At 72.3% G+C, this 57437-nt stretch carries 48 protein-coding genes, 1 tRNA gene and 1 pseudogene (2 of these 50 running past the window's edge); 33 read left to right on the plus strand and 17 right to left on the minus strand.

Translation table 11 applies throughout. The features are described from left to right. From nirB to pflA, 4 genes are all read left to right on the plus strand, one after another. Positions 1-1979: the 3' portion of a nitrite reductase large subunit NirB gene (nirB, locus tag ACGF3I_RS24255; RefSeq protein ID WP_393135326.1), read on the plus strand. The gene continues 853 nt to the left of window position 1, outside the view; only the last 1979 of its 2832 coding nucleotides appear in the window; its start codon lies beyond the left edge, outside the window; it ends in the stop codon at positions 1977-1979. Between the two features lie 97 nt (positions 1980-2076). Next, on the plus strand, positions 2077-3510 hold the full coding sequence (locus tag ACGF3I_RS24260; RefSeq protein ID WP_393135328.1) for an MFS transporter: 1434 nt from the start codon (positions 2077-2079) through the stop codon (positions 3508-3510). 304 nt (positions 3511-3814) lie between these two features. Further along, positions 3815-6085, plus strand: coding sequence for a formate C-acetyltransferase (gene pflB / locus ACGF3I_RS24265; RefSeq protein WP_393135330.1), 2271 nt, complete (start codon positions 3815-3817; stop codon positions 6083-6085). Between the two features lie 105 nt (positions 6086-6190). After that, on the plus strand, positions 6191-7021 hold the full coding sequence (gene pflA / locus ACGF3I_RS24270) for a pyruvate formate-lyase-activating protein (RefSeq protein WP_393135332.1): 831 nt from the start codon (positions 6191-6193) through the stop codon (positions 7019-7021). Positions 7022-7084: 63 nt separating this feature from the next. Here the strand turns inward: pflA and ACGF3I_RS24275 are convergent, their stop codons facing one another. Next, complete coding sequence (locus ACGF3I_RS24275; protein ID WP_393135452.1) at positions 7085-7669, minus strand: TetR family transcriptional regulator; 585 nt, start codon at positions 7667-7669, stop codon at positions 7085-7087. Between the two features lie 104 nt (positions 7670-7773). Between ACGF3I_RS24275 and ACGF3I_RS24280 the strand changes: the two genes are divergently transcribed. From ACGF3I_RS24280 to ACGF3I_RS24310, 7 genes and pseudogenes are all read left to right on the plus strand, one after another. Further along, positions 7774-8709: an oxidoreductase gene (locus tag ACGF3I_RS24280; protein WP_393135334.1), complete on the plus strand. Its 936-nt coding sequence runs from the start codon at positions 7774-7776 to the stop codon at positions 8707-8709. 64 nt (positions 8710-8773) lie between these two features. Continuing rightward, entirely contained in the window at positions 8774-9895 is a 1122-nt protein-coding gene (locus tag ACGF3I_RS24285) for an MFS transporter (RefSeq protein ID WP_393135336.1), read from the plus strand. Further along, positions 9892-12192, plus strand: a complete 2301-nt coding sequence (locus ACGF3I_RS24290) for a molybdopterin oxidoreductase family protein (protein WP_393135338.1) — start codon at positions 9892-9894, stop codon at positions 12190-12192. The genes ACGF3I_RS24285 and ACGF3I_RS24290 overlap by 4 nt, the downstream gene beginning before the upstream one ends. Before the next feature lie 8 nt (positions 12193-12200). Continuing rightward, on the plus strand, positions 12201-12803 hold the full coding sequence (locus ACGF3I_RS24295) for a 4Fe-4S dicluster domain-containing protein (RefSeq protein ID WP_100574070.1): 603 nt from the start codon (positions 12201-12203) through the stop codon (positions 12801-12803). Beyond that, positions 12800-13618, plus strand: a complete 819-nt coding sequence (locus tag ACGF3I_RS24300) for a Rieske (2Fe-2S) protein (protein ID WP_393135340.1) — start codon at positions 12800-12802, stop codon at positions 13616-13618. Before ACGF3I_RS24295 ends, ACGF3I_RS24300 begins: the two co-directional genes overlap by 4 nt. Positions 13619-14103: 485 nt before the next feature. Further along, positions 14104-14457 (plus strand): annotated as a pseudogene (locus ACGF3I_RS24305) (hypothetical protein); the annotation flags it as partial. A 30-nt stretch (positions 14458-14487) separates the two neighbouring features. After that, positions 14488-14754, plus strand: coding sequence for a hypothetical protein (locus tag ACGF3I_RS24310; RefSeq protein ID WP_393135342.1), 267 nt, complete (start codon positions 14488-14490; stop codon positions 14752-14754). 16 nt (positions 14755-14770) lie between these two features. On the opposite strand, the gene mscL is transcribed toward ACGF3I_RS24310, so the two are convergent. The 6 genes from mscL to ACGF3I_RS24340 all read right to left on the minus strand — a co-directional run bounded on the left by mscL (position 14771) and on the right by ACGF3I_RS24340 (position 20838). After that, a complete protein-coding gene (gene mscL / locus ACGF3I_RS24315; protein WP_393135344.1) occupies positions 14771-15271 on the minus strand; it encodes a large conductance mechanosensitive channel protein MscL in 501 nt (166 codons plus the stop codon). Positions 15272-15394: 123 nt separating this feature from the next. Then, positions 15395-15931, minus strand: a complete 537-nt coding sequence (locus ACGF3I_RS24320) for a hypothetical protein (RefSeq protein WP_393135346.1) — start codon at positions 15929-15931, stop codon at positions 15395-15397. A gap of 431 nt (positions 15932-16362) precedes the next feature. Further along, a complete protein-coding gene (locus tag ACGF3I_RS24325) occupies positions 16363-17196 on the minus strand; it encodes an S-methyl-5'-thioadenosine phosphorylase (protein ID WP_393135348.1) in 834 nt (277 codons plus the stop codon). A 75-nt stretch (positions 17197-17271) separates the two neighbouring features. Next, positions 17272-17586 carry an FmdB family zinc ribbon protein gene (locus ACGF3I_RS24330; RefSeq protein WP_393135350.1) on the minus strand — a complete coding sequence of 105 codons (315 nt, stop codon included), beginning with the start codon at positions 17584-17586 and terminating at the stop codon, positions 17272-17274. 68 nt (positions 17587-17654) lie between these two features. After that, on the minus strand, positions 17655-18926 hold the full coding sequence (locus tag ACGF3I_RS24335; RefSeq protein WP_393135352.1) for an MFS transporter: 1272 nt from the start codon (positions 18924-18926) through the stop codon (positions 17655-17657). 292 nt (positions 18927-19218) lie between these two features. Further along, on the minus strand, positions 19219-20838 hold the full coding sequence (locus ACGF3I_RS24340) for a potassium/proton antiporter (RefSeq protein WP_393135354.1): 1620 nt from the start codon (positions 20836-20838) through the stop codon (positions 19219-19221). A 244-nt stretch (positions 20839-21082) separates the two neighbouring features. Here ACGF3I_RS24340 and ACGF3I_RS24345 point away from each other — a divergent pair, with 244 nt between their 5' ends. Beyond that, positions 21083-23836, plus strand: coding sequence for a penicillin acylase family protein (locus ACGF3I_RS24345; RefSeq protein ID WP_393135356.1), 2754 nt, complete (start codon positions 21083-21085; stop codon positions 23834-23836). A gap of 30 nt (positions 23837-23866) precedes the next feature. Here ACGF3I_RS24345 and ACGF3I_RS24350 read toward each other — a convergent pair whose 3' ends face one another. Beyond that, positions 23867-24448, minus strand: a complete 582-nt coding sequence (locus ACGF3I_RS24350) for a 5-formyltetrahydrofolate cyclo-ligase (protein ID WP_393135358.1) — start codon at positions 24446-24448, stop codon at positions 23867-23869. Positions 24449-24552: 104 nt separating this feature from the next. Here ACGF3I_RS24350 and galU point away from each other — a divergent pair, with 104 nt between their 5' ends. The 7 genes from galU (at position 24553) to ACGF3I_RS24385 (ending at position 29919) form a co-directional block, all read left to right on the plus strand. Then, positions 24553-25455 carry a UTP--glucose-1-phosphate uridylyltransferase GalU gene (gene galU, locus ACGF3I_RS24355; RefSeq protein ID WP_393135360.1) on the plus strand — a complete coding sequence of 301 codons (903 nt, stop codon included), beginning with the start codon at positions 24553-24555 and terminating at the stop codon, positions 25453-25455. A gap of 6 nt (positions 25456-25461) precedes the next feature. Continuing rightward, positions 25462-26763: a gephyrin-like molybdotransferase Glp gene (gene glp, locus ACGF3I_RS24360; protein ID WP_393135362.1), complete on the plus strand. Its 1302-nt coding sequence runs from the start codon at positions 25462-25464 to the stop codon at positions 26761-26763. A 59-nt stretch (positions 26764-26822) separates the two neighbouring features. Continuing rightward, on the plus strand, positions 26823-27320 hold the full coding sequence (gene moaC, locus ACGF3I_RS24365; RefSeq protein ID WP_393135364.1) for a cyclic pyranopterin monophosphate synthase MoaC: 498 nt from the start codon (positions 26823-26825) through the stop codon (positions 27318-27320). Further along, positions 27317-27916, plus strand: a complete 600-nt coding sequence (locus ACGF3I_RS24370) for a molybdenum cofactor biosynthesis protein B (protein WP_393135366.1) — start codon at positions 27317-27319, stop codon at positions 27914-27916. The genes moaC and ACGF3I_RS24370 overlap by 4 nt, the downstream gene beginning before the upstream one ends. Continuing rightward, positions 27913-28539, plus strand: coding sequence for a GNAT family N-acetyltransferase (locus ACGF3I_RS24375; RefSeq protein ID WP_393135454.1), 627 nt, complete (start codon positions 27913-27915; stop codon positions 28537-28539). The genes ACGF3I_RS24370 and ACGF3I_RS24375 overlap by 4 nt, the downstream gene beginning before the upstream one ends. 152 nt (positions 28540-28691) lie before the next feature. Further along, positions 28692-29771 carry a gephyrin-like molybdotransferase receptor GlpR gene (gene glpR, locus ACGF3I_RS24380; RefSeq protein ID WP_393135368.1) on the plus strand — a complete coding sequence of 360 codons (1080 nt, stop codon included), beginning with the start codon at positions 28692-28694 and terminating at the stop codon, positions 29769-29771. A gap of 74 nt (positions 29772-29845) precedes the next feature. Next, positions 29846-29919, plus strand: a tRNA-Ala gene (locus tag ACGF3I_RS24385). Positions 29920-29987: 68 nt separating this feature from the next. Here ACGF3I_RS24385 and ACGF3I_RS24390 read toward each other — a convergent pair. Continuing rightward, positions 29988-30473 (minus strand): GNAT family N-acetyltransferase, encoded by a 486-nt coding sequence (locus tag ACGF3I_RS24390; RefSeq protein ID WP_393135370.1) that lies wholly within the window; start codon positions 30471-30473, stop codon positions 29988-29990. A 58-nt stretch (positions 30474-30531) separates the two neighbouring features. Here ACGF3I_RS24390 and ACGF3I_RS24395 point away from each other — a divergent pair, with 58 nt between their 5' ends. Then, entirely contained in the window at positions 30532-31335 is an 804-nt protein-coding gene (locus tag ACGF3I_RS24395; RefSeq protein WP_393135372.1) for an exodeoxyribonuclease III, read from the plus strand. 58 nt (positions 31336-31393) lie between these two features. Here the strand turns inward: ACGF3I_RS24395 and ACGF3I_RS24400 are convergent, their stop codons facing one another. Beyond that, a complete protein-coding gene (locus ACGF3I_RS24400; protein ID WP_393135456.1) occupies positions 31394-32014 on the minus strand; it encodes a MerR family transcriptional regulator in 621 nt (206 codons plus the stop codon). 262 nt (positions 32015-32276) lie between these two features. On the opposite strand from ACGF3I_RS24400, the gene ACGF3I_RS24405 reads away from it, so the two are divergent. From ACGF3I_RS24405 to ACGF3I_RS24415, 3 genes are read left to right on the plus strand one after another with little or no spacing between them, the layout of a single operon-like run. Then, complete coding sequence (locus tag ACGF3I_RS24405; RefSeq protein WP_393135374.1) at positions 32277-33863, plus strand: flavin-containing monooxygenase; 1587 nt, start codon at positions 32277-32279, stop codon at positions 33861-33863. Beyond that, the gene (locus tag ACGF3I_RS24410) at positions 33860-34807 is read left to right on the plus strand and encodes an alpha/beta fold hydrolase (protein WP_393135376.1); all 948 of its coding nucleotides are present in this window, start codon (positions 33860-33862) and stop codon (positions 34805-34807) included. Before ACGF3I_RS24405 ends, ACGF3I_RS24410 begins: the two co-directional genes overlap by 4 nt. Then, positions 34804-35676 (plus strand): SDR family oxidoreductase, encoded by an 873-nt coding sequence (locus tag ACGF3I_RS24415; protein WP_393135378.1) that lies wholly within the window; start codon positions 34804-34806, stop codon positions 35674-35676. The genes ACGF3I_RS24410 and ACGF3I_RS24415 overlap by 4 nt, the downstream gene beginning before the upstream one ends. 485 nt (positions 35677-36161) lie before the next feature. Here the strand turns inward: ACGF3I_RS24415 and ACGF3I_RS24420 are convergent, their stop codons facing one another. Both ACGF3I_RS24420 and ACGF3I_RS24425 read right to left on the minus strand, forming a co-directional pair. After that, entirely contained in the window at positions 36162-36569 is a 408-nt protein-coding gene (locus ACGF3I_RS24420; RefSeq protein ID WP_393135380.1) for a hypothetical protein, read from the minus strand. 296 nt (positions 36570-36865) lie between these two features. Beyond that, positions 36866-40120, minus strand: a complete 3255-nt coding sequence (locus tag ACGF3I_RS24425; RefSeq protein ID WP_393135382.1) for a S41 family peptidase — start codon at positions 40118-40120, stop codon at positions 36866-36868. Between the two features lie 199 nt (positions 40121-40319). Between ACGF3I_RS24425 and ACGF3I_RS24430 the strand changes: the two genes are divergently transcribed. Then, complete coding sequence (locus ACGF3I_RS24430) at positions 40320-40895, plus strand: TetR/AcrR family transcriptional regulator (protein WP_393135384.1); 576 nt, start codon at positions 40320-40322, stop codon at positions 40893-40895. Positions 40896-41013: 118 nt separating this feature from the next. Continuing rightward, positions 41014-43236 carry an MMPL family transporter gene (locus ACGF3I_RS24435; RefSeq protein WP_393135386.1) on the plus strand — a complete coding sequence of 741 codons (2223 nt, stop codon included), beginning with the start codon at positions 41014-41016 and terminating at the stop codon, positions 43234-43236. A 143-nt stretch (positions 43237-43379) separates the two neighbouring features. Here the strand turns inward: ACGF3I_RS24435 and ACGF3I_RS24440 are convergent, their stop codons facing one another. Continuing rightward, positions 43380-43874, minus strand: a complete 495-nt coding sequence (locus tag ACGF3I_RS24440) for an SsgA family sporulation/cell division regulator (protein WP_393135388.1) — start codon at positions 43872-43874, stop codon at positions 43380-43382. Positions 43875-44087: 213 nt separating this feature from the next. Here ACGF3I_RS24440 and ACGF3I_RS24445 point away from each other — a divergent pair, with 213 nt between their 5' ends. Genes ACGF3I_RS24445 through ACGF3I_RS24455 form a run of 3 tightly spaced genes read left to right on the plus strand, consistent with a single transcriptional unit; the run spans position 44088 to position 46737 of the window. Next, positions 44088-45170 carry an energy-coupling factor ABC transporter permease gene (locus ACGF3I_RS24445; RefSeq protein ID WP_393135390.1) on the plus strand — a complete coding sequence of 361 codons (1083 nt, stop codon included), beginning with the start codon at positions 44088-44090 and terminating at the stop codon, positions 45168-45170. Position 45171: 1 nt separating this feature from the next. Further along, positions 45172-45933: a cobalt ECF transporter T component CbiQ gene (cbiQ, locus tag ACGF3I_RS24450; protein WP_393135392.1), complete on the plus strand. Its 762-nt coding sequence runs from the start codon at positions 45172-45174 to the stop codon at positions 45931-45933. Between the two features lie 18 nt (positions 45934-45951). Next, the gene (locus ACGF3I_RS24455) at positions 45952-46737 is read left to right on the plus strand and encodes an energy-coupling factor ABC transporter ATP-binding protein (protein WP_393135458.1); all 786 of its coding nucleotides are present in this window, start codon (positions 45952-45954) and stop codon (positions 46735-46737) included. Positions 46738-46752: 15 nt separating this feature from the next. Here ACGF3I_RS24455 and ACGF3I_RS24460 read toward each other — a convergent pair whose 3' ends face one another. From ACGF3I_RS24460 to ACGF3I_RS24475, 4 genes are all read right to left on the minus strand, one after another. Next, positions 46753-47547, minus strand: a complete 795-nt coding sequence (locus tag ACGF3I_RS24460; RefSeq protein WP_393135394.1) for an SDR family NAD(P)-dependent oxidoreductase — start codon at positions 47545-47547, stop codon at positions 46753-46755. Continuing rightward, positions 47544-48701 carry a serine hydrolase domain-containing protein gene (locus ACGF3I_RS24465; protein ID WP_393135460.1) on the minus strand — a complete coding sequence of 386 codons (1158 nt, stop codon included), beginning with the start codon at positions 48699-48701 and terminating at the stop codon, positions 47544-47546. Before ACGF3I_RS24465 ends, ACGF3I_RS24460 begins: the two co-directional genes overlap by 4 nt. A 380-nt stretch (positions 48702-49081) precedes the next feature. Beyond that, positions 49082-50707, minus strand: a complete 1626-nt coding sequence (locus ACGF3I_RS24470; protein ID WP_393135396.1) for a penicillin-binding transpeptidase domain-containing protein — start codon at positions 50705-50707, stop codon at positions 49082-49084. 132 nt (positions 50708-50839) lie between these two features. Then, positions 50840-52615 (minus strand): dolichyl-phosphate-mannose--protein mannosyltransferase, encoded by a 1776-nt coding sequence (locus tag ACGF3I_RS24475; RefSeq protein WP_393135398.1) that lies wholly within the window; start codon positions 52613-52615, stop codon positions 50840-50842. A 76-nt stretch (positions 52616-52691) separates the two neighbouring features. Here ACGF3I_RS24475 and rsmI point away from each other — a divergent pair, with 76 nt between their 5' ends. The 5 genes from rsmI to rsmA all read left to right on the plus strand — a co-directional run. Continuing rightward, positions 52692-53579: a 16S rRNA (cytidine(1402)-2'-O)-methyltransferase gene (gene rsmI / locus ACGF3I_RS24480; protein WP_393135400.1), complete on the plus strand. Its 888-nt coding sequence runs from the start codon at positions 52692-52694 to the stop codon at positions 53577-53579. Positions 53580-53771: 192 nt separating this feature from the next. Next, a complete protein-coding gene (locus ACGF3I_RS24485; RefSeq protein WP_393135402.1) occupies positions 53772-54143 on the plus strand; it encodes a hypothetical protein in 372 nt (123 codons plus the stop codon). Positions 54144-54271: 128 nt separating this feature from the next. Beyond that, the gene (locus tag ACGF3I_RS24490) at positions 54272-55141 is read left to right on the plus strand and encodes a TatD family hydrolase (protein ID WP_393135404.1); all 870 of its coding nucleotides are present in this window, start codon (positions 54272-54274) and stop codon (positions 55139-55141) included. Positions 55142-55278: 137 nt separating this feature from the next. Next, on the plus strand, positions 55279-56670 hold the full coding sequence (locus ACGF3I_RS24495) for a ubiquitin-like domain-containing protein (protein WP_393135406.1): 1392 nt from the start codon (positions 55279-55281) through the stop codon (positions 56668-56670). After that, a protein-coding gene (rsmA, locus tag ACGF3I_RS24500; RefSeq protein ID WP_393135408.1) for a 16S rRNA (adenine(1518)-N(6)/adenine(1519)-N(6))-dimethyltransferase RsmA crosses the window boundary here: on the plus strand, positions 56667-57437 show its 5' portion. The gene runs 93 nt beyond the window's last position; 771 of the gene's 864 nt are visible here — the first part of the coding sequence; the start codon lies at positions 56667-56669; the stop codon falls past the right edge of the window. The genes ACGF3I_RS24495 and rsmA overlap by 4 nt, the downstream gene beginning before the upstream one ends.

Raw genomic sequence — 57437 nt, forward strand, 5'->3', positions numbered from 1 at the left:
CCTCGGACCCGTCCATCTACGCCGTCGGCGAATGCGCCCGGACCGTCGACGGCCGCGTCTACGGTCTGGTCGCCCCCGGCTACCAGATGGCCGAGACCGTCGCCGAGCGGCTCGCGGGCGGCGCCGACCGCACCTTCACCGGCGCCGACACCTCCACGAGGCTGAAGCTGCTCGGCGCCGACGTCGCCTCCTTCGGCGACCCCTTCGCCGCGCCGGAGAGCGGCGCCGTGGAGGTGCTCTTCTCCGACGGGCGCGAAGGCGTCTACAAGAAACTGCTGCTCGGCCCCGACGGGCGTCTCATCGGGGGCATCCTGGTCGGCGACGCCGGGGCGTACGGAACGCTCCAGCCGCACACCGGGCGCCAACTCCCGGGCCCAGCCGCCGCGTTCGTGTCGCCCGGCGCCGGTGAGCTGCCCGGCGCGGACGCGCTGCCCGACGACGCCGTCGTCTGCTCCTGCCACAACGTCACCAAGGGCCAGGTGCGCGGCGCCATCACCGAGCACGGACTCACCGACATCGGCGGCATCAAGCGCCGCACCAGGGCCGGCACCGGCTGCGGGGCGTGCACCGGCTCGCTCCAGGCCGTCCTCGACGCCGAACTCGCGACCCGGGGCCTCGCCAGGGCGCGGGGACTGTGCGAGCACTTCGCCCTGTCCCGCTCCGAGATCTACGCCGCCGTCCGCGACCAACGACTGTGCTCCTTCAGTGAGGTGATGGAGCGTCACGGCGCGGGCGGCGACGGATGCGCGGTCTGCAAGCCCGCCATCGGCAACATCCTCGCCACCCTCGCCCCCGAACTCGGCATCGGCCACGTCCTCGACGGCGAGCAGGCAACGCTCCAGGACACCAACGACCTCTTCCTCGCCAACCTCCAGAAGGACGGCACCTACTCCGTCGTCCCGCGCCTCCCCGGCGGCGAGGTCACCCCCGGGCAGATCATCGCGCTCGGCGAGGTCGCCCGCGACTACGGCCTCTACACCAAGATCACCGGCGCCCAGCGCATCGGCCTCTTCGGCGCCCGCGCCGACCAGCTCCCCGACATCTGGCGGCGCCTGGGCCGGGCGGGATTCGAGTCCGGGCAGGCGTACGGAAAGTCGCTGCGGGCCGTCAAGTCCTGTGTGGGCGCCCGCTTCTGCCGCTTCGGACAGGGCGACTCCATCCAGCTCGCCGTCGACCTCGAACTGCGCTACCGGGGCCTGCGCACCCCGCACAAGTTCAAGGGCGGCGTCTCCGGCTGCCTGCGCGAATGCGCCGAGGCACGCGGCAAGGACATCGGCGTCATCGCCACCGCCGGCGGCTGGAACCTGTACGTGTGCGGCAACGGCGGCGCCCGGCCCCGCCACGCCGACCTGCTCGCCTCCGACCTGACCACCGCCGAGCTCTTCACCACCGTCGACCGCTTCCTCATGTACTACGTGCGCACCGCCGAACGCCTGGAGCGCACCGCCGCCTGGATCGAGCGCATCGACGGCGGGCTCGACCACCTCAAGGACGTCCTGCTCGCCGACTCCCTCGGCATCTGCGGCGAGCTCGAAGCCCAGATGGCGCGGCACGTCGCCGCCTACCGCGACGAATGGCAGACCGTCCTCGCCGACCCCGCCGCCCTCGCCCGCTTCGGCCGCGTCGACTTCGGCGCGCTCGACGACCTGGAGCCCGGGCGCGGGCGCCCGGCCCGGCTCCCCGACGGCAGCGAGGCCGCCCTGTTCAAGGCGCGTACGGGAGAGGTGTACGCCGTCTCCAACCGCGACCCGTACACCGGCGCCGACGTCATCGCCGGTGGCATCATGGGCAGCCGCGACGGGGTCCCGGTCGTCACCTCGCCCCTGCACAAGCAGGAGTACGACCTGCGCACCGGGCAGTGCCTCGACGACCCGGACGTCCGCCTGCCCGTCGTCGACCTCACCGACCTGCCCACCACCCGCTTCCCTCCGGCGCCGCGCGCGGCGGCGGGTCCTACGGCTGGACGCGGCGGGTCCTAGGGCTGCCCGCACTCATGGCGTTCGCCTCTCACCGCGACCCCCGCCCCCGGCGCACCGTGGATATGTCAGGACTCGTCTCAACCCCCTGGGAAGCACCATGAGTTCCGCGCTCCAGCCGTCCGCCCGGCCCGACACCGGCCCCGTCGCCGCCGACGTCTCCTACGATCCGGAGGACTACCGCCCCGGCCGCACCATCACCGCCTGGGAGCCGGAGAACGAGGTCTTCTGGCGCTCGGTGGGCCGCAAGGTGGCCACCCGGAACCTGTGGATCGCCGTCCCCGCCCTGCTCGTCGCCTTCGTGGTGTGGCAGGTCTGGTCCGTCACCGCGACCAACCTCAAGGACGTCGGCTTCACCTTCTCCACCTCCCAGCTGTTCTGGCTCACCGCCATCCCCGGCCTCACCGGCGGCACCGCCCGCATCCTGTACACCTTCCTCGGCCCGATGATCGGCCAGCGGCGCTTCACCGCGCTGTCGACGGTGATCCTGATCGTGCCGCTGATCTGGCTCGGCATCGCCATTCAGGACACCTCGACCCCGTACGGCGTCATGGTGGTCATCGCGGCGCTCTGCGGCATCGGCGGCGCGAACTTCGCCTCGTCGCTCGCCAACATCGGCTTCTTCTTCCCCAAGAAGGAGAAGGGCAACGCCACCGGCATCAACGGCGGGCTCGGCAACCTCGGGGTGTCGGTCGTCCAGCTCCTGACACCGATCGTCATCACCTTTTCGACCATCGCCATCGGCAGTGCCCAGCACAAGAAGGACGGCACCCCGGTCTATCTCCAGAACGCCGCGTTCCTGTGGGTGCCGGTGCTCATCGTGCTCGCCCTGATCGCCTGGTTCGGCCAGAACGACCTGAAGGTCGCCTCCACCCCCTTCAGCCGTCAGAAGGTCATCTTCCAGCGCAAGCACAACTGGCTGATGACCTGGCTCTACGTCGGCACCTTCGGCTCCTTCATCGGCTTCGCCGCCGCCCTGCCGCTGCTGATCAAGACGACCTTCCCGGCCTACTCCGTCGCCACCTACGCCTGGATGGGCCCGGCGCTCGGCGCGCTCGCCCGCTGGGCCGGCGGCTGGATCGCGGACCGGCTCGGCGGCGCGAAGGTCACCATCATCTCGTTCGTCGGCATGGCCCTCGCGATCATCGGCGTCATCAACTTCCTCCCCGCGGGCGGAGGTTCGGGCAACTTCTACGGCTTCTTCGCCTGCTTCCTCGCCGCGTTCTTCTTCTCCGGCGTGGGCAACGGCTCGACCTTCCGGCAGATCCCGGTGATCTTCCGCAACCAGCATCTCAAGGGCCTGACGGAAGGCACTCCCGAGTACGCCCGGGCGCTCAAGCAGTCCGAGATGGAGGCGGGCGCGGTCACCGGCTTCACCTCCGCCATCGCCGCGTACGGCTTCTTCTTCATCCCGGCGATGTTCGCCAACTTCGCGGTGACCAGCGCGATGTGGGGCTTCGTGGCCTTCTACGTCAGCTGCATCGCGGTCGCCTGGTGGTTCTACGCCCGCAAGGGCGCGGAGGCGCCCAGCTAGGACGCGTCCCGGAAGTCTGCGACGGAGGGGCCCGCATCCAAGATGCGGGCCCCTCCGGCATGCGTGCGGAATTTCTTGTGAATGCATTCACAAGCGAACTAGGGGCCAAAGTACCTGCGAAAGGTGCAGGTCAGGGCGGGTGTCAAGAGAAGGGGGAGGCGCGGGCCGGGGCTTTCGGCCCGGCTTTGGTGACCTATGCCGCCGGAATTGATCGATCAGAGGGAGTGCAATGGAAGCAGCCGAGGAGCCCGTGCTCGGCGATACGAAGCACCACGTCAACGGCGATTGGGAAGGGTGCCCGGACATGACCGCGACTCCCGCAGAGGCAACCAAGAACAGCGGAGCCTGGGACGGCTTCCAGGGCGGACTGTGGCGCGACGCCATCGACGTCCGCGACTTCGTCCAGCAGAACTACACGCCCTACACCGGCGACGCCGACTTCCTCGCCGGCCCCACCCCGCGCACCACCGCCGTCTGGAACAAGCTCCTGTCGATGTTCCCGCGCGAGATCGAGCAGGGCATCCACGACGTGGACGTGAAGACTCCGTCCCGCATCGACGCCTTCGGGCCCGGCTACATCGACGGCACCGCCGCCGACCACACCGACCTCATCGTCGGCCTCCAGACCGACGCCCCCCTCAAGCGGGCCATCATGCCCAACGGCGGATGGCGCATGGTCGAAGGCGCCCTCAACGCCTACGGCTACGAGGCCGACCCCCACACCCGCGAGGTCTACACCCACCTCCGCAAGACCCACAACGAGGGCGTCTTCGACGCGTACACCCCCGAAATCCGCGCCTGCCGCTCCTCGGGCATCATCACCGGCCTGCCGGACGCCTACGGTCGCGGGCGCATCATCGGCGACTACCGCCGCGTCGCCCTCTACGGAGTCGACCGCCTCATCGCCGCCAAGGAGGCCGACAAGGTCCGCCTCGGCGAGGCCTGGGCCACCGAGAGCGTCATCCGCGACCGCGAGGAGATCTCCGAGCAGATCAAGGCCCTCGGCGAACTCAAGGCCATGGCCCTGTCCTACGGATACGACATCTCCGGCCCCGCCACCACCGGCCGCGAAGCCGTGCAGTGGCTGTACTTCGCCTACCTCGCCGCCGTGAAGGAGCAGAACGGCGCCGCCATGTCGATCGGCCGCATCGACGCCTTCCTCGACATCTACCTCCAGCGCGACATCGAAGCGGGCCGCCTCACCGAGGAGCAGGCCCAGGAACTCATCGACGACTTCGTCATCAAGCTGCGCATCGTCCGCTTCCTGCGCACCCCCGAATACAACGAGCTGTACTCCGGCGACCCCACCTGGGTCACCTGGTCGATGGCCGGCATCGGTGAGGACGGCCGCCCCCTCGTCACGCGCACCACGTTCCGCGCCCTGCAGACCCTCTACAACCTCGGCCCCGCCCCCGAGCCCAACCTCACCGTCTTCTGGGACGCCCAACTCCCCGCCGCGTTCAAGGACTTCGCCGCCCAGGTGGCCATCGACACCTCGGCCATCCAGTTCGAGTCGGACGCCCTGATGCGTCCCAAGTACGGCGACGACACCGCCATCGCCTGCTGTGTCTCCGCCATGGCCGTCGGCAAGCAGATGCAGTTCTTCGGCGCCCGCGTCAACGTCGCCAAGGCCCTGCTCTACGCCATCAACGGGGGCCGCGACGAGAAGAGCGGCAAGCTCGTCGTCGAGGGCTTCACCCCCATCGAGGGCGACCACCTCGACTACGAGACCGTCGCCCGGCAGTACGACGCGATGCTGGACTGGCTCGCCAAGACCTACGTCCACGCCCTCAACGTCATCCACTTCATGCACGACAAGTACGCCTACGAGCGCATCGAGATGGCGCTGCACGACCAGCAGATCCTGCGCACCATGGCGTGCGGCATCGCGGGCCTGTCCGTCGCCGCCGACTCGCTGTCCGCCATCAAGTACGCCCGCGTCAAGGTCGTCCGCGACGAGACCGGCCTCGCCGTCGACTACGAGATCGAGGGCGACTACCCGGCCTACGGCAACAACGACGACCGCGCCGACGAGCTGGCCACCCGGATCGTGCACGACTTCATGGAGAAGGTGCGCAAGCACCCCACCTACCGCGACGCCGTGCACACCCAGTCCGTGCTGACCATCACGTCCAACGTCGTCTACGGCCAGAAGACCGGCAACACCCCCGACGGGCGCCGCGCGGGCGCCCCGTTCGCGCCCGGCGCCAACCCCATGAACGGGCGCGACGAGCACGGCTACATCGCCTCGGCCCTCTCCGTCGCCAAGCTCCCCTACGACGACGCCGAGGACGGCATCTCGCTCACCAACACCATCACCCCCGACGCGCTCGGCCGCACGCCGCGGGAGCGCATCGAGAACCTGTCCGGCGTCCTCGACGGCTTCATGGCGAGCAACGGCTTCCACATGAACGTCAACGTCCTCGACAAGGCCACCCTCGAAGACGCCATGCGCCACCCGGAGAACTACCCCCAGCTCACCATCCGGGTCTCCGGCTACGCGGTGAACTTCGTCCGCCTCACGCGCGAGCAGCAGCTGGACGTCATCAACCGGACGTTCCACGGGGGGCTTTGAGGGGTTGGCGGCTTGGCGGTCGGGGGGGGGCTCCCCCCCCCGGCCCCCGGCCCCCCTCGCTCCACCATCCCCTCTCCGTACCCCTCAGACCAGGAAGGGCCGGTCATGGCCGTTCTGCTCAGCCCCGAGATCCCTGTCGGCCGCCCGGCCCGTTTCGGCTGTGACGAGGACGCCAGCACGCCGGCGGGGGCCGCCACCCGCCGGCCGATCGTCGGCTCGGTGCACTCCTGGGACCTGTCGACCGGCGTCGACGGCCCGGGCACGCGTTTCGTCACCTTCCTCTCCGGCTGCCCGCTGACCTGCCTGTACTGCCACAACCCCGACACCTGGCGGATGCGCGACGGCAAGCGCGTCGGCGCGGACGAGGTCGTCGCCGAGGCCGCCAAGTACACGACGTTCATCCGGGCCGCCGGAGGCGGCGCCACCGTCAGCGGCGGCGAGCCGCTGCTCCAGCCCGTCTTCGCGGGCGAGCTGCTGCACCGCTACAAGCACGAACTCGGCCTGCACACCGCCCTCGACACCTCCGGCTTCCTCGGCGCCCGCGCCACCGACGCGCTGCTGCGCGACGTCGACCTGGTGCTGCTCGACATCAAGTCCTGGGATCCCGCCACCTACCAGCGGGTCACGGGCAGCCCGCTCCGGCCGACCCTGGACTTCGCGCACCGCCTCGCCGATCTCGGCAAGGACGTCCATCTCCGTTTCGTCCTCGTCCCGGGCCTGACCGACGACCCCGCCAACATCGACGGTGTCGCCGCCTTCGCCGCCTCCCTCGGCAATGTGTCCCGCGTGGACGTGCTGCCCTTCCACAAGCTGGGCGAGGCCAAGTGGCGGGCGCTCGGCAGGGACTTCACCCTCCACGCCACCCCGTCCCCCACCGGGGCCGCACTGGCGGACGCCCGGGCCGTCTTCGCCTCGCACGGCCTGAACGCGGTCTGAGCGGCGCGGCGACGAGGGCTCCGGGTGTGACGCGCGGGCGTCCGTCGCCGCCCGCGGGACGGCTTATCCGGCGGAGTCCAGCGCCGGGGCGATCGTGGCGAAGGCCCGGTCGGTCAGCGCGGCCGGGTCCTCGGCGCCGTCGCTTCCGCTCCACCGTTGCAGTACGGCGTCGAAAGCGGTGAGCGCCATCCCGGCGGCCAGACGCGGGTACAGATCGGTGTCGGGGTCGAGCCGCAGGCGCTGTGCCAGCTCCGCTGCCAGCTCGTCGCGCCACTGGTCCTGACGCTCCACGAAGCGTGCGCGCAGGGCGGGGGTGCGCAGGATCAGTTGAACGACGCGCAGCGCCTTGTCGGAATGGCCGGCGCAGACGGCCATGGAGGCCCAGACGGTGTGCCGCAGGGCCACGGAGGGCCGCTCCTCGACGGGGCGGGACGTCAGTGCCGCGCGCATGCCGGTGCCCAGGTCGGCCAGGAACTGGACGACCACGTCCTCCTTGGAGGCGAAGTACCGGAAGAACGTGCGCTTGGACACGCCGGCGGTGGCCGCGATCTCGTCGATGGTGACCGCGTCGTATCCCTTCAGCGCCAGGAGCTGAAGCGCCGCTTCGCTCAGCTCGTCGGAGACGAGCTGACGCTTGCGTTGGGCCATGGTGACTTCGGATCCGGGGCTCACCGATCAATCGTACCGTCATGCCATGCATGGCACTCGGTAACCTCTTGACACCGAGTGACACGAACGGCAACGTGTGCCGCATGAAGAAGAAGCAGCACTGGACCGCCGATCGGATCCCGGACCAGACCGAGCGGGTGTTCGTCGTCACCGGAGCCAACAGCGGCCTCGGCCTGGCGACCACCCGGGCGCTCGCCCGCAAGGGCGGGCACGTGGTCCTCGCGGTGCGCGACGTGGCCAGGGGCCGCCTGGCCGCCGCACAGATCACCGCTGAACAGCCGGACGCCACCCTTGAGGTGCGCCGTCTCGACCTGGCCGATCTCGATTCGGTCCGTGCGTTCGCCGGTCGGTTGCGCGCCGATCACCCGCGGCTCGACGTACTCGTCAACAACGCCGGAGTGATGGCGCCGCCCCGCTCGCTGAGCGCCCAGGGTCACGAGGTGCAGTTCGCCGGCAACCACCTCGGCCACTTCGCGCTCACCGGTCTGCTGCTCGACCTGCTGGCCGAGGGCCACAACTCCCGCGTGGTCACGGTCAGTTCGACCAACCACCGGCAGGGGCGCCTCCACTTCGACGACCTCTCCGGCGAGCGCACGTACTCGCCCATGAAGTTCTACAACCAGTCGAAGTTCGCCAACGCCGTCTTCGGGCGGGAACTCCACCGGAGGCTGACCGCGGCCGACAGTTCGGTGCGCAGCCTGCTCGCCCACCCCGGCTACACCTCCACCAACCTCCAGACGAGCGCGCCGGTCGGCGTGGTGAAGGTGCTGTTCGGCCGCATCCTCGCCCCGCTCGCCCAGCGCCCCGAGCAGGGTGCGCTGCCCCAGCTGTACGCGGCCACGGCGCCCGATGTGCGGGGCGGAGCGTTCATCGGGCCGGACGGCTTCGCCGAGTTGCGCGGCGGGCCGACGCACGTGCGGTTGTCCACCGCGGCCGCCGACCCCGAGACCGGCCGCCGTCTGTGGGAACTGTCGGAACGACTGACCGGCGTGCGGTTCCTGTCCCCGGCCGCTCCCTGAGGCGACTCACCCTGTTGATCCCCAAAACAGGTATCCCGACCTTGTTTGTCCCTATCGTGACAAGGTGACCGAGCCACCCGCACCCCCCGCCGCACCCCCGGACGCGTCCTCCCCGGGCCTGCCTCCCGAACCGGTGCCGGACCTCGCCCGCGCGTCCGCCGGGCGTTCCGTGGCGCTGCGTGCCACGCTGGCCGGCGCGGTCGTGTCCGTGCTGCTCGTCCTGGCCATCGTGTTCGGCAGCCGGCTGCTCCAGGACTTCGACTCCGCGCTCCTTCCGTACGCGGTCGCCACCGTGTTCCTGGCCTTCGGCGTCGCCTACCGCTACACCGTGTGGATCTCCTCTCCCGGCGCGCGCCGCCTCTTCAAGCAGGGCTGGCGCAGCCTGTTCTCGACGGCCAACTTCCGCAGGGCGCCCACCGCCCTGCCGAAGATGATCGCCACCTATCTCGGCTTCCAGAAGTTCCTCGGCGCCCGCTCGCACGCCCGCTGGGCCGCGCACCAGCTGATCTTCTGGGGCTGCATCCTGGCCGCCGCGATCACCTTCCCGCTGACCTGGGGCTGGTTCACCTTCACCTCCGCCTCCGGCGCGGGGCCGGGGTACGAGATGCGGATCTGGGGGTTCAAGGTCCTCGGGTTCGACTCGCTGAGCGTCGTCGGCTGGCTGATGTTCCACGGCCTGGACATCGCGGCCGTGCTGGTCATCCCCGGCGCCTCGTACTTCCTGTGGCGGCGGATGAAGGACCGGGGCGCCATCACCGGGCAGCGCTTCGCCTACGACCTGGTTCCGCTGATCGCGCTGATCGTCATCTCCGTGACGGGGCTCCTCCTCACCTTCTCGTCGATCTTCCTGCACGGCGGCGGCTACCAGTTCCTGGCGGTCCTGCACATGGTGTCGGTGGTGTTCACGCTCATCTACATCCCGTTCGGGAAGTTCTTCCACATCGTGCAGCGGCCGGCCGCCGTCGGCATGCAGCTCTTCAAGTACACGACCCGCCAGGACGAGCAGGTCTTCGCGTGCAAGCGCTGCGGCGAGCCGATCGACACGGCGCCCTACGTCGAGAACCTGCGGGGCACCATGCGCGATCTGAAGCTCGACTTCGACGCCTGGGCCCAGTACTGCCCGCGCTGCAAGCGGGTGCTGCGCGGCACCGCCTACCTCAGCCACGTCAAGAAGGGCTTCAAGTGAGCAGCAGGCCCCTTCCGCTCGATCCCTCGATCGCCCCGCCCGGCACCCGCAACTTCCGGGACGCGGGCGGGATCCCGGCCGACCAGTGGCACGCCGACCAGAACGGCGAGACCCTCGTGCCCACCCACTGCTGCTTCTGCGGGGTGCAGTGCGGGATGTATCTGCGGGTGGACCGGGCGGGCAAGGTGTTCGGTGTCGAGCCGCGCAACCACGACATCAACCGGATGCGCCTGTGCCCCAAGGGCATCAACGCCTACCAGCAGGTCAACCACCCCGACCGGCTGACCGCGCCGCTGATGCGCCGCTCCCGTGACGAGCCGTTCCGCGAGGCCTCCTGGGAGGAGGCGCTCGACTTCACGGCGGCCGAGGTGCGCCGCATCCAGGCCGCTCACGGCAACGACGCGTTCGGGCTGCTCGGCGGGGCCAGCCTGTTCTCGGAGAAGACGTATCTGGTCGGCAAGTTCGGCCGCGTCGCGCTCAAGACGCGGCACGTCGACTACAACGGCCGGCTGTGCATGGTCTCGGCGGCCGGGGCCAACAAGCTGTCCTTCGGCATCGACCGGGCGGGCAACCCGTTCTCCGACATCCTGCTCACCGACTGCCTCCTGATCGCCGGGTCGAACGTGGGGGAGTGCTTCCCCGTCATGACCCAGTACCTGTGGGGCGCCCGGGACCGCGGGGCCAGCCTCATCGTGGTCGACCCGCGCGAGACGGCCATCGCCCGCACCGCCGACATCCATGTCGCGCTGCGGCCCGGCACCGACGCCGCGTTCTTCAACGCCGTCCTGAACGTCGTCATCCAGGAGAACCTGGTCGACAAGGAGTTCGTCGCCGCGCACACCACCGGCTGGGAGGAGGTGCGGGCCTCCGTCGCCGCGTGCACGCCGGAGACCGCCGCCGACATCTGCGGCATCCCCGCCTCGCAGGTCGTCCAGGTCGCCCGGGCCTTCGCGGGCGCGGACAAGGCGATGGCCTGGCACGCCCGGGGCATCGAGCACCACTCGCAGGGCGTCGAGAACTGTCTGACGGTCATCAACCTGTGCACCGCCACCGGCAACCTCGGCAAGCCGGGCGCCGGGTACGGCACCATCACCGGCCAGGGCAACGGCCAGGGCGGCCGTGAGCACGGGCAGAAGTCGGACCTGCTGCCGGGCGGGCGGTCCATCTCGAACCCGGAGCACCGGCGCCAGATCTGCGAGATCTGGGGGATCGAGGAGACCGAACTGCCGCCCGCGGGCACCTCGATGATGGAAATGGTCTGGCAGATGCAGCGCCAGGAGATCCGCGGCCTGATCGGCATCTGCAACAACCCGTTCGTCTCGCTGCCCAACTACGCGACGGTGAAGCAGGGTTACGACGCCCTGGAGTTCCACGCCCAATTCGATTTCTTCCTTTCCGAGACGGCGGCCAACGCGCACGTCGTGTTCCCGGTCACCACCTGGGCCGAGGACGAGGGCGTAATGGCCAACGCCGAGGCCCGGGTGGTCAAGCACAACAAGGCGCAGGAGCCGCCCGCCGGCGTGCGCACCGACACCTGGGTGATGTGCGAGCTCGCCAAGCGCCTGGGGGTGGGTGACAAGTTCAGCTATCCCGGTTCCCGCGAGGTGTTCGAGGAACTGCGCATCGCGTCGGCCGGGACGGTGAACGACTACTACGGCATCACCTACGAGCGCCTGGAGGAGACCGGCGGTATCTCCTGGCCCTGCCCCTCCACCGACCACCCGGGCACGCCCCGCCTGTTCGAGGACGGGCAGACCGCGCACCCGGACGGCAAGGTCCATCTCCAGGTCGTCGAGTGGCATCCGCCGATGGACCCGTACGACGAAGAGCACCCGATGTCGCTGACCACGGGCCGGACCGTGGCGCACTTCCTGTCGGGCAACCAGACCCGCCGGCTCGGGGCGCTCGTCGAGCAGACCCCGCGCCCCTGGGTGGAGGTCCACCCCTCGCACGGTTTCCGCAACGGAGACCCGGTGCGGGTGGTGACCCGGCGCGGCAGCGAGGTGTTCCCCGCGCTCGTCACCGAGGCCATCCGTCCGGACACCGTGTTCATCCCGTACCACTGGCCCGTGCCGACGGCCGCCAACGCGCTCACCATCGACGCCCTCGACCCCCGGTCGAAGATCCCCGAGTACAAGGTGTGCGCCTGCCGCATCGAGGCCGCCGAGCGGATCGACGAGGTGCCGGCGCCCCCGACCGCGCCGGGGCACGTGGCGTATCCGGCGACGCAGGTCTCGCGCACCGACCCCCTGCCGCCCACGTCCCCGCAGGGCCGTGGCACCGCGGAGAGGAGCTGACGTCCGCCATGATGGGCAGAACGATCTTCATCGACCCGGGCCGCTGCATCGGCTGCCAGGCCTGTGTGTCCGCCTGCCGCGAGTGCGACTCGCACCGCGGCAAGTCCATGATCCATCTCGACTATCCCGACGAGGGTCATTCCGTCGCCTCCCTTCCCACCGTCTGCATGCACTGCGAGGACCCGGTCGCGCCGTGCGCCGAGGTGTGTCCCGCCGACGCGATCCTGGTGACCGCGGACGGGGTGGTGCAGCAGGCCGACACCACCCGCTGCATCGGCTGCGCCAACTGCGTCAACGCCTGCCCCTTCGGCGTTCCGAAGATCGACCTCCAGGCGAAGCTGCAGATGAAGTGCAACCTCTGCTACGACCGCACCGCCTACGGCCTGGCTCCGATGTGCGCCACGGTCTGCCCGACCGGCGCGCTGTTCTACGGGACCGTCGAGGAACTCCGTGCCGAGCGCCCCGGGGTCCAGGTCGCCGACTCCTTCACGTTCGGCGACGTCGTCGTCTCCACCGGCGTGGCCATGGTCGTGCCCGCCGACAAGGTCCAGTGGCCGGTGCCCGGCGGCCTCCCGATCGTCGAGGTCAACGGGAAGGACGTCACCCGATGAGCGTCACCGACCAGTCGCCGGCCACCCCCGACCCGGGCGCGGACCCGGCGCAGGCCGCCCTCCACGACCGCATCGCCGCCGACTCCCTCACCACCCGCCGCGACTACCTGCGCATCGTCGCCACCGTCTCGGGCGGCCTCGCCGTCGGCGGGCTCGCCGTGGCCGGAGGCGTGCTGCACCGGCACGGCGACAGCGACGGCCCGCCCGAAGCCAAGCGCGTCGCTCCCGTGCTCGCGCCCGGCGAGTCCGTGGCGTTCCGCTTCCCCGGCGAGGACGACCGCGCCGTCGCCGTCCGCCTCAAGGACGGCACCCTCGTCGGCTACTCGGCGGTCTGTACGCACCTGGCGTGCGGGGTGCTGTGGCGCGAGGATCGCGGCACCGAGGGCGAGCTGTACTGCCCCTGCCACGAGGGGGTCTTCGACGCCCGTACCGGTGAGGTCACCGCCGGGCCGCCGCCGCGGCCGCTGCCCAAGGTGCTCCTCGTCGAGGAGGCGGACGGCAGTGTCTGGGCGGTGGCCACGGCGCGCTCCGGCGAGAGCGACAAGGACGCGATGTGCCGCCAATTCGCGGACAAGCGGCCCCAGTTGGCGTCCCGCCTCGGATGCCCCGGGGCGGAGGGCAGGGGTGCGGATGCCGGGGCTGCGGGCGCGGGGCCGGCGGGTGCCGGGTGGCCGGGGGGCCGGGTTGCGGAGGCCGGGCCTGCTGGTGCCGGGATGCCGAGTGGCCGGGCTGCGGGTGCCGGGTCGGCGGGTGCCGGGTGGCCGGGGGGCCGGGCCGCGGATGCCAGGGTGACCGAGAGGAGCGAGCGGACATGAACGGCGAAGGGAACATGCCCTCCGGCCCGGGCGGCCCTGCGGATCCTGGCGGCCCCGCGAGCCCGGGTGGTCCTACGTACCCGGGTGGTCCTGCGGGCCCGGGCGGCCCTGCGTACCCGGGTGGTCCTGCGAGCCCTGGCGGCCCTGCGTACCCGGGCGGCCCTGCGGATCCTGGGGGGCACCCCGGTTCCGGTGGCCGTCCTGGCCCGGGCGGTCCTGCGGGCCCCGGTGGGCATCCCGGTCCCGGTGCGCACGCGGGCGCCGGTCGGCAAGCGGATTCTGGCGGCCCTGCGGGCCCTGGCGGCCCTGCGAACCCGGGTGGTCCTGCGGATCCCGGTGGGCTCGGTTACCCGGGCCCCGGTGGGCATTCCGACCCGGGCGGTCCCGCGGATCCCGGGGGGCTCGGGTACCCCGGGCCGGGTGGGCACGCGGAACCCGGCCAGGCGCACCCCGGCGGTGGCCAAGCACACCCCGACGGGCGCTCCGGGTCCGCGCGGCCGGCCTACTCCGCCGGTTCGCTCCAGCCCCGGCTCAACCGGCCCCTCCACGAGCGCTACCCGCAGATCCGCCCGACCAGCGGCTACGGCGACCCCCGGGTCCGGCACACCGGGCCGGGGCCTGGGGCCGGCACCGAGCAGGAGCCGGAGCGGTCGTCGAAGCTGACCGCGCGTCTGGTGCTCGCCATCTCCGTGGTCATCGGCCAGCTGTGGGGCCTGACCGTGGTGGTCAACGAGTGGATGCGGGGCAACACCGGCACCGCCTGGTGGGGCGCGGGATTCCTGTGCCTGTCGTTCCTCGTGGTCCTCGGGCTCTGGGCGCTCGACCCGAAGGATCGCTGAGGGCGCTCGCGCACCCCGTACGCTGGAGGCATGAGCACCACCCCCACCCCCGGCCCGCGCGACGGGGATGCCATGTCCAGGACGGAGCCGGCCGCGGAGCGGACCGAGCGGCCCGGCGCCGAGGAGCAGGTCGAGGCGCCCGCCAAGGCGGCTCGGCCGAAGCTGGTCTTCGACGATCCGCTGGACCAGCAGTCGTCGGACGACACGGACCGCGGCTGGGGCGAGCGGCCCGCGTCCGCGGGCAGCGCCGCCGATCTCGCCCGCTTCCTCGACGAGAAGCCGCCCCACCACATCTGAGCCGTACGGCCCGGTGCTAGAACTCCACGCCCGGGCCGGAGCTTTGGGCCGGGCCGGAGCCGGGGCCCGAGCCGGGACCGGAGCCGCGCTGCGCGACCAGGGTGTCGCGGATCTCCTTCAGCACTTCCAGCTCGCTGACCTCCATCGTTTCGCGCACCCCCTCCTTCGCCGCGTCGTGCCGGGCCCGCTTGGCGAGGATCCTGGCCATCGGGAGCACCATCAGGAAGTAGACGACGGCCGCGGTGATGAGGAAGCTCAGCAGGGCGCTGAGCACCCCGCCCCACAGGATCTGGATACCGCTGTCGGCGGTGCAGGGGCCCTTCAGGCAGGAGCGGTAGCTCTCCAGGTCCTTCGTGCCGAATGCGCCGACCAGGGGGTTGATCACGCCCTTCACGATCGCATTCACGATGTTGGTGAACGCGGCGCCCACCACCACGGCGATGGCCAGGTCGATCACGTTCCCGCGCATCAAAAAGGCCTTGAAGCCGGCCATCACGCCTGTCTTGTCCTCGCTCACCAATGAGCCTTTCCTCGCATGTGCAGGGGGTGGAGCGAACTCCTGCGCCACCTTGGACAGCGCCCAGCCGTACTGTCCAATCCATGCACGCGAAGCGGTGACGAGACCGTTCGCCCGTGCGAATCAACACAGCGTCACCGCCAGGCGGGACGAGGGACCCGCGCCGACCAGCGCCCTCGCGGTGTCGCGCGGCACGGCGAGGACGACGAGCGCGCCCGCCTCCGCCGCAGTGCCCCGCGGGCTCGGAACTTCCTTCACCCGGGCGCCCGTTGCCAGCACGCGCGCCTGATCGCCGCCCGGGGAAGGCGAGTTGGGGGAGGCGATCACATCGACCCGGTCGCCGGGCCTCAGCAGCCGTACCGTCTCCGCGTCCGCGATCCGGACCGGCGCCGAGACCACCAGGGCCCCGGGCGCGGGACCGCGCTCGCGGGGCGCGGGCACGGCGGCGGGATGCGGACGCTCGGCCGCTCGGGGGCTGGACACCACGAGAGCCGCGGCCGTGACGGCGAGCCCGGCGGCCACCGCCCGCCGTCGCCTGCGCATCGCGCGGCGCAGGGCCTGCCGCCCGCCACGCACCCGCAGCGGCGGGAAGAGCGGCACCCCGCCGGGCTCGGGCGCGGGGACGGGAGGCAGGAAGGGGCGGCGCGGGGGAGCGGCCACCGGGGCGGGCGCGAAGGGCGCCGGTGGCGCGGGGAACGACGGGGCCGCGGCTGCGGGAAGGGGCGGTGCCGCGGGATGTACGGAGGGCGCCGCGGGTGCGGAGGGTGTTGCCGGGTTCGCTGACATGTGACCACTGCCGATCGTGAGGAGCGTGTGCTGCTCGGACGCCCCTCACGATCCCCGCTCCCGCGCGATCCCGCCGAAGCCTGTGGACCGCGCCCCGCCTGTGGACAACTCGCTCACCCGGAAGGGGAGTTCACCCCCACCGGGACCGCCGACCTGCCTGGCTCGCCGGGCTGCCGCGCCCCCCGGCCTGCTTGGGCCACCGCGCCCCCGGGCCAACCGCGCCCCCGGGCCGCCGGGCCGCCGGGCCAACCGCGCCCCCGGGCCGCCGGGCCCCCGGCCCACCGGGGCGGTAGGCCCGGTCCGCCCTACGGCAGTTCGATGCCCAGGTCCCAGCCGTCGTGCGCCCGGGTGCACAGGCAGTCGCGGTCCTCGGTGGCCGGCAGGGCGGCGACCGCGTCGAAGAGCACCTCGCGCAGCCGCGCCACGTTCTCGCCGAACACCTTCAGGACCTCGGTGTGCGAGACGCCCTCGCCGGTCTCGGCGCCCGCGTCCAGGTCGGTGACCAGGCTCAACGAGGTGTAGCAGAGCCCCAGTTCGCGGGCGAGCACCGCCTCGGGGTGACCGGTCATGCCGACCACCGACCAGCCCATCGCGGCGTGCCAGCGCGATTCGGCGCGGGTGGAGAAGCGGGGGCCCTCGATGACGACCATGGTGCCGCCGTCCACGGCCTGCCAGCCGCGGCCGTCGGCCGCGCCCAGGGCCGCCTTACGGCCGTCGGGGCAGTACGGGTCGGCGAACGTGGTGTGCACGACGTTGGGGACCGTGCCGTCGGGCAGCGGGAGGCCGTCGAAGAAGGTCTGGGCACGGGACTTGGTGCGGTCCACCAGCTGGTCGGGGACGAGCAGCGTGCCGGGACCGTACTCGGGGCGCAGGCCGCCGACCGCGCACGGGCCGAGCACCTGGCGCACCCCGACGGAGCGCAGCGCCCACAGGTTGGCCCGGTAGTTGATGCGGTGCGGGGGAAGGTGGTGGGCCCGGCCGTGGCGGGGCAGGAACGCCACCCGCCGGCCGGCGATCTCGCCGAGGAAGAGCGAGTCGCTGGGGGAGCCGTAGGGGGTGTCCACCTGGACCTCGGTGACGTCCTCGAGGAACGAGTAGAAGCCCGAGCCGCCGATGACGCCGATCTCTGCGTTAGCCATGCCGGTCACACTAACCGGGGGCGTATGCACGAGAACCCCCGCCGTGGACGGCGGGGGCTGTGCGCGAAGGCTGGGTCAGGCGGCCGGGCTGGCGCTCGACGAGGACGAGCCGGCGCTCGACGCCGAGGCGGCGGGCTTGGCGTCGCCGCCCGAGGAGGCCGGCGTCGAGGACTTCGACGACGGCGCGGACGCGGGCGAGCTGCTCGACGAGGCGCCGCGGCTGTCATTGCGGTAGAAGCCGGACCCCTTGAAGACGATGCCGACCGCCGAGAACACCTTCTTCAGGCGTCCGTCGCAGTTCGGGCACACGGTCAGGGCGTCATCGGTGAACTTCTGCACCGCCTCGAGGCCCTCGCCGCACTCGGTGCACTGGTACTGGTAGGTCGGCACTTGTCTTCCTCCTGGCACTCTCACTCGATGAGTGCTAACGACGGTCCATAGTGACGTATTCCCCGGGATCAGTCCACCGTGACGGGAACACGGTGACCGACGCCACGCGCCACGGTACGTGCCGCGGAGCGCGGGCTGAGCCGCGAGCGCAGCGCCAGCAGGGTCACCAGGGCCAGCGCGGTGCCGCCCATCGGCACCAGGAAACCGGCGGTCGATCCGTGGGCGTCGGTCAACCGGCCGGCCACGGTGACGGCCGCGGCCTGGCCGAGGGCGACCGCGCCGGTCAGCCAGGTGAAGGCCTCGGTGCGCGAGGTCGCCGGGACCAGCGACTCGACCAGCGTGTAGCCGGTGATCAGGGCCGGGGCGATGCACAGGCCGACGATCAGGCCGAGGCCGCCGAGCAGCAGCACGGAGTGCGCCGCCCACAGGCCCGAGGCCGCCAGCGTCAGCGCCGCGTAGCCGGCGATGAGGCGGACGCGCGGCGAGGACTTCCAGGCGATGGCGCCGCAGGCGATGCCGGCCAGCATGTTGCCGGCCGCGAAGACGCCGTAGAGGAGGCCGTTGATGCCGGGGTTGCCGATCTCCTCGGCGAAGGCGGTCAGCGAGACCTGCATGCCGCCGAAGACCGCCCCGATGCCGAGGAAGGCCACCGCGAGGACGCGGACGCCGGGGACGGACAGCGCGGAGGTGTGCTCGGCCTGCTCCCGTTCGGCGGCGGAGCGCACCGGCGGCTGGGTGGCGCGCCGGGCCGCGAACAGGAGGCCGCCGACCAGCGTGAGCGAGGCCTCGGCGATCAATCCGGCCGCCGGGTGCACGCCCGTGCAGAGCGCGGTGGCGAGGACGGGACCGATGACGAAGGTGAACTCGTCGGTCACGGACTCGAAGGCGGCGGCGGTCGCCATCAAGGGCGAGCCGTCGAGCTTGGCGGCCCAGCGGGCCCGCACCATCGGGCCGACCTGCGGCACCGAGGCGCCGGTGGGCACGGCGGCGACGAACAGCGCCCACAGGGGCGCGCCGGCCAGCGCGAGCGCGGTCAGCGCCGACACCGAGGCCGCGTGGACCAGGACGCCGGGCACCAGCACGGCCCGCTGGCCGAAGCGGTCGGCGAGCTTGCCGCTCTGCGGGGCGAACAGGGCCATGGAGACGCCGGTGAAGGCGGCCACGGCGCCGGCGCCGCCGTAGGAGCCGGTGGTGTGCTGGACGAGCAGCAGGATGCCGATGGTGAGCATCGCGAAGGGCTGCCGGGCGGCGAAGCCGGGCAGGAGGAAGGACAGTGCGCCAGGTGTGCGCAGAAGCTGCCCGTAGCCGGGCCGCTTGTCAGAAGTGACCGTGGATGCCACGGCCCCTTGCCTTTCTGCCGCCTGGTAGCGCGCCCCATGCACGGATTTGTGGGTGCGGGCGTTGCCGAGAGCTGTCCTCTTGCGCGGATCTGCGGTAGATGCCGGGGGCTGCTGCGGGGAGCTCCCGACCGCCATACGGTCGCGCCAGCTCTGCGTCAGGCAGAGTTGGTCGATCAGTGGTGTGCCTTCATGATACAGAGTCCTGGCACTCCGTGCCTACGATTCCGCACGGAGTGCCAGGATTCGGCCTGTGTTTATTCGGCCACATCGGGATGCGGGAGCGGTGCGTGCGTCAGTGCGCCGTCCGCTTCGGCTTCGCCTTCCGGACGTCCCCGACGCCTCTGACACCTCTGACGCCCCTGGCGGGCCCGGGCGCCGCCTGCGGGGTGCCGGTGCCGAGCCAGCCGGCGAGCTTGCCGCCCTGGCCGACCGCGCGCAGGCGCGACTCGGCCGCGTCCCGCACCGGGTCGGTGGCCACCACCAGGAGTTCGTCGCCCTGGCGCAGCACCGTGGTGGGCCCGGGCACGAAGCTCGTCCCGTCGCGCACGACCAGGGTGACGGCCGCGCCGGGCGGCATCCTCAGCTCGTGCACCTCGACGCCGTGCATCCGCGACTTCGGCGGGATCGCCACCGACAGGAGGTGGCCGCGCAGCCGCTCCAGGGGTGCCGATTCGACGCCGAGGTCGGCCGCCTCGTCGGCGTCCGAGAGCTGGAGCTTGCGGGCCAGCCACGGCAGCGTCGGCCCCTGGATCAGGGTGTAGACGACGACCAGGATGAAGACGATGTTGAAGACGCGCTCGCTGCCCTCGATCCCGGACACCATTGGGATGGTGGCGAGGATGATGGGCACCGCGCCGCGCAGGCCCGCCCAGGACATCAGGGCCTGCTCCTGCCAGGGCATCCGGAACGGCAGCAGACTGACCAGCACTTCCAGCGGCCGGGCCACCATCGTCAGGACCAGGCCGATGATCACGGCCGGCCAGAAGTCGGTGGCCAGGTGGTGCGGGGTGACGAGCAGGCCGAGCAGGACGAACATGCCGATCTGGGCGATCCAGCCGAGCCCGTCGGCGAAGCCGCGGGTGGCCGGCCAGTGCGGCAGCTTGGCGTTGCCGAGCACCATGGAGGCGAGGTACACCGCGAGGAAGCCGGAGCCGTGGGCCATCGCGCCGGCCGCGTAGGCGGACACCGCGATCGCCATCACCGCGATCGGGTAGAGGCCGGAGGCGGGCAGCGCCACGTGCCGCAGACCGTACGAGCCGAGCCAGCCCACCGCGAGCCCGATGGAGGCGCCGATGGCCAGCTCCAGGGCTATCTTGCCGACGAGGACGTACCAGGAGTCGACGGGGCCCTGGGTGGAGAAGGCGACGACCAGGATCACCACGGGCGCGTCGTTGAAGCCGGACTCGGCCTCCAGGACACCGGTCACGCGCGAGGGCAGCGGCACCTTGCGGAGCACCGAGAAGACGGCCGCGGCGTCCGTCGAGGACACCACCGCGCCGATGATCAGGGCCTGGCGCCATTCGAGGCCCACCAGGTAGTGCGCGCCCGCCGCCGTGACGCCCACGCTCACCGCGACGCCGACCAGCGACAGTGCCATCGCCGCCGGCAGCGCCGGTTTGATCTCCTTCCACTTCGTGCCCAGGCCGCCCTCGGCCAGGATCACCACGAGTGCGGCATAGCCGATCACCTGCGTCAGTTCGGCGTCGTTGAACGTGACGTTGAAGATGCCGTCCTGCCCGATCGCGATCCCGATGCCGAGATACAGGAGCAGGCTGGGGAGCCCGCTGCGCGAGGAGATGCGTACCGCCGCGACGGCGATGAGCAGGACGAGCGAGCAGATGAGCAGGAGTTCGTTGAGCGCGTGGACAGTCAGTGGCCGATCCTTCCCCTCAGGTGCCGCCGGGCACCCCATGAAAATCGTGCATCCCCAGGCGCGGTCCGCGCATCCGGGGGCCCCGGGGACAGGTCGGGTGAAACGATCCGCCACCCCAAGGTACTTCGTTACCTTACCTAATCTTTGACGCTTTCTTTACGCGAAAGGGCGGACGGGCGGGGGTCCGGTGCCCCGAGGCAGACACCGCGTCAGGGGCCGTCAGCGGCTGCGCCTATGGTTGCTCCCAGCACTCCTGGACCACCCTGCCCCTCGAAGGACAGCGATGCCCGCCACCACAACCGCCCCTTCCGCCGGTACGACGGCCGGCAAGACGAGCAGGAAGAGGGGACGCCGCCTGAGGCTGTTCGTCCTCGTCCTGGTGCTGGCGCTGGTCGCGGGCGTGGCCTACGGCGCGTACTGGGGAGTCAGTACCGTGCGCGCCTCGTTCCCGCAGACCACCGGCACCATCAAGCTGCCCGGCCTGGCCGGCGACGTCGAGGTCAAGCGCGACGACCACGGCGTGCCCCAGATCTACGCCGACAGCGACGCCGACCTGTTCATGGCCCAGGGCTATGTGCAGGCACAGGACCGGTTCTGGGAGATGGACGTCCGCCGGCACCTGACCTCGGGCCGGCTCTCGGAGATGTTCGGCAGCGGCCAGGTGGACACGGACGCCTTCCTGCGCACGCTCGGCTGGCACCGGGTCGCGCAGCAGGAGTACGACACCAAGCTGACGCCCGCCACCAAGAAGTACCTCCAGGCCTACTCGGCGGGGGTGAACGCGTACCTCAAGGGCAAGGACGGCAAGGACATCTCCGTCGAGTACGCGGCGCTCAACCTCACCAACGACTACCGGCCCGAGGCCTGGTCGCCCGTCGACTCGGTGGCCTGGCTCAAGGCGATGGCCTGGGACCTGCGCGGCAACATGCAGGACGAGATCGACCGCTCGCTGATGACGAGCCGCCTCACCCCGCAGCAGATCAAGGACCTGTACCCGGCGTACCCGTCGGCCACCCACCGCCCCATCGTGGACGAGGGCTCGTACAACAAGGCGACCGGCAAGTTCGACCCGAACCGCGCCCCGACCGCCTCCGACGCCTCCTCGGGCGGCGCCCAGGGCGCGCTGCAGGGCATGCAGAGCCAGCTCTCCTCGCTCTCCGACACCCTGGACAAGATCCCGGCGCTGCTCGGCCCCAACGGCAGCGGCATCGGCTCCAACTCCTGGGTGGTGTCCGGCAAGTACACGACGACCGGCATGCCGCTGCTCGCCAACGACCCGCACCTCGCGCCGATGATGCCGTCGCTCTGGTACCAGATGGGCCTGCACTGCCGGACGCGCTCCAGCGCGTGCGGCTACGACGTGGCGGGCTACACCTTCTCCGGGATGCCCGGCGTGGTCATCGGCCACAACCAGGACATCTCCTGGGGGTTCACCAACCTCGGCGCCGATGTGACGGACCTGTACCTGGAGAAGATCAACGGCTCCAGCTACCTCTACGACAACCAGGAGAAGCCGCTCGCCACCCGCGAGGAGGTCATCAAGGTGGCCGGCGGGTCCAGCAAGACCATCACGATCCGCGAGACCAACAACGGCCCCCTGGTCTCCGACCGCGACGACGAGCTGGAGAAGGTCGGCCAGAAGGCGCCCGTCAACACCGCCGCCCCCGACCGGGGCACCGGCTACGCGGTCGCCCTCAAGTGGACGGCCCTGGAGCCCGGCAAGTCCATGGACGCGGTGTTCGCGCTGAACCGGGCGAACGACTTCAAGTCCTTCCGCACCGCGGCCAAGGACTTCGAGGTCCCCTCGCAGAACCTGATCTACGCCGACACCAAGGGCAACATCGGCTACCAGGCGCCGGGGAAGATCCCGGTGCGCGCGGACGGTGTGGACGGCACCATGCCCGCCCCGGGCTGGGAGTCGAAGTACACCTGGAAGAAGACCTACGTCCCGTTCGACGCGCTGCCCTACGAGTACAACCCCAAGCGGGGGTTCATCGTCACCGCCAACCAGGCCGTGATCGACGAGAAGAAGTACCCGTACCTGCTGACCAAGGACTGGGGCTACGGCACCCGCAGCCAGCGGATCAACGACCTCATCGAGTCGAAGATCAAGGGCGGCGGGAAGATCTCCACCGAGGACATGCAGAAGATGCAGATGGACAACAGCAGCGAGATCGCCGCGCTGCTGACGCCCGCCCTGCTGAAGATCGACGTGTCCGATCCGTCGGTGCGCGAGGCGCAGAAGCTCCTGGAGGGCTGGGACTACACCCAGGAGAACGACTCGGCGGCGGCCGCCTACTTCAACGCGGTGTGGCGCAACGTCCTGAAGCTGGCGTTCGGCAACAAGCTGCCCAAGGAACTGCGTCCCGAGGGCGAGTGCCTGTACGTGACGCCGCCGGCCGGCACCGGGCCCGTCGACGACCCCGACCGCAAGGTCTGGGAGTGCGGCCAGCGCGACGGCGACTCGGCGCAGCCCGACGGCGGGGACCGCTGGTCCGAGGTCGTGCGCAAGATCTTCAACGACCAGGGCAACGCCTGGTGGAAGGCGCCCGCGACCCGTCTGGACAAGGCCACCGCCACCCGTGACCAGCTGCTGGCGCGCGCCATGAAGGACGCCCGCTGGGAGCTGACCGCCAAGCTCGGCAAGGACACCACGACCTGGACCTGGGGCCGGCTGCACCAGCTGATGCTCAAGAACCAGACCCTGGGCACCGAAGGCCCGGGCGTCGTCAAGTACCTGCTGAACCGCGGCCCGTGGAACCTGGGCGGGGGCGAGGCCGCGGTCGACGCCACCGGCTGGAACGCGGCGAGCGGCGACTACGGGGTCACCTGGGTGCCCTCGATGCGGATGGTCGTCAACCTCAAGGACTTCGACAAGTCCAAGTGGATCAACTTGACCGGCGCCTCCGGGCACGCCTACAGCGCGCACTACTCGGACCAGACCGAGAAGTGGGCCAAGGGCGAGCTCCTGGACTGGTCGTTCAGCGGCAAGGCGGTCGACGGGTCGACCGTGGACACGCTGAAGCTCACCAAGTAGCGGGCCCGCCGGCAGGGCGGGCCGGCCGGCTCAGGCGCCGAAGCGCCGCACCCCGTCGGGGGTGACGACCGCCTGTACGGGGTGGTCGTGCGGTTCCACCGGGACCCGCGCGACCACCTCGTTCGCGTACAGGAGCACCACCAGGGCGGGGCTCGCGCCGGACGCCGTGAGGCGGGCCAGGACCCGGTCGTAGGAGCCGCCGCCGCGGCCGAGCCGCATGCCGTGCCCGTCCACCGCGAGGCCGGGCAGCAGCACCGCGTCCGCCGCGGTCACGGCGTTCGGGCCCAGGCGTTCGCCGTCCGGCTCCAGCAGCCCGCGCCCGGCCGGAACGAGGTGCTCGGGGCCGGCGTACGGGGCCCAGTCGAGGTCGTTGTCCGCGAGCAGCACCGGGAGCAGCACGCGTACGCCCCGGGCGTGCAGGGAGTGGACCAGGGCGCGCGTGCCGGGCTCGGCGCCCACCGAGAGGTAGGCGGCCACCGTTTCGGCCGAGGCGAGTTCGGGCAGCGCGAGGGCGTGGTCGGCGAGGGCCAGGGAGGCGCTGAGCCGCTGCTCGGGGGTCAGCCGCCGCCGGGTGTCGAGCAGGTGGCGGCGCAGGGCGGCCTTGTCGGACATGTGATCACTCACCGTATTTCTGCAATCGCCTCAAATGCGTGCGGAAGGGCGCGAATTCACCGGATGGCAGCCTTGCGCACATACGCAGCGGATAGGGTGCCCGCATGACTCAGTCGCCCCCACGGATCACCAAGGCTGTCATCCCCGCGGCCGGGCTCGGCACCCGGTTCCTTCCGGCCACCAAGGCCACTCCGAAGGAGATGCTGCCGGTGGTGGACAAGCCGGCCATCCAGTACGTGGTCGAGGAGGCGGTGGCCGCGGGCCTGTCCGACGTGCTGATGGTGACCGGTCGCAACAAGCGTCCCCTGGAGGACCACTTCGACCGGAACTACGAGCTGGAGTCGGCACTGACCCGCAAGGGCGACGCGGACCGCCTCGCCAAGGTCCAGCAGTCCAGCGACCTGGCCACCATGCACTACGTGCGCCAGGGCGACCCGCGGGGCCTGGGCCACGCCGTCCTGTGCGCGGCCCCGCACGTGGGCGACCAGCCCTTCGCGGTGCTCCTCGGCGACGACCTGATCGACGCCCGCGACCCGCTGCTGTCGCGGATGGTGGAGATCCAGGAGCACGAGGGCGGCAGCGTGATCGCGCTCATGGAGGTCGACCCCGAGCAGATCCACCTCTACGGCTGCGCCGCCGCCGAGACCACCGCCGAGAGCGACGTCGTGCGGGTGACCGCGCTCGTGGAGAAGCCCGAGGCGTCCGAGGCGCCGTCCAACCTCGCCGTGATCGGCCGGTACGTCCTGGACCCGGCCGTCTTCGAGGTGCTGCGCACCACCGAGCCCGGCCGCGGCGGCGAGATCCAGCTCACCGACGCCCTCCAGCAGATGGCCGCGGACGAGTCGATCGGCGGCCCGGTGCACGGCGTCGTCTTCAAGGGCCGTCGCTATGACACCGGCGATCGCGGAGACTACCTCCGAGCCATTGTCAGACTGGCGTGCGAACGTGAAGACCTGGGCCCGGACTTCAAGGCCTGGCTTCGCCGGTACGTCACCGAGGAGATGTAGGCGCCCGTGAGCAACACGATCTGGTCGGTGGACGAGCACCTGGCCGACATCCTCGCCGCGGTCAGGCCGCTCGACCCCATCGAGCTGCAACTGCCCGACGCCCAGGGCTGCGTCCTGGTCGAGGACGTGACGGTGCCCCTCGCGCTGCCGCCCTTCGACAACAGCTCGATGGACGGGTACGCGGTGCGCGTCGCCGATGTCGCGGGCGCGAGCGAGGAGTTCCCCGCGGTCCTCACCGTCGTCGGTGACGTGGCGGCGGGCAGCGGCGAGCTGCCCACCGTCGGCCCGGGGCAGGCCGCGCGGATCATGACCGGCGCGCCGATGCCGCCCGGCGCCGAGGCCGTCGTGCCCGTCGAGTGGACGGACGGGGGCGCCGGCCGTGGCGCGGCCACCGCCATGCGCCCGGCGGGGGACGCGCCGGAGGGGGCGAGCGGCGAGGTGCGGGTGCACCGCGCCGCCGGGGACCGCGCCCATGTCCGCGCGCGCGGCAGCGACGTCCAGGCCGGTGACCTCGCGCTGCGCTCGGGCACCGTGCTGGGCCCGCCGCAGATCGGCCTGCTCGCCGCGATCGGGCGCGGCACGGTCACCGTACGGCCGCGCCCGCGCGTGGTGGTGCTGTCCACCGGAAGCGAACTGGTGCAGCCCGGCGAGCCGTTGGGCGACGGCCAGATCTACGACTCCAACAGCTTCGCCCTGACGGCCGCCGCCCGGGACGCGGGCGCCATCGCCTACCGGGTGGGCGCGGTCACCGACGACGCGGCCGTCCTGCGCGACACCATCGACGACCAGCTGATCCGCGCCGACCTCCTGGTCACCACCGGCGGCGTCAGCGTCGGCGCGTACGACGTCGTCAAGGAGGCGCTGTCGTCGGCGGGGGACGCGGACGAGCCCGGCAGCGGCGTCGACTTCCGCAAGCTCAGGATGCAGCCGGGCAAGCCCCAGGGCTTCGGCACGATCGGCCCCGACCACACCCCGCTGCTCGCCCTGCCCGGCAACCCGGTGTCCTCCTACGTCTCCTTCGAGCTGTTCGTCCGCCCCGCCATCCGCACCCTGATGGGCGTGGCCGATGTGCACCGGCCCACCGTGCGCGCCGTCCTGGAGGCCGACAAGGCGCTGTCCTCGCCCGCCGACCGGCGCCAGTTCCTGCGCGGCACCTACGACGCGGCGGCCGGCACGGTCCGCCCGGTCGGCGGCTCGGGATCGCATCTGATCGCCGCCCTCGCGCAGGCCGACTGCCTCATCGTGATCCCCGAGGCGGACACGTCGGCGGAGCCCGGCAGCGAGGTGGAAGTGGTCCTGCTCGGCTGAGCCCCGGTCGGTGGGGGTACGGTGTCTGCCCACAGAAGCCGTACCGGGAGCGCCACCGAATGAGTACGACGCACAGCAGGCTCACGCACATCGACGAGGCGGGTGCGGCCCGCATGGTCGACGTCTCCGAGAAGGACGTCACCGTACGCACGGCCCGCGCGAGCGGGCGGGTGCTGGTCGCGCCGCACGTGGTGGAACTCCTGCGCGGTGAGGGCGTACCCAAGGGCGACGCGCTCGCCACCGCCCGCATCGCCGGGATCATGGGCGCCAAGCGCACCCCCGACCTCATTCCGCTGTGCCACCCGCTCGCCGTCTCCGGCGTCAAGCTCGACCTGTCGGTGGCCGACGACGCGGTGGAGATCCTCGCGACGGTGAAGACCACCGACCGCACGGGCGTGGAGATGGAGGCGCTGACCGCGGTGTCGGTGGCCGCGCTCACCGTCGTCGACATGGTCAAGGCGGTCGACAAGGGCGCCGTCATCACCGACGTGCGCGTCGAGCAGAAGACCGGCGGCAAGTCCGGCGACTGGAACAGGACCCCGGCGGCCGGAGCATGACGCCCCCTCAGCACCCTCGGCCCGCCGCACGGCCCGGCCCGCAGGCCGCCGTGCCCTTCCCGCCGGGCGGCGAAGGGCTCGGCGGGGCGCTCACCGCTCCGTACGCGGCGCTCGTCGTGACCGCCTCCAACCGGGCCGCCGCCGGGGTGTACGCGGACACCGGCGGGCCGCTGCTCGCCGAGGGCCTCGCCGCGATCGGCTTCGCCGTGGACGGACCGCTGGTGGTGCCGGACGGCGCCCCCGTGGAGCAGGCGCTGCGCGCGGGCGCCGCGGCCGGGTACGACGTGATCGTGACGACCGGCGGCACCGGCATCTCGCCCACCGACCGCACCCCCGACGCCACCCGCGCCGTCATCGGCTACGAGGTGCCCGGCATCCCCGAGGCGATCCGCGCCGAGGGCCTGGCCAAGGTGCCCACCGCCGCCCTGTCCCGCGGTCTCGCCGGAGTCGCGGGCACGGGCACCCTGATCGTCAACCTGCCGGGCTCCACCGGCGGCGTACGCGACGGGCTCGCCGTCCTGGAGCGGATCCTGCGGCACGCCGTGGACCAGATCCGCGGCGGCGACCACCCCAGAGGCTCCGGGAGCCCGAGCTGAACGTTCCTTCGTGGCCGGTCGAGCTGGCGGAGGGCGATGTGGTCCTCCGCCCCATAAAGATGCGCGATCAACGGGCCTGGCGTGAGGTCAACCGGCGCAACCGCGACTGGCTGCGGCCCTGGGAGGCGACGATCCCGCCGCCCGCGCCGGGCGCGCCGTTCGCCCAGCGGCCCACCTACCGGCAGATGGTGCGCCATCTGCGGGGCGAGGCCAACGCGGGGCGCATGCTGCCGTTCGTCATCGAGTACCAGGGCCATCTGGTGGGCCAGCTGACGGTCGCCGGGATCACCTGGGGCTCCATGTGCTCGGGGCACGTCGGGTACTGGGTGGACCGCGAGGTGGCGGGCCGGGGCGTGATGCCGACCGCGGTCGCGCTCGCCGTGGACCACTGCTTCCGCGCGGTCGGGCTGCACCGTATGGAGGTGTGCATTCGCCCGGAGAACGGGCCGAGCCGCCGCGTGGTGGAAAAGCTGGGATTCCGCGAAGAGGGGCTGCGTCCGCGCTATCTCCACATCGACGGAGCGTGGCGCGACCACCTGGTGTACGCGCTGACCGCCGAGGAAGTGCCCGATGGGCTGGTCGCCCGGTGGCGGCGGGCCCGGCAGTCCCACCCCGGAAAATAAAATAAATGTTCGAATTCGATCGCGCTCTGTTCGTATCCTCTTGTCGAACGATCTGAGAAATCACAAAAAAGGCCGGTGATATCAGCCAGATCGTGCGACACACCGGCTCAATTGGCGTATCCCCGCGCGCCCGCCCCTCTACGGTGTGATGTGTGAGCAGCAGCGGCCTCATCTACGCAGTCATCGTCGGGGCCTGGGCCGCCTACCTGGTGCCGATGTGGCTCCGCAGGCAGGACGAGCTCAACGAGGCCCGTCCGACGGAACGCTTCAGCACCGCCATCCGGCTGCTGTCCGGGCGGTCGGCCATGGAGCGCAGATACGCCAAGGAGCTGCGCCAGCGGGCCGCCGACGAGTCGGCCGAGCCGGCCCCCGTGACCCCTCCGGACGCCCCGACCGAACCCCTCGCCGCCTCCGCGGAGCCCGCGGACGCCCGGGACTTCGGCGTCCCCGCGGCCCGCGCCCCGCGTTCCGCGCGCCCCGCGCAAGCCGAACGCGCCGAGCGCAGGCGCCCCGGGAGCGCCGCGTCCGCCGAGCGCGCCCGGCGCGCCCAGCGCAGCGCGGTGCTCGCCCGGCGCCGGCGCACCACCGTGGTGCTCTTCCTCGCCTTCACGCTGGGCGCGGTCGTGGCGGCGGTCGGCGGGCTCGGTTTCCTGTGGGCGCCGGCCGTGCCGGCCGCTTTGCTGAGCGCGTACATCGTGCATCTGCGCCGTCAGGAGAAGCGGCGCTTCGCCTTCACCATGGACCGCCGGCGCGCGGAGGCCGCGGCCCAGCGGCTGCGCGAGAGCCGTCCGCGGGCCCGGGCCACCGCGCCCGGCGCCGAGCCGGACGACGAGACGGACGCCCACCACCCGGCCCCGGTGCCCGAACCGGCTCCGGCCCCCGCGCTCTCCCCGCAGGAGGCCGGGCGGCGCGCGCTCGTCGAGCAGACCGACCACCAGGAGTGGGTCGACCAGCAGCGCGAGCGCGGTCCCGGACACGGCGCCAGCTGGGACCCGGTGCCCGTCCCGCTGCCCACCTACGTCACCGCTCCGGTCGCCCCGCGCGCCACCGGCGGCATCGACCTGGGCGCCCCGGACACCTGGTCCTCGGCCCGCTCCTCCACGGCCGACCCCGCCCCGGCCCCGCCCGCCGCCGACCCGCCGCCCCGGCAGCGCCCGGGCCCAAGTCGCCACCGCACCCCGCTCTTCGACCAGTACGAGGACGAGGACCGGCCCCGCGCCGCCAACGAATGACCCCCTCTCGCTGACCAGCGAGGACCGGATTTCCGAGCACCCCCCGGCGGGTGCTAAGGTTTCACTCGTTGCAAGGGCCTGTGGCGCAGTCCGGTAGCGCACCTCGTTCGCATCGAGGGGGTCAGGGGTTCGAATCCCCTCAGGTCCACAACAACAACGAGATCCCGTCCGATCATCACGATCGGGCGGGATCTTCGTCGTGCGGGCCCCCGCCGGTCAGGCTCCGCCGAGCGGCTTGGCGAAGCAGCGGCTCGTCTCGTAGGTGCGGTAGTGGCCGAACTTCTCGCAGGGCTCGTAACCCGTCGAGGCGTACAGGGTGATGGCCTCGGGCTGCTTGATGCCGGTCTCCAGGACCATGCGGGTGCGGCCGGCCGCGCGGGCGTCGGCCTCCAGGGCGGCCAGGATACGGCGGGCCAGGCCCCGGCCGCGCGCCTCGGGGACGACGTACATGCGCTTGATCTCGGCGTCGCCGTCGCGGTAGTTCTCCTCGCCCGCGCGCTGGGTACGCCATCCGCCGGTGGCGACGGGGCGGCCCTCGGGGTCGTAGGCGATCAGGCAGAGGCCGCGCGGGGGCAGGAACATCGAGGCGTCCAGCACGGTGGCGTCGCCCTCGTCCCCGTAGCGCTCGGCGTATTCGAGCTGGACCTGGTCGTTGAGTCTGACGGCGTCGGGGTGGTCGTAGGTCAGCTGGCGGATAATCATGCGCTACAGCGTACTTCTATGCGGATCGTGGGTGGTCCCGGGTCGGTAGGGTGCCGGGATGCTCACTGTTACCTCTGTGAATGTAAACGGGCTGCGGGCCGCCGCCAAGAAGGGCTTCGTGGAGTGGCTCGCGGGCAGCGCGGCCGATGTCGTCTGCCTGCAGGAAGTACGCGCCGAGCCCCACCAGCTGCCCGCGGAGGCCGGCGCTCCCGAGGGCTGGTTCGCGGTGCACGCCCCGGCCGCCGCCAAGGGCCGGGCCGGAGTGTCCCTGCTCACCCGGCGCGAGCCGGACCGGGTGCGGACCGGGTTCGGGAGCGCGGAGTTCGACGGCAGCGGGCGCTATGTCGAGGCGGATCTGCCCGGTGTGACCGTGGCCTCCCTCTATCTGCCCTCCGGCGAGGTCGGCACCGAGCGGCAGGACGAGAAGATCCGCTTCATGGCGGAGTTCCTGGAGTACCTGCGGGAGCTGAGGGCCAGGGCCGCGGCCGACGGGCGCGAGGTCGTGGTGTGCGGGGACTGGAACATCGCCCATCAGGAGGCGGACCTCAAGAACTGGAAGGGCAACAAGAAGAACTCCGGCTTCCTGCCCGAGGAGCGGGAGTGGATGACCCGCGTCTTCGACGCCGCCGATGGCGGTTACGCCGATGTGATGCGCGAGCTGCACCCCGGCGTGGAGGGCCCGTACTCGTGGTGGTCCTACCGCGGCCGCGCCTTCGACAACGACACGGGCTGGCGCATCGACTACCAGGTGGCCACCCCGGGGCTGGCCGCGCGGGCCGTCAAGGGGTTCGTCGAGCGGGCCGCGACGCACGGCGAGCGGTGGAGCGACCACGCGCCCGTCACCGTCGTCTACGACCTGTAGGCCGATACGGTCGTCTACGACCTGTAGGCCGATACGGTCCGGCCGCCCCGCGGGGCCCTCAGGGTTCCTTGGGTGTGTGGCGGTCGAGGGCGAGCGAGAGTTCCGCGTCCACCACCGCTTTGGCCAGCGGGCGCAGGCGGTGGGCGTCGCCCGGGGCGGCGTGGGTGTGCAGCAGGTCGGTGAACAGCGCGGCGAGGGCCTCGGCGTGCTCGCGGACCTCGCGCCCGGCCGCCAGCACCGCGGCCAGCGGGACGCCCTCGCGCACCAGGGAGGCCGACACGTCCAGGAGGCGGCGGCTGATGTGGACGATCTCCTCGCCCGAGACCGCCAGGTACCCGAGGTCGAGGGCGGCGGCCAGGTTCTCCGGGGTGACCTCGCCCGCGAAGTGGTCGGCCAGCGCCTCCGGGGTCAGCCGCACCGGGGTCTCCTCGGTGGGCTCGACCAGGCCGAGGGCCTCGCCCGCGTCACGGCCCGACTCGAAGGCGGAGGTCAGGTCCGCGATGCCGGACAAGGTGTGGCCGCGCTCCAGGAGCGCCGAGATCGTGCGCAGCCGGGCCAGGTGGTGGTCGTCGTACCAGGCGATGCGCCCCTCGCGGCGCGGCGGCGGGATGAGGCCCCGCTCGCGGTAGAAGCGCAGGGTGCGTTCGGTGATGCCGGCCTTCTCGGCCAGCTCCGCCATGCGGTACTCGCGAGCGCCGGAGTCCTCCTCGCGCCGCTCCCCGGCCGCTTTCGCGCGCCGCTTGGCCACGCGGGCGCCCCGGTCAAAACCCCTGTCTGCCTGGTCGTCTGCCACGGCCTCAGCCTATGCGCTGCCCGGCGCCCTGTACCGGCGGTAACTTTCTCCGCCCGCACCCCTACCGCTCGGTATGCGACTGCTCTACCCTCCCAACAGTGCCAGTGATTGCTGGCAACATTGTGGGACCGACCGTGGAGGCGGTGGCATGGCCAACGGCGAGCATGTACGTGTGGCGGTGATCGGGTCGGGGTTCGGCGGGCTCGGAGCCGCGGTCCGGCTGCGCCGCGAGGGGATCACCGACTTCGTCGTCCTGGAGCGGGCCGGGTCGGTCGGCGGCACCTGGCGCGACAACAGCTATCCGGGGTGCGCGTGCGACGTCCCCTCGCACCTCTACTCCTTCTCCTTCGCGCCCAACCCCGACTGGCCGCGCACCTTCTCCGGCCAGGAGCACATCCGCGCCTATCTGGAGCACGTCGCCGACGTGTTCCGGCTGCGCCCGCACATCCGCCTCGACCACGAGGTGACGATGATGCGCTGGGACGCCGAACGGCTGTGGTGGGAGATCGAGGTGGGCAACGGCACGACGCTGACCGCCGATGTCGTCGTCTCCGCCACCGGGCCGCTCTCCGACCCCAAAACACCGGAGATCCCCGGCCTCGCCGGCTTCCCCGGGAAGGTCTTCCACTCCGCCCGCTGGGACCACGACTACGACCTGCGCGGCAAGCGCGTCGCCATGGTCGGCACCGGGGCGTCGGCCATCCAGATCGTGCCCGCCATCCAGCCCGAGGCCGGGCGGCTCACGCTGTTCCAGCGGACCCCGCCGTGGGTCATGCCGCGCATGGACCGCGCGATCACCGGCGCCGAGCGCTGGCTGCACCGGCAGCTGCCGTTCACCGGGGCCGCCCGGCGCGGACTGCTGTGGGGCATCAGGGAGTTGCAGGTCAGCGCGTTCACCAAGCGGCCGAACGAGCTCGGGCTCGTCGAGTCGATCGCCAAGTCCAACATCGCCCGCTCGATCAAGGACCCGGCGCTGCGGGCCAAGCTGACGCCCGACTACCGCATCGGCTGCAAGCGGATCCTGCTGTCGAGCTCGTACTATCCCGCCCTCGCGCAGGACAACGTGGACGTCGTGGCCGCCGGGCTCAGTGAGGTGCGCGGCTCCACCCTCGTCGCCTCCGACGGCACCGAGACCGAGGTCGACGCGATCATCTTCGGGACCGGGTTCCACGTCACCGACATGCCGATCGCCGACCGGGTCGTGGGCGCCGACGGCCACACGCTCGCCGAGTCGTGGAAGGACGGCATGCAGTCCCTGCGCGGCGCGACCGCGGCCGGGTTCCCCAACTGGATGACCATCATCGGACCCAACACCGGCCTCGGGAACTCCTCGATGATCCTGATGATCGAGTCCCAGCTGAACTATCTCGCCGACTACCTGCGGCAGTTGGACGTCCTCGGCGGCCGGGCCGCGCTCACCCCGCGGGCCTCCGCGGTCGGCGCCTGGAACCGGCGGGTGCAGGAACGCATGAAGCGGACCGTGTGGAACACCGGCGGCTGCACCAGCTGGTACCTGGACGCGGCCGGGCGCAACACCACCGTCTGGCCGGGCACCACCGGCGAGTTCCGCCGCGCCACGCGCGAGGTGGACCTCGGCGAGTACGAGGTGGTCCGCGCCCGGGCGGCCGAGGCGCGGGACGCACGGGCGGTACGGGCGGTGCCGGATCCGCCGGACGCGCCGCAGGGCCCGGGTGCGCAGGACGCGGCCGGCGAGGAAGCGGCGGTGTCCGCGTGAAGCGCGCCGGAGCGGTACGGCACGGCGTGTACGCCCCGCCCGTCGCCGCACGCGAACTGACCGTGCGCTCCGCCGACGGCGCCGAGCTGCACGTCGAGGTGCACGGCCCCGAGGGGGCGCCCGCGGTGGTGCTCGCCCACGGCTGGACCTGCTCGACCGCGTTCTGGGCCGCGCAGATCCGTGAGCTGGCCGGGGAGTGCCGGGTCATCGCCTACGACCAGCGCGGCCACGGACGCACTCCCGCCGCCGTGACCTGCTCCGCCGAGGCGCTGGCCGACGACCTCGAAGCGGTACTCACCGCCACGCTCGCCCCGGGCGAACGGGCCGTGCTCGCCGGGCACTCCATGGGCGGCATGACGCTCATGGCGGCCGCCGGGCGGCCCGCGCTGCGCGACCACGCGGCGGCGGTCCTGCTGTGCAGCACCGGTGCCTCGCGCCTGGTGGCCGAGGCGCGGGTGGTGCCGCTGCGCCCCGGCCGGATCCGCACCGGGATCACCCGGCGCGTCCTCGGCTCGGGCGCGCCGCTCGGGCCGGTCACGCCGGTCGCCAAGAAGGTCCTGCGGTACGCGACGATGGGGCCCGGGGCCGCGCCGGACAAGGTCGAGGCGTGCGCCAGGATCGTGCACGCCTGTCCGCGCGGGGTCCGCAAGGCCTGGTCGCACGTCCTGGCTGAGCTGGAAGTGGACGTCCACGTAAGGGAGTTGAGGGCGCCCACCGCCGTGGTGGTGGGCGACGCCGATCGGCTCACGCCGCCCGTGCACGCCCGGCGGATCGCGGGCGCGCTGCCCGACTGCCGCTCGTTCGACGTACTCACCGGTGTCGGGCACATGACGCCCATCGAGGCGCCGGCCTTCATCACCGAGAAGATCCGCGCGCTGGTGGCCGAGCATCTCGCCGCCCCGGCCGCCACCGATGCAGTCGACGCCGAGGAGCGTGCCGTATGAGCAAGGTCGGTCTGGAGGGGCAGGTCGCGGTCGTCACCGGCGCCGCCCGGGGCGTGGGCGAGCTGCTCGCCCGCAAGCTGTCGGCGCGCGGCGCCAAGGTCGCCCTCGTCGGGCTCGAACCCGACGAGCTGAAGCGGGTGGCCTCGCGGCTGCACACCGAGGCCGAGTCCTGGTACGCGGACGTCACCGACCACGAGGCCATGGCGCGGGTCGCCGCCGAGGTCAAGGAGCGGTTCGGCAAGGTCGACATCGTCGTCGCCAACGCGGGGGTCGCCTCCGGGGGGCCGTTCGTCGACTCCGATCCCGGCGCCTGGCGGCGGGTCATCGAGGTCAACCTCATCGGCGGGGCGGTCACCGCGCGGGCGTTCCTGCCCGTCCTGATGGAGTCGCGCGGGTACTTCCTGCAGATCGCCTCGCTCGCGGCGATCACGCCGGCGCCGATGATGACGGCGTACTGCGCGTCCAAGTCCGGGGTCGAGGCGTTCGCGCACAGTCTGCGGGCGGAGGTCGGCTACAAGGGGGTGCGGGTCGGGGTCGGGTACCTGTCGTGGACCGATACGGACATGGTGCGCGGGGCCGACCAGGACGAGGTCATGCGCGAGCTGCGCTCGCGGCTGCCGTGGCCGTCGAACCGGACGTATCCGCTCGGGCCGGCCGTCGACCGCATCGTCGCCGGGATCGAGCGGCGGGGCTCGCATGTGTACGCGCAGTGGTGGTTGCGGGGGATGCAGTCGGTGCGGGGGTACTTGCCGGGGGTCATCGGGGTGGTGGGGGCTCGGGAGATGCGGCGGTTCGAGCCTCGGTTGGGCTCTGTGTCGCGGGGGCTGGTCGGGGCGGGCGGCGCCGCCGACGAATCCGCCCGCCCCTGACCCCCTGGGGCTGCGCCCCGGGCCCCGGCCCGGGCCCCGGGGGGTTTGCCCACCCGCCCGCCCGTGCGGGGGGTCGGATAGGCCCGGCTCCCTGGGGCTCCGCCCCAGACCCCGGGGCGCTGTCCCACCCGCCCGCCCGTACAGGGGGTTGCAGGGTCCGGCCCCTGGGGCTGCGCCCCAGACCCGCTGAGGGGCTCCGCCCCTCGGACCCCGGGGGGTTTGCCCACCCGCCCGCCGTGCGGGGGGTTGGAGGGTGCGGCCCCTGGGGCTGCGCCCCAGACCCGCTGAGGGGCTCCGCCCCTCGGACCCCGGGGGGTTTGCCCACCCGCCCGCCCGTGCAGGGGGTTGCAGGGTCCAGCCCCTGGGGCTGCGCCCCAGGCCCCCTGAGGGGCTCCGCCCCTCGGACCCCGGCGGGGGCTGCGCCCCCAGCACCCCCGTATCGCGCCCCAAGGGCGCTCATCCTCAAACGCGCCGGGCGGCCTCCGCTACTTACGGCTGAGGGTTTGAGCGTCCCCGTTGTCAGGATCTCCCACGCCGCGCCGCATTTTCGGATGCGCCCTTGAGCCGGCGAATTCCCACGGGTTGCCGTCGCAGACGGTGGTCCACACCTTCTCCGCCTGCTTGTCGTCGGGATACGCGCCCCACTTGCCGGTGCCGCTGCACTCCGACACCTTGTCGCCGTCGCCATTGAACTCGGCAAGGTTGGTTGCGACGACGGTGCCGTCGTTCTCGAAGAGCAGGGTTCCGGTATCGCCCTCGGTCCAGGTGCCGACAATGTCGGGCCGAGCCAGTGTCTGTGGCTGCCCCATGCACCCCGTGGCCAGCGTCAGCCCCGCGACCGCCAAGACCACCCCACGCAACCCCGCAGCGACTCGCCCTCGTTCATCACGCATGACTCCCCCTTGCGCACGTCAAGCCCTGCTTGCTTCGCACAGCAGATCGCCTGGCGCTCACACTGCCACGATGGTTGAACATGTTCAACTCTGCTCGATGCGCACTGACAACCTCAGGTGGACGTAGTCGTAGCCCTCGTCGCCGGGCAACTTGGCGGGGCGACGGCGTCGCGGGCCGAAGCGGGAGCGGATCGGAGGTGTCCCGCGCATCAGCGGAAAGGGTCAGGCGGGTTGGGGGCGCGGGGAACTGCGCGTACCCCCGGCACCCCCGGCACCCCCGGCATCCCCAGCGGCGCCTACCCCCGACCCGGCAACCCCGGTCGGGCCCGGTTGGGGGTGGTGGTGTAGTCGGGGGGGCGGGAGGCGGGGTGGAGGGGGAGGAGGTCCAGGGCCAGTTGGACCGCGTCGTCCAGTTGGGCGTGGCGGCCCTCGGCCCAGTCCAGGGGGGTGCGCAGGATCTCCAGATCCGGCTCCACCCCGTGGTTCTCCACCCCCCACCCGTACTCGTCGAACCACGCCGCGTTCATCGGCACGGTGATCACCGTGCCGTCCCCCAGTACATGACGGCCCGTCATGCCCACCACCCCGCCCCAGGTGCGCTGACCCACCACCGGGCCCAGCTTCAGGAGGCGGAAGGCCGCCGTGATCATGTCGCCGTCGGAGGACGTCGCCTCGTCGGCCAGCGCCACCACCGGGCCCCGGGGCGCGTTCGAGGCGTAGGAGACGGGGGTCGCGTGGCGGGTCAGGTCCCAGCCCAGGATGCGGCGGGTGAGCTTCTCCACCACCAGCTCGCTGATGTGGCCGCCCGCGTTGCCCCGCACGTCCACGATGAGCGCGGGGCGGCTGACCTCCAGGCGCAGATCGCGGTTGAACTGGGCCCAGCCAGAGCCGCCCATGTCGGGGATGTGCAGATAGCCGCACTTGCCGCCGCTCAACTCCCGTACCACGCCCCGGCGTTTGGCCACCCAGTCCTGGTAGCGCAGGGGGCGTTCGTCGACCAGCGGGACCACCGCGACCCGGCGCGAGCGGCCCTCGCCCTCGGCGGGGCGGAAGGTCAGCTCGACCGTGGTGCCGCCCGCGCCCGCCAGGAGGGGGTAGGGGCCCGCGACCGGGTCGACCGGGCGGCCGTCGACGTGCGTGAGCTCCGCCCCCTCGCGGATGCCCGCGCCCGCGAGCGGCGAGCGGGCCTTGGAGTCGGAGGAGTCGCCGGGCAGGATGCGCCGGATCAGCCAACTGCCGTCCCGGCAGACCAGGTTGGCGCCGAGCAGGCCCTGGGCGCGCTGGTAGTGCGGGGGACCCTCGTTGCGCCGGGCGGCGGTGACGTAGGCGTGCGAGGTGCCCAGTTCGCCGAGGACTTCGCGCAGGAGGTCCGCGAACTCGTCGGGGGAGGCCACCCGTTGGACCAGCGGGCGGTACTGGTCGAGCACCGCCGGCCAGTCGATGCCGCACATGTGGGGTTCCCAGAAGTACGCGCGGATGATGCGGCCCGCCTCCTCGTACGCCTGGCGCCACTCCAGGGCCGGGTCGACCTCGTGCAGGATGCGGCGCAGGTCGAGGTAGACGGTGGAGTCGTTGTCGCCCGGCTCGGTGGCGGGCACCGCGCGCAGCTCGCCCTCGTCCACGACGACGAGCCGGCTGGCGTCGCCGCTGACCGCGAAGTGGTCGAGGTGGTCGACCAGTTCGGTCCTGCGGGCCTTGGAGATGTTGAAGTGCTCCAGGGTGGGGCGGCCCGAGGTGTCGGCGGGGTTGGCGAAGGTCTCGCCGAGTGCGCCCGAGATGGGCCAGCGCAGCCAGACCAGGCCGCCGCCCGCAACCGGGTACAGGGCCGAGTACTTGGAGGCGGAGACCGGGAACGGCGTGACCCGGCTCTCCAGCCCCTCCGCCTCCACCGTCACCGTGCCGTCGCCCGAGTCGTCGAGCGGGTCGAGGCCGCCGGCCGCGGGCCGTCCGTCGGGGGAGAGCGCGAAGGGGGACGGGGTCGCCGAGTTGAGCGGGACGAGGTAGGGGCGGCAGCCCAGCGGGAAGGACAGGTCCCCGGTGTGCACGTCGTACACCGGGTCGAAACCGCGCCAGGACAGGAACGCCAGATAGCGCCCGTCGCTGGTGAACACCGGGTTCTCGTCCTCGAAGCGGCCGTCGGTGACGTCCACGACGGTGCGGGGGCCGGGCCCGGCGATACGGGCCATCTTGATCTGGCGCAGCGAGCGGCCGATGCCGGGGTGCGACCAGGTCAGCCACGCACCGTCGGGGGAGAAGGCGAGGTCGCGCACGGGGCCGTTGAGGGAGCGGATCAGCTCGGTGACCTCGCCGGTGGACTCCTCGGTGACGTCGATGAGCAGCAGCCGGCCGTCGTGGGCGGCGAGCGCCAGGCGTTCGCCCTCCGGGTCGGACACCATCTCCAGCACCCGGCCGAGTTCGCCCGCCGCGAGCCGCCGCGGTTCGCGGTCGCCGCTGGCCCGCGGCAGATAGGCGATCTCCACGGCGTCCTCGCCGTCGGCGTCGGTGATGTAGGCGACCTGGCCGCCGCTGCCCAGCATCTCCGGCAGCCGCACCCGTACGCCGGGGGTGTCGGCGATGGTGCGGGCCGGGCCGTCGCGGTGGGTGAGCCAGTACAGGCTGCCGCGCACCACGACGGCGCTGGCCCGGCCGGTGGTGTCGACGGACAGCGCGTCCACGTGGTTGGCGGCCGGCACCTGGTAGCTGCGCCGCCCGGCGCGCGGCCCGCCCAGGCGGACGTCCAGTTTGCGCGGCTGCGAGTCGGGGGTGAGCTCGTCCACGATCCACAGGTCGCCCGCGCACTGGTAGACCACCCGGCGGCCGTCGCTGGAGGCGTGCCGGGCGTAGAAGGCGTCGTGGTCGGTGTGCCGGGTCAGGTCGCTGCCGTCGGGCCGGCAGGAGTACAGGTTGCCGACGCCTTCGTGGTCGGAGAGGAAGGCGATGCGGCCGGCCACGAACATCGGCGCGTCCAGGTGGCCGCCGATGCCGGGCAGCAGACGATCGCCGTGCAGCCACAGGCGGCCGGTGGCGCCGCCGCGGTAGCGCTTCCAGGCGGCCGGCTCGTGCGGCGGCTTCCCGGTGAGCAGCAGGGTGCGCCGCTCTCCTTCGACGTCGGTGACGGCGATGTCGGAGACCGGGCCCCAGGGCAGCTTGCCGCCGGGCGAGCCGTCGGTGGGCAGGCTGTAGGCCCAGGAGAAGTACGAGAACGGCTGGCCGTGCGAGGACACCGCGAGGATGTGGCCGTCGGGCGTCCAGCCGCACACCCGGGCGTCGGAGGATCCCCAGTACGTCAGACGGCGGGCCGGGCCGCCGGTGACCGGGGCCAGATGGATCTCCGGGTCCAGGCTGCGCCAGGTCGTGTACGCGATCGTGCTGCCGTCGGGCGAGAAGCGGGGGTGGCCGATCTTGGTGCGGTCGACCGTGACCCGCCAGGCGCGCGAAGGGCTGTGCCCGGCCGGGACCAGCGGGGCGACCCACAGGTCGTCCTCGGCGGCGAAACACAGCAAGTCGGCGTGCAGATGCGGGAACCGGAGGTACGCGGCGTCGTCACTCACCCCCCAATGCTTTCCGCGGGGAAGGGGTGCGGCAACTCGTGGGAGGGGGTGATTCCGCGCCCGCGGTCCCACGGAGGGAGCGCGCCGGGGGTTTTATCCGGTTCTCACACCTGTGGTCGAGAACACAAGCGAAACGGTTCCGTTTCGCTTCGGGCCCCGGTTACCTTCGTACGGTACGCACAAGGAGAGGAGGTCGGACATGGCGGGCAGGCTCACCCCGGAACGCGCGGCGGAGCTCTACGAAACCGTGCTCGACCTGCTGCGCGAGGTCGGTTACGACGCCCTCACCATGGACGCCGTCGCCACCCGCACCCGTGCCAGCAAGGCCACCCTCTACCGCCAGTGGGGGAGCAAGCCCGAGCTGGTGGCCCGGGCGCTGCGGCACAACAAGCCGGTCGCTCTCGCCGAGATCGACACCGGCTCGCTGCGCGGCGACTTCCAGGCGATGGTCGCCCGCGAGGACGACTGCCAGATGGAGAAGGACTCCGCGCTGATGCGGGGTCTGATGCGGGCCGTCCACGACAACCCCGAGCTGCACAAGGCGCTGCGCGAGGTACTGATCGAGCCGGAGATCACCGGGCTCGGCACGGTGCTGCGGCGCGCGGTGGAGCGCGGTGAGGTCGCCGCGGACAACCGCGCCCTTCCCTATGTCGTACACATGATGGTCGGCGCCTTCGCCGCCCGGCAGTTCATCGAGGACCGCCCGGTCGACCAGGCCTTCCTCGCCGACTACCTCGACGCCGTGGTCCTCCCCGCCCTCGGCGTCTCCGGCTAGGTCACCCGCCGAGCCTCCCCGCGCCGTACCCGCCCCACCTGACGCACGCCGCTCTCGTCGTCGGGCTGGTTCCCCATGCCCTGCTGGTTCCACACGACTTGACCGGGAGTACGCCCTCGTGGCCACGTTCCTCTACCGCCTAGGCCGGTTCGCCTTCCGGCGCCGCCGCTACGTCGCCCTGGTGTGGGTGGCGCTGCTGGCGCTCGCCGGGTTCGGCGCGGCCTCCGCCTCCACCGCCACCTCCTCCTCGTTCTCCATCCCGGGCACCGAGGCGCAGCGCGCCTTCGACCTCCTCAAGGAGCGGTTCCCCAATCAGGCCGCCGACGGGGCCACGGCCCGCGTCGTCTTCAAGGCCCCGGCCGGCCAGAAGATGGCCGACCCGGCCAACAAGGCCGCCGTCGAGAAGACCGTGGCCGGCCTGAAGGCGGGCTCCGACCAGGTGGGCTCAGTCACCGACCCGTTCACCGGCGGAGCCGTCTCGCAGAACGGCCAGGGCTCCATCGCGTACCTCCAGGTCTCGTACAAGGTCAACGCGATGGAGCTGACCGACGACACCCGGGACGCGCTCAAGAAGAGCGGCGAGACGGCCCAGCGGGCCGGGCTCACCGTGGAGATCGGCGGTGACGCGCTCCAGGCCATGCCGGAGACCGGCTCCGGCGAGATCGTCGGCGTGGTCATCGCCGGGCTCGTCCTGGTGATCACCTTCGGTTCGCTCGTGGCGGCGGGGCTTCCGCTGCTCACCGCGATCATCGGCGTGGGCATCGGCGTCTCCACCATCACGGCGCTGGCCAATGTGCTGGACCTCGGCTCGACCACGTCCACCCTGGCGATGATGATCGGGCTCGCGGTCGGCATCGACTACGCGCTCTTCATCGTCTCCCGCTACCGGGCCGAGCTGGCCGAGGGCAGGGAGCGCGAGGAAGCCGCCGGACGGGCGGTGGGCACGGCCGGATCCGCGGTCGTCTTCGCCGGTCTGACCGTGGTCATCGCGCTCGTCGGCCTCGCCGTCGTCAACATCCCGATGCTCACCAAGATGGGCGCCGCCGCGGCCGGCACGGTCTGCATCGCGGTCCTCATCGCGCTCACGCTGATACCCGCGCTGCTCGGCTTCGCCGGCCGGCGCGTGCTCGGCCGCAAGGCCCGCAAGGCGTACGAGCGCGGCGAGCCGGCCGCCGAGGGCAAGCCCAACATGGGCACCCGCTGGGCGAGCTTCGTGCTGCGCAGGCCGGTGTGGGTGCTGCTCGTCGGCGTCATCGGGCTCGGCGCGGTCGCGCTGCCCGCGAGCTCCCTCCAGATGGGCCTGCCGGACGACGGCTCGCAGCCGACCTCCACCACCCAGCGCCGCGCCTACGACACCCTCTCCGAGGGCTTCGGGCCGGGCTTCAACGGGCCGCTGATGATCGTCGTGGACGGCAAGGGCGCGGCCGGCGGCGTCAAGGGCGCGGCCGACGCCACGGTCGCCGCGATCAAGAAGCTCCCGGACGCGGGTCCGGTGCTGCCGCCCGCGTACAACACGAAGACCGGCGACGACACGGCGACGATCACGGTCATCCCGAAGTCCAAGCCGTCCTCCACCGAGACCGAGGACCTCGTCCACTCGATCCGGGACACCGGCTCCTCGCTCAAGGCCGACACGGGCGCCAAGCTCCTGGTGACCGGTTCGACCGCGATGAACATCGACTTCTCGCAGAAGATGAACGACGCGCTGCTGCCCTACCTCGCGCTCGTCGTCGGCCTCGCCTTCCTGCTCCTGATGGTGGTCTTCCGCTCGGTCCTGGTCCCGCTGAAGGCGGCCCTCGGCTTCCTGCTCTCGGTGGTCGCCGCCCTGGGCGCGGTCGTCGCGGTCTTCCAGTGGGGCTGGCTCGGCTCGGTGTTCGGCGTCCAGCAGACCGGCCCGATCATGTCGATGATGCCGATCTTCATGGTGGGCGTGGTCTTCGGCCTCGCGATGGACTACGAGGTCTTCCTGGTGACCCGGATGCGCGAGGCGTACGTCCACGGCGAGCGGCCCGGTCAGGCGATCGTCACCGGGTTCAAGCACGGCGCCCGGGTGGTGACGGCCGCGGCCGTGATCATGATCGCGGTCTTCTCCGGCTTCATCGGCTCCAGCGAGCAGATGATCAAGATGATCGGCTTCGGCCTCGCCATCGCGGTCTTCTTCGACGCGTTCGTCGTCCGGATGGCGATCGTGCCGGCGGTGCTCGCGCTGCTCGGCGCGAAGGCCTGGTGGCTGCCGCGCTGGCTCGACCGGGTGCTGCCCAACGTGGACGTCGAGGGCGAGGGCCTGCGCAAGCAGCGGGCCGACGACGCCGACGGCGACCGCGAACTGGCGCGGGTCTGACCCTTACCCCCAGAACGCCGGGACCCCGCCGAGCGGCCGCGGGTCCCGGCCGACGCGGGCGGCCTGTGGGGACGGGACCGCCGGCGCCCATCGGCCCCCCGTGCGCACCGCGCACGGGGGGCCGATGCGTGTGCCGCGGGTATCTAGTGCTGCCGGCCGGCCGTGGACGGCGCGGGCGTGGGCGGCGCCGGGGCCGGTGCGGGGCGGGCGTCGGTCGCGTAGGTGTGGCGCAGGAAGCGCACCAGGGGCGAGCTGTCGAACTGGACCACCGCCACCCCTTCCGGCGAGTGGAATTCGAGCACCGTCTGCGCCCGGCCGCACGGCCAGACGCTCACATCGCCCCGGCTGGCCGGGGCGCGCAGACCCGATTCGAGCAGGTCGCGCGGGAAGACCCACTCGTTGCCGCCGGGGAAGGCGAAGCAGACCGCGCCGGGGGAGCCGGACGCGTCGTAGCGCAGGGCCACCGGGACCGGGCGCGAGAGCGGGGCGTCCGTGACGACGCGGGCCCGGGCGTGGTCCTCCACCGCGAGCGGCGCGGCGGACGCGGCCGGACCGTCCGCGGGGCGCGGTGCGGTGCGGGACTCGGCGGAGGGGCGCCGGTCGTCGTCCTCGGCGTGATCCTCGGCTGCGGGGGACATGCGTCGCTCCTCACGCTGGGTGCTGCGGCTGATTACCGATTCGCGCTATTTGTATCCAATGTCCCATATTTTTCCGGTAAGCCTCCGGTGAGTCGGCTTGTCACCTGTCGCTCGGTCGCTTTTGCAAGAGGTTCGCAACAGGGCACTATCATCAAACGGTTCTGCGCACGCCCGCGCAGGGAAGAGGGCGCCACAGGAAATCGGAGTCCACCCATGCACGTACCCGACGGATTCATCAACGCACCTGTATCGGCCGTCACAGGCGTCGTCGCCGCCGCGGCCGTCGCCGTCAGCCTGCGCGGAGCGCGCCGGGAACTCGGGGGCGCCTCGCAGGCCCTGAGCGGCGCAGGAGAGAAGACGGCGCCGCTGGCCGGGCTGGTGGCGGCCTTCATCTTCGCCGTCCAGATGCTGAACTTCCCCGTCGCGGCCGGCACCAGCGGCCATCTGCTCGGCGGTGCGCTCGCCGCGATACTCGTCGGGCCGTACACGGGTGTGCTGTGCGTCTCCGTCGTCCTGTTGATGCAGGGCATCCTCTTCGCCGACGGCGGGCTCACCGCGCTCGGCGTCAACATCACCGACATGGCGATCACGACCACGGTCGTCGCCTACCTCGTCTTCCGCGGCCTGGTGAAGGTGCTGCCGCGCACCCGCCGCTCGGTGACCGCCGCCTCCTTCGTGGCCGCGCTGCTCTCGGTGCCGGCCGCCGCCCTCGTCTTCACCGCGATCTACGCGCTCGGCGGCACCACCGACGTGCCGATCACCAAGGTGCTCACCGCCATGGTCGGCGTGCACGTCCTCATCGGCCTCGGCGAGGCCGTCATCACCGCGTTCACCGTCGGCGCCGTCCTCGCCGTACGCCCCGACCTGGTGTACGGCGCCCGCGGTCTGAGCGCGCCGCTCAAGCTGCGCGTCGGCGGCCAACTCGTGGACGCGCCCGCGCCCGCCGCCGCACCGGCCGCCGCGCGCCCCGGCTCCACCAGGAAGGTGTGGGGCATCGGCATCGTCACCGCCCTGGTGCTCGCCGGATTCGTCTCCTTCTACGCCTCGGCCAGCCCCGACGGCCTGGAGAAGGTCGCCCACGACAAGGGCATCGACACCAAGACCAGCCAGCACGCCTCCGCCGACTCGCCGCTCGCCGACTACTCCGTCAAGGACGTCGGGGACGCGCGCCTGGCCGGCGGCCTGGCCGGCGTGATCGGCGTCGGCGTCACCGTGGCCGTGGGCAGCGGGGTGTTCTGGGCGCTGCGCAGGCGCCGTACCGAGCCCGCGCCCGAGCGCACCCCGGAAGCCGTCTGACATGGGAGCGGGCCACTCCCACCGGCTCTACCGGCACGGTCACTCGCCGGTCCACGCGCTGCCCCCGCACTGCAAGCTGGCGGCGGTGTTCCTGTTCGTCCTCGTCGTGGTGTCCACACCGCGCGAGGCGATGTGGGCCTTCGCGCTGTACGCCGTGCTGCTCGCCGCGGTGGCGGGCGCGGCCCGCATCCCGCCCGGCTACCTCCTCAAGCGGCTGCTCATCGAGATCCCCTTCGTGGCGTTCGCGGTGCTCATGCCGTTCGTGGTGCCCGGCGAGCAGGTGCACGTGCTCGGCGTCCCGCTGAGCGTGAGCGGTCTGTGGGGCGCCTGGAACGTGCTCGCCAAGGGCACCCTGGGCGTGGCCGCCTCCGTGATCCTCGCCTCCACCACCGAACTGCGCGCCCTGCTGCTCGGGCTCCAGCGCCTGCGGATGCCCCCGCTCCTGGTCCAGATCGCGTCCTTCATGATCCGCTACGGGGACGTCATCACCGACGAGATGCGCCGGATGTCCGTCGCCCGCCGCTCGCGCGGCTTCGAGGCCCGCGGCGTGCGCTCGTGGGGCGTCCTCGCGAAGTCGGCCGGCGCGCTCTTCATCCGCTCCTACGAACGGGGCGAGCGCGTGCACCTGGCCATGGTCAGCCGCGGCTACGCCGGGACGATGCCGGTCATCGACGAGGTGACGGCGACGGGTGCCCAGTGGGCCCGGGCCGTCGCGCTGCCCGCCGCGGCGCTCGCGGTGTGCCTCCTTGGCTGGACGCTGTGAGTCCGCGCGGCTGTGATGATGGTTCCCTCCCCCGCTACTCGTGAGGCCCCCGTGAACGTCCCCTCCCTCGAAGTGTCAGGCCTGGCCTTCGCCTACCCCGACGGCCACCAGGCGCTGTTCGGCGTCGACCTGACCGTGGGGCGCGGCGAGCGGGTCGCCCTGCTCGGCCCCAACGGCGCGGGCAAGACGACCCTGGTGCTGCACCTCAACGGCATCCTCGAAGGCGGCGCCGGATCGGTGACGGTGGCCGGGCTGCCCGTCGCGAGGAAGAACCTCGCCGAGATCAGGCGCCGGGTCGGCATCGTCTTCCAGGACCCCGACGACCAGCTCTTCATGCCGACCGTCCGCGAGGACGTCGCCTTCGGCCCCGCGGCCTCGGGGATGCGGGGTGCGGAGCTGGAGGAGCGGGTGACGCGGGCGCTGGCCCAGGTGGGGATGGCCGAGTACGCCGACCGGCCGCCGCACCACCTCTCGTTCGGCCAGCGGCGCCGGGTCGCGGTGGCGACGGTGCTCGCGATGTCGCCGGAGATCCTCGTCCTGGACGAGCCCTCGTCCAACCTGGACCCGGCCTCACGGCGCGAACTGGCAGACATCCTGCGGGAGTTGGACGTGACGGTGCTGATGGTCACGCACGACCTGCCGTACGCGCTGGAATTGTGCGGGCGGGCGGTGATCCTGAGCGAGGGGGTCATCGCGGCGGACGGGGCGACGGTGGACGTCCTGTCGGACACGGCGCTGATGCGGGCCCACCGCCTTGAACTCCCGTTCGGCTTCGACCCCCTGGCGGCGACGGGCCGGGCCTGACCCCGCGCCGGGGCCTCAGCCCCCGTGGGCCGTGCGCTGGAAGCCGGTGTTGACGGCGAGCAGGCCGCCGTCCACGCGCAGGGTGGTCCCGGTGACCCAGGACGCGTCGGACGAGGCCAGGAAGGCGACCGCCGCCGCGATGTCGTCGGGCTCGCCGACCCGGCCGAGCGGATAGGCGGGGGCCAGCCGGTCCAACTGGTCGGCGCGGTCCGCCCAGGCGGGGGTGCGGATGGTGCCCGGGTGGACCAGGTTGACCCGTACGCCCCGCGGCGCCGCGTCCCCGGCGAGGGTACGGGTCAGCGAGGCGAGGCCCGCCTTGGCGGCGCTGTAGGCGTGGTTGCCGAAGTCCTGCTCGCCGTTGACGGAGCCGATGTTCACGATCGCGCCCCGGCCGGAGGCGGCCAGGTGCGGAAGGGCGGCGCGGGCGCAGCGGAAGGCGCCGGTGAGCGTGACGTCGAGGTCGCGGGCCCACTCCCCGTCGTCCTCGTCCTCGAAGCGCTCGGCGTCCGGGGTGCAGGAGTAGGCGTTGTTGACCAGGACGTCGAGCCGCCCGAACTCCTCGGCGGCGAAGGCGACCGCGGCCTCCACCGAGGCCCGGTCCGACACGTCGCAGTGCCGGGCCACCGCCCCCTTCAGGCCGGCCGCGGTGGCCTCGGCGCCCGGCAGATCGACGTCCGCCACGAGGACCTGGGCGCCCTCGGCGGTGAGCCTGCGGGCGATGGCGGCGCCGATGCCGCGTGCCGCGCCGGTGACCAGCGCGGTGTGTCCGTGGAAGCGTGCGATGCCGGGGGCCGTCTCAGGATGCGTCATACGACCGAACGTAGCGCCCGCACCAGGGCCTGGGCACGGGGATCGGCGGTCACGCCCTTTTGCAGGCCGTTGGTCACATAGCCGAACGCCAGGCCCGACTCGGGGTCGGCGAACCCGAGCGAGCCGCCGCGGCCCGGGTGGCCGAACGATCCCGCGGCCAGTAGCGGGGAGGCGGGGCCGTGCAGCATGTAGCCGAGGCCGAAGCGGGTGTTGACGACCAGGACCCGGTCGGGACCCGCGCTCTCCTCGGTGCGGGCGAGGGTGAGCGTCGCGGGCGCGAACAGCCGTGGCCCGCCGTCGACTTCACCCATCGTGGCGGCGTAGAAGCGGGCCAGCGCGCGGGCGGTGGAGATGCCGGCGGACGCGGGGAGTTCGGCGGCGCGGTAGCCGGGGTCGTTCTCGTCGGGCAGCGGGTCGATCGCGCCGAACGCGCGCCGGGTCGGCGAAGCGGGGTCGCCATAGGCCTCGGCGACGGCGCGCTTGGGCCGCAGCCGCAGGCCGCCGTCCCCGTCGGGCGCCTCCACGGGGCCTACCCGGCCCACCCGGTGCGCCTCCGCGTCGGGGACGCCGAGCCAGAAGTCCAGGCCGAGCGGGTCGGCGATCTCCTGCGCGAACCAGCGCCCGATGGTGCGGCCCGTGACGCGCCGGACGAGTTCGCCCAGCAGCCAGCTGTACGTCTGGGCGTGGTAGCCGTGCGCGGTGCCGGGCTCCCACAGCGGGGTCTGGGCCGCGACGGCCGCGGGCCCGGACGCGCCGTCCATGGCCTCGGCCGGGGTCAGCGGGCGGTCGAGGACGGGGACGCCGGCGCGGTGCGCCAGGAGGTGGCGGACCAGGGTGCGGTCCTTGCCCGCGGCCTTGAACTCCGGCCAGTACGTCGACACCGGGGCGTCCAGGTCGAGGCGGCCGCGCTGGTGCAGCAGCAGGGGGACGGCCGCGGCCACGCCCTTGCTCGCCGAGCGGACGATCTGGGCCGTGTCCAGGGCCCAGGGGGCCGTTCCGTCCACGTCCTTGGCGCCGGCCCACAGGTCGACGACCTTCCGGCCGTCGCGGTATACGGCCACGGCGGCGCCGCGGTCGCCCCGGTGCGCGAAGTTCCGCACGAAGGCGGCCTCCACCGGCTCGTAGCCCGGTGCCACGGCGCCCTGTACGTCCACATCAGCTCCCACCCTGCGAATCCCTTGTCCCCCCATGGTGCCCGAGCCCCCCGCGAAGGCCTCGCGGGGGCTTGCCGGGGCGGGCCGAGGGGGTTGGGCGCTGGTCCACCTACAGGGGCGCGGGGAACTGCGCGACCGGCCCACGACGAGCCGCAGTCGACCACGCACCCGCGGAAGCGTGCACCCCGGTGCCGGGCACCTTCGTCCGCGGGCCGTGCGTGGCTGGTCGCGCAGTTCCCCGCACCCCTGGGGGGCTGACCTTCGCAGTCGTCCGCAGATCGTGCGTGGCTGGTCGCGCAGTTCCCCGCGCCCCTAGGGGGTTGGGGGCTGGGCGGCGCCGAGTGAATGGACCTGCGTTCCAAGGGAGTTGGGGGCCGAGGTCAGCCGGCGCGGAGGACGGTGGCCACGATCGGGCCGGCCGCATCCCCCCCATGCCCCCCGGACTGCACCAAGGCGGCAGCAGCAAGATCATCGCTGTACCCCGTGAACCAGCTGTCCGACTTGTTCTGCCCATCCTTCTCCGCGGACCCCGTCTTAGCCCCCTTGGCACCCCCCACCCCCGCCATCGCCCGGGTGGCCGTCCCGTACGGCGCCGTCGCGGTGATGTGCATCATCTCGCGCAGCTGCGCGGCGATCCCGGCCGGCAGCGGGTCGGCCTTGGCCAGCTCGCGGCCGTCCAGGGACTGCGGCACGATCACCGGCTGACGGAAGCGCCCCGACTCCGCGGTCGCCGCGACGGACGCCATGTCGAGCGGGCTCATCTGCACCTTGCCCTGCCCGATGTAGGCCGCCGCCGTCTCGGCACCCACCGACGCGGGCACGCTGCCGTCGAAGGACGGCACGCCGACCTTCCAGTCCTGGCCGATGCCGAAGTAATTGGCCGCGACGCGCCCCAGCGCCCCGTCGTCCTTCACGTCGTCGACGAGCTTGATGAAGGCGGTGTTGCACGACTTGGCGAAGCTCATCGAGAAGGGCTTGTTGTCCAGCGAGAAGTTGTCGAGGTTGTGGAAGGTGACGCCCTGCCACAACACGTCGGACGGGCACTCGGTGGGCCTGTCGGCGGCGGCCTTGCCCTTTTCGATCAGCATCGCCGCCGTGACGATCTTCATCGTCGAGCCGGGGGCGACCCGCCCCTGGAGCGAGGCCGGGAACTTGTCGTTCCGGTTGTCGGCGACCGCCCGTATCTCCCCGGTGCTGGGCTTCACCGCCACCACCGACGACTCGCCGAAGCGCTTGACCGCCTTCTCCGCGGCGGCCTGCACATCGGCGTCGAGGGTCGTGCGCAGCTTGCCGGGGGTGCCCTTCTGGAGGGTGACCAGGGTGCGCGCCGAGGTGCCCTCGCCCTCGATCCGCAGCTCGACACCGGGCGTGCCGTTCACCTTGTCGCCGTACTTCTCGCGCAGCCCGTCCAGGATCGCGCCGAGCGAGGGGAAAGCGTCCTTGCTCAGCGGCCGGTCCTTGTAGTCGACGGCCTCGATCTCCGGGTTCCGCGCCTGGTCGGTCACCAGGTGCTCGCCCTTCTTCAGCTGCGGGTGCAGCACCGCGGGCTGCCAGTCCACGAGCGCCCGGTGCGTGTTCTGGCCGCGTACGACGGTGAGTTGGGAGGCGTAGGACAGCGGCGCGCTCCTGCCGCCGAGCGAGACCTCGGCCTTGACCGTGTAGGGCACGACCGCGCCGTTGGGCGCGCCCGGCGTGACCGTCACGTTCGTGATGTGCGCCTGGTCGCGGAAGCCGGTCAGCGCCGCCGAGGCGTCCGCCTGGTTGTTGGTCAGGGCCGCCGCCGCCGGCGCGTCGCCCTTGGCCCAGGCCTGGAGGAAGCCGGTGGAGGCCTCCTTGATCTCGTCCGCCCCCAGCGGTCCGGTACGGGCCGGCGCCCCTTGGGTGTGCGTCCCGCCCGGGCCCGTGTCGTCGCCCCCGCCCACCATCGTGTAGGCCCCGTACGCCACACCGCCGGCGGCCACCACGAACACCCCGCCGACGATGGCCGCCTTCGCTCCGCTGCGCATCCCGCTGTTCCCCTCCCCAGGAGCCCCCGAACCTCTTGAACGTGTTCAAGGGTCACGTCCGGGTGACTCTACGGGACGGGAGTGACACCGGGTCCGGCAGTTGTCCGAACGGTTACCTGAACGCGACCGGCGTCACACCCAGGTGTCCAGCCACATCCGGCTGCGCCAGCCGTCCAGCGGAATGGGCGTACCGGTGTAGATCGGCCAGAAGTACACGAAGTTCCAGATGATGAGCAGAACGAGCACCCCGGCCCCGATCACCCCGACCGCCCGGCGCCGCTCCGGTGTGCCCGGCGGCCCCACGATCGCCCCGATCATCATCGTCACGGCCAGACACAGGAACGGCACGAAGACGACCGCGTAGAAGAAGAAGATCGTCCGCTCCTGGTACAGGAACCACGGCAGGTAGCCCGCCGCGATGCCGCACGCGATGGCGCCCGCCCGCCAGTCGCGCCGGAAGAACCAGCGCCACAGCACGTACAGGACCGCGAAGCAGCCGGCCCACCAGAGCAGCGGGGTGCCGAGCGCGAGGACCTCCGAGGCGCACTTGCCGCCGGCCCCCGAGGGGCAGCCGCCGGTGCCCGGGTCGGGGCTCTCGTAGTAGTACGAGACCGGCCGGCCCAGCACCAGCCAGCTCCACGGGTTCGACTGGTAGGTGTGGCCCTCGGTGAGGCCGACGTGGAAGCTGTAGACCTCGGTCTCGTAGTGCCAGAAGCTGCGCAGCGAGGCCGGCACCCAGCTCAGGTCGAACTGGGGCAGGTGGTCGAGGGTGCCGAGGAGCGGCAGCTTGACGTGGTCGGGGGACAGGCCCGCGCGGCCGTCCGCCCAGTGCCGCCCGTAACCCTTGTCGGTGGCGAACCAGCCCGTCCAGGTCACCATGTACGTGGCGAGCGCGACCGGCACCGTGGACAGGAACGCCCAGGGGGCGTCCCGGCGCAGCACTGCCCGGTAGGGACTGTGCGCGCCCGCGACGCGCCGGGCACCGGCGTCCCACAGGACGGTCATCACACAGAAGAAGACCAGGACGTACAGGCCGTTCCACTTGGTGCCGCAGGCCAGGCCCAGCATGACCCCGGCCGCGAGCCGCCAGGGCCGCCACCCGAAGCGCAGCGACGCCGCGATCCCGGCGTCCGGGCGCAGTTGCCCGGTTTCGTCCTCGGGCAGCGCGGCCGCGAGCCGGGCCCGCGTACGGTCGCGGTCCACCAGGAGGCAGCCGAACGCGGCGAGCACGAAGAACATCAGGACGGTGTCGAGCAGCGCGGTGCGGCTCATCACGAAGTGGAGGCCGTCGACCGCGAGCAGGGTGCCCGCCAGGCAGCCGAGGAACGTCGAGCGGAACAGCCTGCGCCCGATCCGGCACAGCAGCAGCACCGACAGGGTGCCGAGCACCGCGACCATGAAGCGCCAGCCGAACGGCGTGAAGCCGAACAGCTTCTCGCCGATGCCGATCAGGTACTTGCCGACCGGCGGGTGCACCACGTAGCCCGGCGCGGTCGGCACCGAGATGAGGTCCGGGTTGGCGAGGATCGACTTGTCGATGTCCTTCGGCCAGTCGCCCTCGTAGCCGTGGTTGATGAGCGCCCAGGCGTCCTTGGCGTAGTACGTCTCGTCGAATATCACCGCGTGCGGGGAACCCAGGTGCCAGAACCGCATGACGCCCGCGACCAGGGTCACCAGGAGCGGCCCCGCCCACGCCGCCCAGCGCACCAGGCGCGCCGCGCCCTCGGGACCGATGCCGAGGACCGCCACCAGCTGGCCCGATGGCCGGGCGAACGGCGGCACCAGACGCTCGCGCAGTCCGGTCCTTGGCCGCGCGACATGGCCGAACCGGCGCATGCGGTGCGGCCAGGAGGGCGGTTCGTCCCCGGCTTCTTGGCCCGTCAGGGTCTGTGGCGCAGTACTGGTCACCGCGCCATCGTAGGGAACCGGGCTGTGGGAGTCCCGTGGCCGGGCCCGGCGGTCCCGGACCCGCCGGGCTGCGAGGATGGTCGGTGTGACCGGAACACTCGTACTCGCAGGCACCCCCATCGGCGACACCGCGGACGCCCCGCCCCGGCTCGCCGCCGAACTGGAGCGGGCCGACGTCGTGGCCGCCGAGGACACCCGGCGCCTGCGCCGCCTCACCCAGGCGCTCGGGGTGCACACCCGGGGCAGGGTCGTGTCCTACTTCGAGGGCAACGAGTCGGCGCGCACCCCCGAACTCGTCGAGGCCCTCGAGAACGGCTCGCGGGTGCTGCTCGTGACGGACGCGGGCATGCCGTCGGTGTCCGACCCGGGCTACCGCCTGGTCGCGGCCTGCGTCGAGAAGGACATCAAGGTCACGGCGGTGCCGGGGCCCTCTGCGGTGCTCACCGCGCTCGCGCTGTCCGGCCTTCCCGTGGACCGCTTCTGCTTCGAGGGCTTCCTGCCGCGCAAGGCGGGCGAGCGCCTGGGCCGCCTGCGCGAGGTCGCGGACGAGCGGCGCACGCTCGTCTACTTCGAGGCCCCGCACCGCCTGGACGACACCCTTGCCGCGATGGCCGAGGTGTTCGGCGCCGAGCGGCGCGCGGCGGTGTGCCGTGAACTGACCAAGACGTACGAGGAGGTCAAGCGCGGCCCGCTGAAGGACCTCGCGGTGTGGGCGGCCGAGGGCGTGCGCGGCGAGATCACGGTGGTGGTCGAGGGCGCCCCGGAGAGCGGGCCGTCCGACCTCGACGCGGCCGAGCTGGTGCGGCGGGTGCAGGTGCGCGAGGAGGCGGGCGAGCGGCGTAAGGAGGCCATTGCGGCGGTCGCCGCCGAGACCGGTCTACCCAAGCGCGAGGTGTTCGACGCGGTGGTCGCGGCAAAGAACGCGGCACGTCAGAGCCCCGCGGACGGTAAAGGACTATCGTAAAAAGTAAAACGCAGGCCGCGCACCAGGGCGGACAAAAGGGCGCAGCTCTAGGAAAGGCCAAGTCCCCACCAACTCTCGACAGCACCTGATGCGTTTTGGCAGCGAAAGGCGTCTCCTGGATCGGGGACCTTTTCGCCCCCGCTCGCAAGAGCGCTCGCAAGAGCTTGTCCAGCGGACAAGAGGAGCCGGCACATGAGTGAGATCGCAGAGACCACGGCACACGAGGCGTACGCCTTCGCGTGCATGAGGTGCGGATACGGCTGGGAACAGGCGTACGAGATAGAGCACCACGTAGACGCCACTGGCCAGGCATTCGTCATATACAAGGCCAACGGCGACCGGGTGCCGTCCCCGCTGTCCGCCCCCACCTGCCTCAACTGCGGCGGGCACGTGGTGCGCATCATGCGCTCGGGCCGGGTGTCCTCCGCCCAGCAGGGGATGATCCAGTACCGGGCGCCCGCCCCGACGCAGCCCGCCCCCCAGGGCGGGGCCGACGCCGCCGACGTGAAGCCGGAGCACCACTGGCACCTGTCGGACCTGCTGCATCCCTTCCACCGCAAGTGACCGGGAGCGCGTGACCGACCCGCCGCGCGGGGCCGGGGCGTACGTGACCGACCCGCCGCGCGGGGCGGGGGCGTACGTGACCGCCCGCGCCCGACCGGGCGGCGCGCGCCTTTCGTAGGATCGGCGCCATGAGCGCCAAGGATGCCCCGCCCCCGCTGCCCGAACCGCTCGCGGTGGCGGTGGCCGATTCGCACACCCACCTCGACATGCAGGACGGCACGGTCGAACAGGCCCTGCACAAGGCCGCGGCCGTCGGCGTCACCACCGTGGTCCAGGTGGGCTGTGACGTGAAGGGCTCCCAGTGGGCCGCGGACACCGCCCGGGCGTACGAGCCGGTCCACGCGGCCGTCGCCCTGCACCCCAACGAGGCGCCCCGCATCGTCCACGGCGACCCCGACGGCTGGTCGCGCCAGGGCGCCCGCGGGCCCGGCGGCGAGGGCGCCCTCGACGAGGCGCTCGCCGAGATCGAGCGGCTCGCGGCGCTGCCCTGGGTGAAGGCGGTCGGCGAGACCGGCCTCGATCACTTCCGCACCGGACCCGGGGGCAAGGCCGCCCAGGAGCGGTCCTTCCGGGCGCACATCGAGATCGCCAAACGGCACGGCAAGGCGCTCGTCATCCACGATCGCGAGGCACACGCCGATGTGCTGCGCATTCTGCGCGAGGAAGGCGCCCCCGAACGGACCGTCTTCCACTGTTATTCCGGCGACGCGGAAATGGCCGAACTCTGCGCGAAATCCGGGTACTTCATGTCCTTCGCGGGAAACATGACCTTCAAAAACGCCCAGCCGCTCAGGGACGCGCTCGCCGTGGCCCCGCAAGAACTCGTTCTCGTGGAGACCGACGCGCCGTTCCTCACACCGGCGCCGTACCGCGGACGGCCCAACGCGCCGTATCTCATTCCGGTCACGGTGCGCGCCATGGCGGCCGTGCGGGGGGTCGGGGAAGACGTGCTGGCCGCGGCGATCGCCGACAACACCGCGCGCGCGTTTGATTACTGAGAGGCAACGAAAGGCGCCCGTCGCGGGGCGGCGCGCAGGGTAGCGTCACGACACAGCGTGGTCGAGCCGCTTTGGAGAGTGACCGCCGCTCCGCTAGTGTCCCGGCCCGCACCACAGGACCGGACCCCTGGAGCGTCGTGAGCAATTCGCAGGGCAGTCACCGCGCCGCACGCGGCGGCCATCGCGCCGCGACCGCCACGCCCCCGCCCGGGTACGCCGACCGGGCAAACCCCGCGTACGCGCCGCCCGCGCCGCGCACGTCCGCGGACCCCGGCGCGCGGGCCTTCGCCGACCAGGAGACGTGGATCGCCCCGCTCCCGGTCCCCGAGCCGCGCGGCGACGGGTCCACGCGGGCGGAGTCCGGTCCGGGTGCCGACCCCGGCGGGCGGGCCGGGGCCCGGCGGGCCGCCCGGCGCCGCAGGACCGCGGGCGCGGGGCCCGACACGCTGCGCCGCCTGGTCCCGCAGGCCCTGGTCGTCGCGTTCCTCGCGGGCGGCACCTCCGCGTTCCTGGTCAGCGACAAGGCCGTCAAGCTGACCGTGGACGGCGTGCCGCGCACCATGCACACCTTCGCCGGCAGCGTCGAGGAACTCCTCGCCGACGAGCACGTGCCGGTCGGGGCGCACGACATCGTCGCCCCCGGCCGCGACGCCGACCTCAGCGGCGGCGACGAGGTCGTGGTGCGTTACGGCCGCCCCGTACAGCTCACCCTCGACGGGCAGCGCCGCCAGGTGTGGACCACCGCCCGCACCGTGGAGGGCGCCCTGCGCCAGCTCGGCGTACGGGCCGAGGGCGCCTATCTGTCGGCGTCCCGCTCCTCGGAGATCGGCCGGGCCGGGCTCGCCCTCGACGTCCGCACCGAACGCTCGGTGACCTTCCTCGCGGACGGGCGCGAACGCACCCTGCGCACCAACGCGGCCACCGTCGCCGAGGCCCTGACCGAGGCGGGCCTCTCGCTCCGGGGCCAGGACACCACCTCGGTGCCGCCCTCCTCCTTCCCGCGCGACGGACAGACCGTCACCGTGATGCGGATCAGCGGCACCAAGGAGGTGCGCGAGGAGGCGATCCCCTTCGCGGTCGAGAAGACCAAGGACCCGGACCTCTTCGCGGGCACCCAGCTCGTGGTCCGCCAGGGCGAGAAGGGTGCCCGCCGGGTCACCTACGCGCTGCGCACCGTCAACGGCGTCCGGCAGAGGCCGAAGAAGATCGCGGAGGAGGTCGTGCGCCGGCCCGTCACCGAGCGGATCAAGGTCGGCACCAAGGCGCTGCCCTCCTCGGTGGGCGGCGCCGACCACCTCAACTGGAGCGGCCTGGCCCACTGCGAGTCGGGCGGACGGCCCCGCGCCCTCGACCCGTCGGGCACCTACGGCGGGCTCTACCAGTTCGACCCGGGCACCTGGCACGCGCTCGGCGGCAGCGGCCGGGCCGAGCAGGCGCCCGCCGCCGAGCAGACCTTCCGGGCCAAGAAGCTCTTCGTGACCCGGGGGTCGAGCCCGTGGCCGCACTGCGGCCGTAGGCTGTATCGGTGAGCACCACTGAGCCCGACGCACTCCTTACCCCCGCCGACATCCGTGAACTGGCCGCAGCGCTTGGCGTACGCCCCACCAAGCAGCGCGGCCAGAACTTCGTGATCGACGCCAACACGGTCCGCCGGATCGTGCGGACCGCCGAGGTCCGCCCCGACGACGTGGTGGTGGAGGTGGGGCCGGGTCTCGGCTCGCTCACCCTGGCGCTCCTGGAGGCCGCCGAGCGGGTGGTGGCCGTCGAGATCGACGACACCCTCGCCGCCGCGCTGCCCGCGACCATCGAGGCGCGGATGCCCGCGCGCGCCCACCGCTTCTCGCTGGTCCACTCCGACGCGATGCTCGTCCAGGACCTGCCGGGCCCGCCGCCCACCGCGCTGGTCGCGAACCTGCCGTACAACGTGGCGGTCCCCGTCCTGCTCCACATGCTCGACCGCTTCCCGAGCATCGAGCGCACCCTGGTCATGGTCCAGGCGGAGGTCGCCGACCGCCTCGCGGCGAAGCCGGGCAACAAGGTGTACGGGGTGCCGTCGGTCAAGGCGAACTGGTACGCGGACGTGAAGCGGGCCGGCTCGATCGGCCGGAACGTGTTCTGGCCCGCGCCGAACGTCGACTCGGGCCTCGTGTCCCTGGTCCGCCGCTCCGCCCCGGTGGCGACGACGGCGAGCAAGTCGGAGGTGTTCGCGGTCATCGACGCGGCATTCGCCCAACGCCGCAAGACCCTGCGAGCGGCCCTGTCGGGCTGGGCGGGGTCGCCCGCGGCGGCGGAGGCG

Origin of the sequence: Streptomyces sp. NPDC048111, from assembly GCF_043202815.1 — a bacterium.
In the GTDB taxonomy this organism is placed as follows: domain Bacteria; phylum Actinomycetota; class Actinomycetes; order Streptomycetales; family Streptomycetaceae; genus Streptomyces.

What these genes read in the sequence shown, in the direction of transcription:
- ACGF3I_RS24260 (WP_393135328.1), top strand. Translation starts at nt 2,077, where the DNA reads ATGAGTTCCGCGCTCCAGCCGTCCGCCCGGCCCGACACCGGCCCCGTC.
- pflB (WP_393135330.1), top strand. Translation starts at nt 3,815, where the DNA reads ATGACCGCGACTCCCGCAGAGGCAACCAAGAACAGCGGAGCCTGGGAC.
- pflA (WP_393135332.1), top strand. Translation starts at nt 6,191, where the DNA reads ATGGCCGTTCTGCTCAGCCCCGAGATCCCTGTCGGCCGCCCGGCCCGT.
- ACGF3I_RS24275 (WP_393135452.1), bottom strand. Translation starts at nt 7,669, where the DNA reads ATGGCCCAACGCAAGCGTCAGCTCGTCTCCGACGAGCTGAGCGAAGCG.
- ACGF3I_RS24280 (WP_393135334.1), top strand. Translation starts at nt 7,774, where the DNA reads ATGAAGAAGAAGCAGCACTGGACCGCCGATCGGATCCCGGACCAGACC.
- ACGF3I_RS24295 (WP_100574070.1), top strand. Translation starts at nt 12,201, where the DNA reads ATGATGGGCAGAACGATCTTCATCGACCCGGGCCGCTGCATCGGCTGC.
- ACGF3I_RS24300 (WP_393135340.1), top strand. Translation starts at nt 12,800, where the DNA reads ATGAGCGTCACCGACCAGTCGCCGGCCACCCCCGACCCGGGCGCGGAC.
- ACGF3I_RS24310 (WP_393135342.1), top strand. Translation starts at nt 14,488, where the DNA reads ATGAGCACCACCCCCACCCCCGGCCCGCGCGACGGGGATGCCATGTCC.
- ACGF3I_RS24325 (WP_393135348.1), bottom strand. Translation starts at nt 17,196, where the DNA reads ATGGCTAACGCAGAGATCGGCGTCATCGGCGGCTCGGGCTTCTACTCG.
- ACGF3I_RS24340 (WP_393135354.1), bottom strand. Translation starts at nt 20,838, where the DNA reads ATGGGGTGCCCGGCGGCACCTGAGGGGAAGGATCGGCCACTGACTGTC.
- ACGF3I_RS24345 (WP_393135356.1), top strand. Translation starts at nt 21,083, where the DNA reads ATGCCCGCCACCACAACCGCCCCTTCCGCCGGTACGACGGCCGGCAAG.
- ACGF3I_RS24350 (WP_393135358.1), bottom strand. Translation starts at nt 24,448, where the DNA reads ATGTCCGACAAGGCCGCCCTGCGCCGCCACCTGCTCGACACCCGGCGG.
- galU (WP_393135360.1), top strand. Translation starts at nt 24,553, where the DNA reads ATGACTCAGTCGCCCCCACGGATCACCAAGGCTGTCATCCCCGCGGCC.
- moaC (WP_393135364.1), top strand. Translation starts at nt 26,823, where the DNA reads ATGAGTACGACGCACAGCAGGCTCACGCACATCGACGAGGCGGGTGCG.
- ACGF3I_RS24370 (WP_393135366.1), top strand. Translation starts at nt 27,317, where the DNA reads ATGACGCCCCCTCAGCACCCTCGGCCCGCCGCACGGCCCGGCCCGCAG.
- ACGF3I_RS24390 (WP_393135370.1), bottom strand. Translation starts at nt 30,473, where the DNA reads ATGATTATCCGCCAGCTGACCTACGACCACCCCGACGCCGTCAGACTC.
- ACGF3I_RS24395 (WP_393135372.1), top strand. Translation starts at nt 30,532, where the DNA reads ATGCTCACTGTTACCTCTGTGAATGTAAACGGGCTGCGGGCCGCCGCC.
- ACGF3I_RS24400 (WP_393135456.1), bottom strand. Translation starts at nt 32,014, where the DNA reads ATGGCGGAGCTGGCCGAGAAGGCCGGCATCACCGAACGCACCCTGCGC.
- ACGF3I_RS24405 (WP_393135374.1), top strand. Translation starts at nt 32,277, where the DNA reads ATGGCCAACGGCGAGCATGTACGTGTGGCGGTGATCGGGTCGGGGTTC.
- ACGF3I_RS24415 (WP_393135378.1), top strand. Translation starts at nt 34,804, where the DNA reads ATGAGCAAGGTCGGTCTGGAGGGGCAGGTCGCGGTCGTCACCGGCGCC.
- ACGF3I_RS24420 (WP_393135380.1), bottom strand. Translation starts at nt 36,569, where the DNA reads ATGCGTGATGAACGAGGGCGAGTCGCTGCGGGGTTGCGTGGGGTGGTC.
- ACGF3I_RS24430 (WP_393135384.1), top strand. Translation starts at nt 40,320, where the DNA reads ATGGCGGGCAGGCTCACCCCGGAACGCGCGGCGGAGCTCTACGAAACC.
- ACGF3I_RS24440 (WP_393135388.1), bottom strand. Translation starts at nt 43,874, where the DNA reads ATGTCCCCCGCAGCCGAGGATCACGCCGAGGACGACGACCGGCGCCCC.
- ACGF3I_RS24445 (WP_393135390.1), top strand. Translation starts at nt 44,088, where the DNA reads ATGCACGTACCCGACGGATTCATCAACGCACCTGTATCGGCCGTCACA.
- cbiQ (WP_393135392.1), top strand. Translation starts at nt 45,172, where the DNA reads ATGGGAGCGGGCCACTCCCACCGGCTCTACCGGCACGGTCACTCGCCG.
- ACGF3I_RS24455 (WP_393135458.1), top strand. Translation starts at nt 45,952, where the DNA reads ATGGTTCCCTCCCCCGCTACTCGTGAGGCCCCCGTGAACGTCCCCTCC.
- ACGF3I_RS24460 (WP_393135394.1), bottom strand. Translation starts at nt 47,547, where the DNA reads ATGACGCATCCTGAGACGGCCCCCGGCATCGCACGCTTCCACGGACAC.
- ACGF3I_RS24470 (WP_393135396.1), bottom strand. Translation starts at nt 50,707, where the DNA reads ATGCGCAGCGGAGCGAAGGCGGCCATCGTCGGCGGGGTGTTCGTGGTG.
- rsmI (WP_393135400.1), top strand. Translation starts at nt 52,692, where the DNA reads ATGGTCGGTGTGACCGGAACACTCGTACTCGCAGGCACCCCCATCGGC.
- ACGF3I_RS24485 (WP_393135402.1), top strand. Translation starts at nt 53,772, where the DNA reads ATGAGTGAGATCGCAGAGACCACGGCACACGAGGCGTACGCCTTCGCG.
- ACGF3I_RS24490 (WP_393135404.1), top strand. Translation starts at nt 54,272, where the DNA reads ATGAGCGCCAAGGATGCCCCGCCCCCGCTGCCCGAACCGCTCGCGGTG.